This window comes from Ancylobacter sp. Lp-2, from assembly GCF_020523795.1.
Lineage (GTDB): Bacteria > Pseudomonadota > Alphaproteobacteria > Rhizobiales > Xanthobacteraceae > Ancylobacter.
Genome location: NZ_JAJALI010000011.1, coordinates 111,986 through 165,590, shown reverse-complemented (window position 1 = coordinate 165,590; position 53,605 = coordinate 111,986). Strand labels below are relative to the sequence as shown.

The following is a 53,605-nucleotide window of genomic DNA, read 5'->3' as shown; positions in this document are numbered from 1 at the left end:
ATCGTGTCGGCGCCGGCGCCGCCGTTCAGGCCGTTATTGGCGCTGTTGCCGCGCATGGTGTCGTTGCCGCTGCCGCCGACGGCGTTCTCGATCAGCGAGGCCGGGTTATCATTGTAGAGATAGGCGTTGTAGACGTTGCCGCGGGCCTGGACGCCGTCGCCGAGCGAGGCGCGCTGCGCCTGCGAGAACAGGCTGGCGCCGCCCGGCGACAGGTCGATCGACATGTCGCCGCTGTAGTTCGAGAAGTCGTAGGTATCGACGCCGCCGCCATCCCAGATGGTCAGGAAGATCTTGGTCGCCTCGGGATGAACACCATTTACGTGGGGCTCAAGATATTCGCCGGGGATCACCGTCTTGACCCCGTTCACGTACATGGCGCCGGTGGCGTCCCATCGATAGGTCGTATCTTTGGCATTGAAGCCGTAATCGGCGCTGTACAGCGCCTGCAGTGCCTGGATGTCCAGCGACATGAAGGTCTGCGGGTAATCCCATGCGCCAAGCGTGTAGTCGCCCGGCGGCCCGCCGGGATAGGAGCGCTGGCTCATTACCGTATATTCCAGCGCATCCTTGTCGGCGGGCACCGCCACATCGGCGACCCCGCCGGCCGCGCTGGCCGATTTCAGGCCCAAGGCCTCGCCCATCGCCTGCAGGTAGGTAAAAAAGGCGAAATTGCCGAGGCTGGGGTCGAGCAAGTCGTGATCGGTACCGTTCAGCGCCTTGTTGAACCGAATGTCGCCCCCATCGCCGGTGCCGGGAGGATTGGCGGTGTAAGCTCCGTCAAAGGTGCCGCTGTTGAAGATCCGGATGTCGCCATTGTTCTTGTAGATGGTCACATCTGTAGTGGGGGTTCCCGGCTGCCGTTTTGTCGAGAATTGGGTAAGCTCCTTCACGCTCCCGTAGAGCTTCAGCGACTCATAAACTCCTGAGCTCCACTCGACACGCAACTCATAGGAACCGGTGAACAGGGCACTCAGGGTGGCTATCTGAGGTTCGGAAGCTCCATCGAAGCTGAACGTCACCCACCCCGGCGCCCATTTGACACCATCGATCAGGCCGTCGACGTAATCATCGCCCGTGGCCTCGATCGTCACCGAACCAGCAGCCATCGCCCCCCCGCGATCAACCGAGGCTCAGCCCGGGCATGTTGCTTCCGCTACTGTAGATTGAAAGGATCCGTCGTCAAACGAATGACCAGGTCGGCTGTACGGAAGCCAACAGCGGTCGCCGCGCAAAACACGCCGGACGCCCTGCTCTTCGCCAGCGCCATGATGGCGCGATATCGGAGGCGATCGGCACTCCCGCCACAGCGGAGCGGTTCGAGGCGGCGAAAGCCAGCGTCGTGAAGGTGATGTCGCCGGGCTGGCTCGCCATACCCAGCGCCGCCACCCCGACCCGCTCGGCGAGGCGTCCGTAGGCGCGTTGAGATTGGCGAGAGCCGCGACCGGCTCAGGCACCACCTGACCGGCCTCGAAGCCCTGCCGACATCGCCCCCCTCCCGCATCCGGAAAACCACCGTCGCCCGAACCGGTGGACTTAAAAACATGCACAGGATATGTATGTTTATATCGATGGAGCAGGCAAAGCATGGCATTACGTCCGGACGGCACCCGCTGGACGCTTCGCGTTCGACGGTCATGCCATGTGTCGGCGCGTTCGCCCCTGGCTCTCGCCGCGCCACGATCCATCCCGCCCTGCCGGGCTGTGGACGTTTCCTGATAACGCGATGCATTTGGAGTGGGCCTTGTCAGCCTTTGCACGCTTGAGACTGTTTCGGCCGATCCTCGCGGGAGCAACGCTCCGTGATCGCGCCTTCGCCTGCTTTGGCGCCCTCATGGGGATCGGCCTGTCGGCCGTGATCGGTGGCCTTGCCGCAGCGGACCTCAACCATCTCGTGTGGATCGTGCCACCCATGGGCGCCTCCGCGGTGCTGCTGTTCGCCGTGCCGGCGAGCCCGATGGCGCAGCCCTGGCCCGCCATCGGCGGCAACGTGATCTCCGCCGCCATCGGCATTGCCGTCGGCCACTTCATGCCGCCCACCGCCCTCTCGGCCGGGATCGCCGTCGCGCTGGCCATCGGCGTGATGTCGCTGCTGCGCTGCCTGCACCCGCCCGGCGGAGCGGCGGCGCTGGTCGGGCTGTTCGTCGGCGGGTCGTCGAGCTTCCTTTTTCCCTTCGTGCCGGTGGGACTGAACGCCGTCGTGCTAGTCGCGAGCGCCTGGGTCTATCATCGCTGGTCCGGCCACACCTTTCCCCATGTCCCCGCGCCGGCGCAGCCGGCTCCGCGCCGCGATCTGCCCTGGACGGTCAGCAAGGCCGACATCGCCGCGACGCTGGACGAGGTCGGCGAGGCCTTCGACATCGGGGCGGAGGACCTCGAAGGACTTGTCCGGCACATCGAGCGACGCGCCGTCGCCCGCTCCTATCACGAGCTGAGCTGCGCCGATCTGATGGCGACCAACGTCATCAGCGTCGCGGAGGATGCATCCGCCGAGCAGGCGCGGGCGCTGCTGGTGAAGCGCGACATTCGCCGATTGGCCGTGGTGGACGCCACGGGACGCCTCGTCGGAGCCATCTCGCTGCGCGAACTCGTACGGCCGGCGCAGAATGTCGGCAGCGCCATGACTCCGGCGGCGACGGCCTTCCCCACGACCCCCGCGATCGATCTGCTGGATCGCTATGCCCAAGACCGGGTGCACTCCGTGTTCGTCGTCGATGCCGGCCGGCATCCGATCGGCGTCGTCACGGAGGCGGACTGGCTTCACGTGCTGACACGCGGCCTCAACTGAACGGAACCGGCAGGAATTCGCCGGTGCAACAACGATCCGAGGTGGAACCGAGATGCGCCTGACACGCTACACCGACTACGCGATGCGCGTGTTGCTGTATCTGGCCTCACGGCCGGAGGAGTTGTGTTCGATCGCCGAGATCTCCCGTGCCTATGCCATCTCGCAGAACCATCTGATGAAGGTGGTCAATGACCTGGTGAATGCCGGCTATCTGCACAGCGTGCGCGGTCGCTCCGGCGGCATAAGGCTGGCGCGCCCCGCCGCGGACATCAATGTCGGCGCCCTGGTCCGGCATACGGAAGAGGATTTCGACCTCGTCGGCTGCAGCTCCTGCATCATAGCGCCGGCCTGCGGCCTGACCTGCGTGCTCGACGAAGCGTTGCAGGCCTTTCTCGGCACGCTCGATCGCTATTCGCTGGCGGACGTACTCAGCAAACGCGGTGACTTCCGACACCTGCTGAAAGTCTCCTGATCGCCGGCTCGTTGCGCAGACCGTCGCGGCGTGGCGTTCGGCGAGCCGTGCGACGCCATCAGGCCGATGCACAGCCACGATGTTGAGCTGGACGGCCGATGGTGCGTTCATCGACGGCGCCCTTCATCATGGCGGCATGATCCCGCACCGGGAGGAGTAGGCCGGCGATCAGCAGCCGAAGGCGTGGCTCCGCGAACGCCCCGGCACGCATCGCGTTGATCCACGTATTGTTTCACGCTTCCTGCCACGCCAACATGGCGGGGCGACGGGATCGTCGTGCGTGAAAGCGGCCGCGGCCCAAGGCTCCGGGGCGCGGCCTTCGACAACGTCGTGACGGATCGTCGCCCTCTGGGCCACCGCACGGCGCCCCTGACCGGCGAGTCCGCTCGCCCCGCAGTCTGGTAGGAGAACCATATAGCCGTCCGGCAAACCGAACTGGAAGCCATCGACCGCTACTGGCGCGCGGCGAATTACGTGTCGGTCGGACAAATCTACCTGCTCGACAATCCCCTGCTGCGCGAGCCGCTGGCGGCCGAGCACGTCAAGCCACGCTTGCTCGGCCATTGGGGAACCACGCCGGGCCTCAATTTCATCTACGCTCATCTCAACCGGATCATCCGCGAGCGCGATTGCGACGTGCTCTACGTCTGCGGGCCGGGCCATGGCGGGCCGGCCATGGTGGCCAACACCTGGCTGGAGGGGACCTACAGCGAGATTTACCCGGGCATCACCGCGGACGAGGCGGGCATGCGCAAGCTGTTCCACCAGTTTTCGTTCCCCGGCGGCGTGCCGAGCCATGTCGCACCCGAGACGCCCGGTTCGATCCACGAGGGGGGAGAGCTGGGATACGCGCTGGTGCACGCCTTTGGCGCCGCGCTCGACAACCCCGATCTCGTGGTCGCCTGCGTGGTCGGGGACGGCGAGGCGGAAACCGGGCCGCTGGCCGCCGCCTGGCACTCGAACAAATTTCTCAATCCCGCGCTTGACGGCGCGGTACTGCCGATCCTGCACCTCAACGGGTACAAGATCGCCAATCCGACCCTGCTCGCCCGCATGTCCGATGACGAGCTGCGCGCGCTGTTCACCGGCTATGGCTACGAACCGGTCTTCGTCGAGGGGCACGAGCCGATGCCGATGCATGCGGCGATGGCATCGACGCTCGACGCCGTGTTCGACCGCATTCGCGACATCCAGCGCTCGGCACGCGAAGCTTCCGGCGAGGTCGAGCGACCGCGCTGGCCGATGATCGTGCTGCGCAGCCCCAAGGGCTGGACCGGCCCGCGCGAGGTGGACGGCAAGAAGGTCGAGGGGTTCTGGCGCTCCCATCAGGTGCCGGTCTCCAACGCCCGGGGCGATGCCGCACACCGCAGCATCCTCGAGGAGTGGATGCGCAGCTACCGCGCGGAGGAACTTTTCGACGGAAACGGCACCCTGCGGCCGGAACTGCAGGCCTTGGCGCCGCGCGACGAAAAGCGGATGGGTGCGCTGCCACATGGCAATGGCGGCCTGCTGCGCAAGGAACTTGTCCTGCCCTCCTGGAAAGGGCTGGCGCTGGACGTCGGCCGACCGGGCGCGACAACAGGCGAAGCCACCCGGGCGATGGGACATTATCTGCGTGAAGTCTTCCGCCTGAACGAGGACACGCGAAACTTTCGCCTCATGGGACCGGACGAAACCGCCTCGAACCGCTTGGACGCGGTGTTCGAGGTGACGGACCGCGTGTGGATGGAGGCCATTGAACCTTATGATACGAACCTCGCCCGGCAGGGCCGCGTCATGGAAGTTCTCTCGGAGCACCTTTGCCAGGGCTGGCTCGAAGGCTACCTGCTGACCGGGCGCCACGGGCTGTTCTCCTGCTACGAGGCGTTCATCCATATTGTGGTTCGATGGTCAACCAGCACGCGAAATGGCTCAAGACCTCCGCGGAACTGCCCTGGCGCAAGCCGATCGCCTCGCTGAACTATCTGCTGACCTCGCATGTCTGGCGGCAGGACCATAACGGCTTCAGCCACCAGGATCCGGGCTTCGCCGATTTCGTCGCCAACAAGAAGGCCGACATCGTTCGCCTCTATTTCCCGCCGGACGCCAACACGCTGTTGTGGGTCACCGACCACTGCCTGCGCACCTGGAACCGTATCAACGTGATCACCGCCGGCAAGCAGCCGCAGCCGCAATGGCTCTCCGCCGACGCGGCCGAAGCCCATTGCCTGGCCGGGGCCAGCATATGGGAATGGGCGTCCAGCGGCGGGGACGCCGAGCCGGACGTGGTGATGGCCTGCGTGGGCGACGTGCCGACCCTCGAAACCCTGGCAGCCGTCGATCTGTTGCGGACCGCCTTCGCCGACCTCCGCGTCCGGGTGGTCAATGTCGTCGACCTGATGACGCTGCAATCTCCTTCCATGCATCCACACGGCTTCACCGACGACGTATTCGACCAACTATTCACTGCCGATCGACCGGTGATCTTCGCCTATCACGGCTATCCGTATCTCATTCACCGCCTCACCTATCGGCGCCGCAATCACACGAATTTCCATGTTCATGGTTTCCGCGAGGAAGGCACCACGACGACACCTTTCGACATGACGGTGATGAACGAGATCGATCGCTTTCATCTCGCCATCGCGGCTCTGAAGCGGATACCCCGCCTCGAGGGCCGCACGGCCGAGGCGATCGCGGCCCTGGAAGGCAGGCTCTCGCAACATCACGACTATGTCCGCGAGCATGGAGAGGACATGCCCGAGATTCAGAATTGGCACTGGCCGAGCTGATCCCGCCTCTCATCCCGTTCTCGTCGAGCCGGAGCCGGATCGGCAGGCCGTCGTCTCTCGTACTGGAGAGCCGAAGCGCGGCTCGACCATTTACACGGCCCCCCTATTCGACCGGCCGCGACACGGTCGGTCGAATAGTCTTCGTCATCGCCTTCCGGGATATGAAAGCTACCGTTCGCTCGCGGGCGGGAACACCCACTTACCGTCCTTGAACGGCAGGAAGCTGCCATCGTCCACCCCGACCTCGGTGGCGATGAGACCGTTCAGCTTGGCGTTCAGCGACAGTATGAGATCGCCCGACGCCCGCCCCTTCATGGCGAGATTGTTCACCTCGTCCGGGTCGTTCTGCAGGTCGTAGACCTCGAGGTCGTTCTTCGCCGTCAGATCTTCCCATGTATCGGGAGTGTTGAAGCCCTGCGGCGAGAAATAGCGAGAGAAGCGGTAGCGACCGTCATACACGCTGCGGATGGAGCAGCGCAGCTGGAAGTCCGGCGGCTGCTTCTCCATGGCGGCGATGCGCTGGGCGAGCGGGACCGAATTGTCGGCCTTCACGTCGAAATGCGCCGCCCACCGGGCGTCCTGATAGCTCAGCATGTTGTAGCAAAACAGCGCGCCCGGCCGCAGCGTGTCTTCCTTGGCGTCGCCGGGAGTGGTGAGCAGGGAAGAGAAATCATGCCCGGGCAACCCCTCAGCCGCCTGCTTCAGCTTCTCCGGCGCTGCACCGGTGAGCGCGAGAATGGTGGGGGTGAGATCCACCTGCGAGGTCACGGCGTTACAGGAAACACCGCCGGGATAGGCGGGATGGACGATCATCAGCGGCAAATGGTTCTGCTGGCGATAGGTGGAGTTGCCCTTGCCGCGCATCTGGTGATGCCCGCCCAGCTCGCCGTGATCGGCGGTGAAGACGATGATGGTATCCTCCGACATGCCGTTGGCCTTGACGGCCTCCAGCACGCGATGGACCTGCAGGTCGCAATCGCGGATGCAGTTGAAATAGTAGTTCTGCAGCACCCGCCAGCGGCGATCCTCGTCCGGCCACTCGCCGACGAGATAGTCCATCACCTCCTGGTAGATGTGCTGCGCCTTGGGGCGGCCGGGCGCGTTGAAGGCCTGGGTGCGGGTGGAAGGCAGCGGCACGTCCCAGTGCGCGGCGTAGAGGTCGTTTCCCGGCGGCCGGGCGATCGGCATGGAGGAACGCTTGCCCTGCACGGTCTGTCCCGGCAGGTCGGAATTGATGTACATGACGTCGTGCGGATTGACGAAGTTGACGGCAAGATACCAGGGCTTACCGGCCGCCTTCAGTTCCTGTCCCTTGGTGCGCATCCAGCGGGTGACGAAGGCCGTGGTGGTGTCGTCGTAATTGTAGCCGCCGAGCGTGGTGTCGTTGATGTCGCCGACGCCGAAGAAGTCGTCGAAGCCATAGCTTTCGATGATCTCGCGATACTGCGCGAACGGCGCGTCGATCGCCTTGTCGACCTGATCGAGATTGGCGGAGAGATGCCATTTCCCCTGATAGGCGGCGTGATAGCCGAGCTGGGCGAGACGGTGACCGACCGTCTTCACATCCGTCGACATGTCCGGCTGCCAGAGGGCGTTGGCGTTGTCGAAGATGCCGGTGTGGGGAATGTGCTGCCCGGTGTAGAGCGTCGAGCGGGCCGGCGAGCAGACGCAGGACGCCGCCTGATGATTGTTGAAAGTGATGCCGTTGGCCTTGATCCATTCACGGCCCGGCACCGGAAACGGCCAGGCGTCGAAGAAATGCTCCTGGTCCACCAGGATGAACAGGATGTTGTAGCCACCGGGCGGGGCGTCGGGCGCCTTGATGGGGGATGGTGCGCGGGAAGGCATCTCCCCCGCCTCCGCCGCCTTCGGCAGAAGGCTGGCCCCCATGAGAGCGGCGCCGGAAGTAAAAAGCTCCCGGCGGGACGCAACGATCTTGTTCTCAGGCTTATCGTTCACTTTGTTCCCCCCAGGAAACATATCGAGGACTTCTGTCTCTGACGAATGTGTCCCATGAGGAAACGAGAGGCGTGAAGCCGGCGTCTGAACACGGATACGTGATACGAATTTCTGACGACCTTCCTCTCCGTCGCGACAGCGGGCGTCGCAAAACTGTAATCATCCGTCTCAAGGAAAATGAAAGCCCGCATATCCTTCGATGGATGCCTTCTCATCGATGTTTGGCGGCCCTAGATTGCGGCAGCCAAACTCGACAAGAATTCGATTGCGGGGAAGAGACGTGAACAAGATTGCCCTCGAAGAGCATTTCATCACGCCCGGGCTTGAGCCCCATATGCGGGCAGCTATGCCCAAACTGTCCGCGGAAAGCGCCGATCACCTTAGCCAGCTCATGCTGGATTTCGGTGAGCGCAGGCTCGCGGCCATGGATTCGGCCAGCGTCGATATCGCGGTTCTGTCCATTTCCGGGCCTGGCGTGCAAGCCGAGCCTGACGCCGCAGTAGCCGTGCGGCTAGCCCGTGACGCCAATGACAGACTTGCGGCAGAAATCGAAAAGCGGCCGGCCCGGTATCGAGGCTTCGCCCACCTGCCCATGCAGGATGTACCCGCGGCGATCGCGGAGCTCGAGCGCGGCGTCCGCGAGCTCGGCTTCGTCGGCTCGATGGTCAATGGCCACACTCACGGCGTCTATCTCGACGATCCCCGATACGACCCTTTCTGGGAGCGCATGCAGGCCCTCGACGTGCCGCTCTACCTGCATCCGACGGATTCCTTCGCGCTGCCCTATGTGCTCGAGGGAGCGCCGGAACTGCTGAAACCGACCTGGGAATGGAACTTCGAGACCTCGTCCCATTTCCTGCGGTTGCTTTTCTCCGGCGTGTTCGACCGCTTTCCCAGGCTCAAGATCATTCTCGGCCATATGGGCGAGACCATGCCCTATCATCTCTGGCGTTTCGACAGCCGCGCCGCGCTCATCATGGGCAAGCGTCCGCTGAAGGAGGCTCCCTCCTTCTATCTGAAACGGAACATGTTCGTGACCACCTCCGGTCAGTTCGACAATGTTCCGCTGCTCGCCGCACTCTCCGCCCTCGGGGCCGACAAGGTCCTGTTCTCGGTCGATTATCCCTATGAGGATTCGACCGCCGCCGGCCGCTTCTTCGACGCCGCCCCGATCGACGACACGACGCGCGAGAAGGTCGCGCGCCTCAATGCCATCTCTGTCATGAACCTCAAAACGTGAAACGCTGATCGCGATTTCCGGGCGCGATGGGCGCGAATACCGGAAGCTGTGATCCCGATACGCTGCGACCGGCTGCGCGCGAGGCACGTCCACGGCTCCGAGCGCGCGCACCGGCGACGATCATTCCAGGGCGCGCGGCTGCATGCCGACCGCTGGGCCCGTCCAGAGCACCGCATGCCGATCGGCAACGGATCGGCTGGGAGGCGCGCGAGCTGCGATGGACGCAGCACCTCCAGCCGAACCGGTCCCCGGCATCACCTCCGGCTAACGAATAGCGCGGTCGATCGCGGCTCCCGATCGAACCTTCCCGGGCGACTCTCCCGGCAAGGCTCGAGAGTTGGCAAGCTTACTTCAGCCCGGCAAGCGAGCGAGCCTTGGCAACCGCCTTCATGCAGCCGGCTTCGTCTCCGGCCGCTTGCAGGTTTTGCGCTTCATTCAGCGCCCCTGCCGGTCCCGAAACGGGTGCTTCGAGACCGGCGGCCGCCAGGGAGTCCGGCGTCGGATCATGAGAATCCTGCGCCGCGACGGATTGCTGCTGCGTCTTCGGCTGAGGGCTTTTCGGCAGAACGTTCTGTAACTCCTGCTGCGTTTTCGCGATAGCCTCGACGCACTTCTCCCAGTTCTGGGCGTGCGCGGGCATGCCGCCCGCCATCGTCGCGAAGACGAGCACGGCACAGAACCGGGAAGGCCCTGAAAAGGCACGTATGATCGTATTTCCGGCTATCATGGCTAGGCATCCTCATGCGCCTCAAGCGGGCAGGATCACTCTGCGCGAACTTGGGCGACAACACGTAATCGGACAATCACCGCGCGGAATAAGCGCCGGTTCGGTATCTGGAAATTTACGCCCCTCGGTCGATCTCCGGAAGATCGAACGTCCGCCAGTCCGGAACCTCCGACACCGCGGGGAATTCCACCCCGAACGGGCGCGTGGCGTCGATGCCAACCGCCGACGAATAGCCGCCATCGGTCGAGGGATCGAGCGGCGCCGCCGCGGTGCGGTCGACCACGAACACATCCTCGCGTGGCTTGACCCGGAACGACATCGCCCATTCCACGTCCGACGAATTGCGGATGTCGATATCCGGGTCGACGACCACAACCCATTTCGGGTGAGGATTGGACGCGATGGCGGCCAGGATCGCCTGACGCGCCTCGCCCTCGTAGCGTGGCGTCATGGCGATCACGAAATACACCTGCACGCCGCCCGAGGACGTGATGGCGAGGTCGGAGATGGAGGGGAACTGCGCCTTGAGCTGGCGCAGCATCGACGCCTCGAACGGGATCTGCTTGAGAACGTGGTTCTCGGTGATCGGCTTGCCGGTGAGCAGGCCCTGGAAGATCGCGTCCTTGCGATGGGTGATCGCCGTCACCTTGGCGGTCGGCTTGGGATCGGCGGCCGTGTAATAGCCGGTATATTCGCCGAGCGGCCCCTCGATGCGCTGGTCGTCGGAATCGACGACGAACTCGATGATGAACTCCGCATGCGCCGGCACTTTCAGGTCGCTGGTGACGGCCTTCGTCAGCTCCACCGGCGCACCACGCAAGCCGCCGGCGACGAACCAGTCGTTCGAGGTGTCCGCGACCTGCACCTGGCAGGCGAACGCCGTCATCGGGTCGATACCGATGACGATGGCACCGTGCAGCGGCACCTTGCGCGCCACCGCCTTGGCAATGTTCTTGCCGAAGCGATGGCTCGGCGCCGCCCACACGCCCAGCACTTTCGAATCGTGGAGCTGGAACCGGTAATTGCCGATATCCGGGATTCCGGTGTCCGGGTCCTCGGAAACGACGATACCGGCGGTGATGAAGGGGCCGCCATCCTTCGGACTGTAAGTCGGCACCGGAAGTTTGGTAAGGTCGATCCCGTCGCCGGTGAGCACCACCTCCTGGCAGGGTGCAGGACCGGCGAAATCAACCGGACCGATGGGGTTGTCGATGGCCTTGGTCACGCGCTCATGGATGGTCTCGCCGGTCGCCTCGAAGGCGATCAGGGCGCGCTTGCGATTGCCGTACAGGCCCCCGACCAGCGGGAACGCGGTGCCATTGTCCTTGAACATCAGCGCCGGCCCGTCGCTCGCACTCGTCTTGGCGAGAGCTTTGGCGACGTCATACTGCAAGGCAATCGGCCGTGTAATATCGACAAGTTCACCGGACGTCCGCAGGGCCGAAAGAAAAGCTCGAAGGTCTTGGTAAGGCATGATCCACCACTGTCACCGCCCGCAGGTCCGTGATTAATGCGCAGCTTTCCTTTCAAGGTAAAGACACCCGACCTTCGGGCCGCGCTTCGTGTCGGCCTCTCGGTCGGCCTGCCGATCCTGGCGCTCTACGCCTCCGGCCATATTCACTTTGCCGTCTATGCGGCCTTCGGCGCGCTGACCTCCCTCTTCGGCCACAGCGAGACACGTCAGCGGCGGGTCGAGACGCAGGTCGTCGTCGGCGCCGCGCTCCTCGTCACCCTCGTCGCGGCGGTCGTCTATTCCGTGGCGGCGGGGCCGGAATGGCTGCTGTCCATCATGCTCGCGGCCGTGGTGGTGGGAGCGGGCTCGCTCGGCACGATCATGGGATGGGCGCCGCGCGGCGACATCTTCTTCGTCCTCGTGCTGCTGATCCTCGCCGGCATCCCGCTGACGACGGCCGAGATGCTGCCGGCCATCGCGGCCGGCGTGGGCGGAGCCGGTTTCTCGATCCTGCTCACCGCGCTGGAGCCGGGCGATGCCGTGGACGCACGAGCCCTCGCGCCCAATGTTCGTCGCAGGACGCTGGCCGGTTCGGCCGCCCTCGACAAAACCCGCCATGCGATCGTCATCGCCATCGCGGCGCTGTCGGTGACGGGCGCCTGGTGGCTCGCCCGGGCGCTCGACATCGGCCATCCCTTCTGGGCTCCCATCGCGGTGGCGGCGGTGATACCGGCGCTCACTCCCGCCGATGCCATGCGCCGGGCGGTCCACCTGGTGGGCGGCACGCTCGGCGGCGTGTGCATCGCCGCGGTGCTGTTCGCGCAGCAGCCTGGTCCTCTCGCTCTCATCCTCATCATCGCGGTGTGCCAGGCCATCGCCGAGCTCTTCCTGGCCCGCAATTTCGGGGGGGCCCTGCTCTTCATCACGCCGCTGGCGATCGGCATGAGCAATCTCGGCCGCGATCTTCCCTGGTCTCCGTTGCTGATGGAGCGCCTGGTGGAGGCGGGAATCGGCGCGGTGATCGCCCTCGTGGCGATTTTCCTCGGCAGCCTCATCCTCGCCGGCCGCGCCGCGCCGCGCCTCGACGGAAAGGCGTAGAGCATGCGCCCGACCGTCCCGTCCCGGAGCGAGGATCACCGACAATTCAGGGCCTTACGGCATGGCGGGGCACTTGCCTTGCCCGCATCATTCGGATCAGTATCTCGCCACTCTAAGGGAGGGCCTAAATGGCTGGGGCACATTCACTGAAGCATGAGATTTTCATTTCTGCCGACGCGGACAAGGTGCGAAAGGCACTCAGCACCGCCGATGGCCTTCGGGGGTGGAACACTCCGCATGTGGAGGGCAGCGGCGCGCTCGGGACGTCCTGGACTTTGAAGTATTCGGGCCGGCCGGAATTTTCCTGGCGGATCGACCAGGACAACCCGGAAGACATCCTGTGGACTTGCACCACGGGCCCCGGCGACGCCGTCGGCACGACCGCGACCTTCACCTTCGCCCCGGCCGAGGGCGGACGCACGAAAGTCCGGGTCACCCATGGCGGCTGGCCGCATGACGAAGCCAATTTCATCAAGTGCAACACCATCTGGGGCGCGCTGATGGATCATCTGCGCGAATATGTCGAAACCGGCGTGTCGGACCCGGCCTTTTCCTGAATCCGGCCTGGAGTTCCACCACATGCCGTCCCAGCAGTCGCTTCCCGATTTCGTGCAGGCCATGGATGCCGCCGGCTTTCTGGTCCGGATTACCGACGAGATCCGCGTCGACCAGATACCCGTGACCCTCGAGGCCAATCCGACCAAGGCGGTGCTGATCGAGAAGATCAAGGATTGCGAGTTCTCCGTCCTCGCCAATGCCTATTCCAACCAGGACATGTATGCCTGGGCGATGGAGTGCGACCGAACCCAGACCGGCCGGAAGATGGTCGAGAAGGCCAAGTCGCGCGCCAAATGGGAGATTGTCGAGACGGCGCCGTGCAAGGAGGTGATCCTCAAGGGCGACGACGTCGACCTGACCCGGCTGCCCTTGTTCCTGCATCACGACCGCGACGGCCACGCCTATACCAACGACAACCTGTTCATCTCGAAGCATCCCGACACCGGGGTGTATGACTGGGGCATCTACCGCTCGATGTTCCGTTCGAAGAACGAGAAGTCGGTGGACATGACCTGCACCTCGCACCGCCAGCGCATCCACGCGATGGCCGCAGCGGCGAAGGGGCAGAATCTCGAAGTCGCCATGGTCATTGGCGGCCCGATCCTCGACAAGATTTCGGCTCTGGTCGGCGTGCCCGGCGATACCGACGATTTCGAGGTGCTGGGCGGCTTCTACGGCGCGCCGGCCAAGATGGTGAAGTGCGAGACCATCGACGTGATGGTGCCCGCCAATGCCGAGCTCGTCCTCGAATGCGAGCTGATGGCCACCGAGGGGATGAGTTTCGACGAAGGCCCCTATGGCGAATATACCGGCATGTATGGAGGCGGGATGAAGCACAATTATCGCCTCAAGGTGAAGGCGATGACCTACCGCAAGAACCCGATCTACCAACACTGCACCATTGGCGGCATGCATCCCTGGTACACCGACAACATGCTGCAGCTGCCCGCCATCGAGGCCGACCTCTATGGCGCGCTGCGTCTCGCGGGCATCGATGTGATGGAGGTGCGCAGCCCGGCCGGCGGCCTGTCGAACATCGCCTATGCCAAGATCCGGCCGCTCGGCGCCGGCGACGCCAAGCAGGCGCTGGGGCTGATGCTCACCTGCTCCAAGCAGGGCCTGCCCAAGGTCGCGATGGTGTTCAACGACGACGTCGACATCTGGGACGACCAGGCGGTGCTCGCCGCCATGGCGTTCCGCTACATGCCGGACCGCGACACCGTCCTCATCAAGGACTGCAACACCATGACGGTCGACCCGAAGTGTGCCGAGCCTGGCGTCGCTTCGAAGATCGGCATGGACTGCACCAAGCCGATGGGCGCCGGCTGGAACCCGGACGAGTTCATCAAGAGCGCGGTGACCGATCTCGGCGAGCCGCCGGCCGATCTGAAGCCGCTGACCGAGGACGAGATCGCCCGCGAGATGGAGGCCTTCATCGGCGCCGAGCCCCGCGCCTGGCTCGACATCCTCAAGCACTTCCACGGCCAGCCCTACAAGTTCATCTACGGGGCCTTCGGCAGCCTGCGCCACAAGCTCGGCCGCATGAACGACGCGCCGTGGTACCGCTACACCCTGTCCGACCGCCCCTTCGCCTTCGAGGCGAAACCGGCGGCCCTGTCGAACTTCGACCCGCGGCATGTCGGCTCGGGGCCGGCATGAACGCGCAAGGAAACTGACAATGGGGAATGCACCCCGGCGCATGGTGGTGGGTATCACCGGCGCCACCGGCATCGTTTACGGCGTGCGGCTGCTGCAGGCTCTGCGGGAACTCAAGATCGAAAGCCATCTCGTCGTCTCCAAGGCCGGCGAGATGACCCGCGCCTACGAGACGGACATGTCTGCGGAGGAACTGCGCAGCCTCGCCGATGTCGTCTATTCGCCTAACGACATCGCGGCGCCGATTTCCAGCGGCTCCTTCCGCACCATGGGGATGATCGTGGCGCCCTGCTCGGTACGCAGCATGAGCGACATCGCCCATGGCGTAACGTCCGGCCTCATCAGCCGGGCGGCCGATGTCTGCCTGAAGGAGCGTCGGCGGCTTGTGCTGATGCTGCGCGAGACGCCGCTTCACGCCGGCCATCTGAAGAGCATGCTGGCGGTCACCGAAATGGGCGGCATCATCGCGCCGCCCGTTCCGGCCTTCTATTCGCGCCCCCAATCCCTGGACGACATGGTCACGCACACGATCGGCCGGGTGCTCGATCTGTTCGATCTGGACCTGAAGGCGTTTCCACGCTGGGGAGAGGAAGGCGCGGCGGAGACTGACGAAGAGGTCCCGCTGTCACTTTCACTGGATTAGAGGTCCGGAAAGCCTGTGTCGCGCGACCACGCCTCCTGCATATTGCGGGAGGTGTGGTCTCATGGACCAGCGCGCGGCGCGCAGATGGGTTGGGTACCCGGTCCGCCATGACAGCGACCGCGCCCTCGCCCACGATGGCCGCCCGGCACATGGACGCGTCGCACCACGAAATCCAACCGTCGGCACTGTGATCCGGCGCATCCGGCCGCATGCGTAGATCGGCGGGACCGAGGGCGCCTCCCGAGGCCGCCTTCGTTAGCACCGGCTATTGAGGCCCGCGGCCCTCCATGGTGACGAAGATGTCGCGGAGGATGCCGATCCCTTCATCCATCTGCTCTTCGCCAAAGGCGCTGAAGCCGAGCGTGATGAGGTGGTCGACCTTCGCCTCGCGCGCCAGGGCGGCGATCGGCAGGATTTCGAGACCGCGCTGCGCGGCGGCTTCCGCCACGGCCCGGCCGCTCAACCCGCGGGCGAGGCGGGCGATGATTTCCATGCCGGTGTTGGTCGGCGCCGCCATCATCCACCGGGAGAGCCGCTGCTCGATCGCCCGCAGCAGATAGTCCTGTCGCTGGGCATAGAGGCGCCGCATGCGCCGCACATGCGTGGCGAGATGGCCGTCCTCCATGAAACGAGCGACCAGCGCCTGTTCCAGCATCGGCGAATAACGCCCGACGATGGCGCGCGCCGAGACGAAGGCCTCGACCAGCGCGTCCGGCAGCACCGCGAAGCCGAGCCGCAAGCCGGGAAACAGCATCTTGCTGAAGGTGCCGAAATAGAGAACACGGCCTTCTCGATCCAAGGCGTGCAGGGCCGGCATCGGGCGGCCGGCATAGCGGAACTCGGTATCGTAATCGTCTTCCAGCACCCAGGCGCCGGCGGCGTTCGCCCATTGCAGCAGCGCATGGCGCCGCTCAAGGCTCAGCTCCATGCCGAGGGGGAACTGCTTGGAGGGGGATACATAGGCGAGGCGCGCATCAGGCGCCTGCGCGATCCCGTCCTCGACGACGATCCCCTCCTCGTCGACCGGCACCGCAACCGGAAGAGCCCCGGCAGCCGTGGCGGAGGCATAGATGCCGTCATAGCCCGGGTCCTCGCACCAGACGCGCTCGCCCGGCGTGAGCAGGATGCGACAGGCGAGATCCACCGCATGCTGCGCGCCCGCGAAAATGACGATGTTGTGCGGCGTGCAGCTGAGGCCGCGGCTGAGCGCGACATGCTCGGCGATGGCGATGCGCAAAGGCTCATAGCCTTGCGGGTCGCCCTCCCCCAGCAGTTCGCCGGCGGCGCCGGGATCGAGCTCGCGATAGAGGTTGGCCGCGAGGCTCGCCCATTGCCGGACCGGGAACATGTCCACCGCCGGGAAGTTGGCGCGGAACGGCACCGGCCGGCGCATGTGGCGCAGGGTGGACGGCGCATGGGTGATCGCCGTGTCCGGCGCCAGGGAGCGGCTGAGATGCCCGGCCGCCTCGATGGCGGGGTTGATGCGGGCCGGCGCCTTGGCGGGCAGCTGTTCGGGCAGATCCCGGGCGACATAGGTGCCGGAGCCGGTCATCGGCTGCAGATAGCCCTCGGAAATCAGATGGTCGAAGGCGAGCAGCACGGTGTTGCGCGACACGCCGAGCAACCCGGCGAAGTCGCGCGTCGACGGCAGCTTCTCGCCCGGCCGCAGCGAGCCGGCCGTTATCTCCTCGACGAGCCGTCGATAGAGCTGCCGGTGCAACGGGGCATCGGCAACCCTGTCGATATCGAGCGCGAGCGAATCCAGCAGTCTCACAATGCCTCCGCGATCTGACCGATCGGGAGAACGCAAGTTCCGCACCACCCGGCTCGCGCCCGCGCTACACGGCGCTGCGTTCGCGCTCCGGCCGATGGCCGAAGGTGACCAGGCCGGTCCTCATCAGCACGAACATGACGGCGAGTAGCACGAAGACGATCAGGTTCACGCAGGTCGCCAGCGCGTAGAGCTCCGGCTTCACCCCGTAGCGCAGCGCGCCCCAGGCGGCCGAGGGCAAGGTCGGCGTCGCGCCGAGCAGGTAGAAGGAGATCTCCAGATTGTTGAACGCCATGATGAAGGTGACGATGAAGGCGCCGAGCAGGCCCGGCCAGATCAAGGGCAGCGTCACCTCGAAGAAGGTGCGCGCCGGCGATGCCCCGAACACCATCGCCGCGTCGTCGAGCCGCCAGTCATAGCGGTAGAGCTGGGTGGCGATGATGAGCAGCGCATAGCTGAAGCAATGCACCGTATTGGCCAGGATCGCCGAGACCATGTTGCCCTGCAGCCCGAGAAACAGGCCGTTGAAGATCAGCGAGGAGATGCCGAGCAGCACCTCCGCGACGAAGAGTGGGGCGATGAACAAGGCGAGATAAAGCGGCGCGCGGCGTCCGGCATGGCGCATCAGCCCGATGGTGGCGAGCCCGGCCAGCGCGGTCGACAGCAGCGCGGCGAAGATGCCGATGATCAGGCTGTTGCCGAGCGCGGTCTGGTACAGCGAGTTGGAGAACAGCCGCGCCATGATGTCGAGCGACCATTTCGGCGGGTACGGAAAATTGGAGTTCCGCGCAAAGCTGGCGAGACCGATATGGACGACCGGCAGGTAGAGAAACAGGTAGGACAGAGCGACCGTCGCGAGCAGGGCGAATTTTCCCGGCTTGATCTTGATGCGCATGGTTCATCCCCTCCCGAAGCCGGTGAAGCCGGTGCGGCGCAGGTCGATCAGCCGGGCCACCCCGACAACCAGCAGCACCGACACCGCGAACAGAACCACGCCCATGGCGGCGCCGAGCGCCCAGGTGCCGCTCTCGCCGAATTGCTGCGCCATCGCCATGCCGTAGAGCGTGCCGTTCGGGCCGCCGAGGAAGCGCGGCGCCAGCGTCGCCGACAGGCAGGGAATGAAGCACAGCGCGAAGCCGATCAGCGTGCCGAACAGGTTGAGCGGCCAGGTGACCTCGAAGAAGGCGCGCGCCGGGCTCGCCCCGAAGATGGTGGCGGCGTCGATCAGCCGCTGGTCGAAATTGAGCAGCGACAGGTAGATGACCGTCACCACGATCGGCAAATAGAGATAGACGAGGCCGATGGCGCTGGCGACATTGGTGTACATGATCACCCGGAGCGGCGCGGCGCCGAGCGACAGCAGCACCCCGTTCAGCAGCCCCAGCGGGCCGAGCAGGCCCTGCAGCGCGATGATGCGCAGCACCTCGCCGGTGAGGAACGGCACGGCAAAGGCCAGCGAGAACAACAGCTTGTAGCGTCCGCCATAGAGCGTGATGCCGTAGGCGATCGGCCAGGCAAGCAGCGTGCAGATCAGCGACACCGCGCTCGCCATCACCAGCGAGCGCAGCAGGAAGGTCATGTAGGCGCCTTCGGTCGCCAACACCTCGTAATTGTGGAAGCTGAAGTCGCGGATGATATGGTAGTTCTCGGTCCGCCAGACGCTCAGCACCAGCATGGAGAGCAGCGGCAGCACGAACAGCCCCACCAGGAACACGGTGGGGATGCCGAGGAAGATGGCCGGGGCGACGCGCGGTTTCATCGGCTGTCCTCCGGTACCGGGAACAGGTCGACATCGGCCGCGTCCCAGAAGGCCACGACCTCCGCGCCCTCGGTGAACTCCGCCTCGCTGCGCGGCCGGCTGGCGACCAGCTCGCCGCCGCTCCAGCCAAGCACATATTCCGCATAGGCGCCGCGCAGGATGACGTAGCGCACCGTCGCCGCCAGCGTGTTGGCCGCGCCCGCCCCGCCCGCCGACGCGGGCCGCAGCCGGACCTTCTCGTTCTTCACATAGGCGGCGACGCGCTCGCCATCGGCGATCCCCGGCCTGGTCGCCGTCTCGATCCGCACTCCCTCGCCGCTGAGCGATATCGTGTCACCAGCCGTCGCGGCGGTGCCGATGAAGCGGTTGGAGCGCCCGACGAACTGGGCGATGAAGGCTGTCTTCGGCCGGTCGTAGATGTCGGTGCGCGAGGCGAAATCCTCGATGCGCCCGCCGCGCACCACGGCGATGCGGTCGCTCATCGAGAGCGCCTCTTCTTGGTTGTGGGTCACATAGATGAAGGGGATGCCGAGATCGGTCTGGTGCTTGCGGATCTCGACTTCCATCTCCTGGCGCAGCTCGCGGTCGAGATTGGCGAGCGGCTCGTCGAGCAGCAGCACCTTCGGCCGGCCGACCAGGCCGCGCCCGAGCGCCACGCGCTGCTGCTGGCCGCCGGACAGCTGGTTGGGATAGCGCTTCTCCAGCCCGCGCAGAGCGAGGATGCCGACCACCCATTCGACGCGCGCCTCGATCTCGCTTTTGGGCAGCTTCAGCATGCGCAGCGGGAAGGCGAGGTTCTCGTACACCGTGCGGTGCGGGAACAGCAGGAACTCCTGGAACACCATGGCGACGCCGCGCTTGTGCGGCGGCAGCTCGGTGACGTCCTCGCCGTCGATCAGCACGCGCCCCGTCGTCGGGCGCTCCAGCCCGGCGATGATGCGCAGCAGCGTCGTCTTGCCCGAGCCCGAGGGCCCGAGCAGGGAGACGAACTCATGTTTCTCGATCGCCATGTTGACGCGATCGACCGCCCAGACGCTTCCATACTGCTTGGAAACGCCGTCGAGATGTATGTAGGCCACGCCGCACTCCTTGCTGCGAACGGACAGAAGCAAGGCCCGGGCCGCCACGGCCCGGGCGATGACTTCGGGTGTCGTCAGGCAGCCTGCACGCGCGACCAGACGCGCTCCCACTTCTCGGTCGAGGACGGCTGGTCGAACATGTACATCGACGACAGCTCCTCGGTGCGGTCCATCAGGAACAGCTTCTGCTCCTCGGGCGTGGAGATCGAACGCAGGTCGACGGTCGCGGAGGAGCCGGCGATCAGCGAGATCTTCTTGATGTTCTCCGGCGCGAGGAAGGTGTTCATGAAGTCGTGGCAGATGTCGAGCGTCGCCGGATCGGTGACGCCGGTGGTGACCAGCCAGGTATCGACCCAGCCGAGCCCGCCCTCCTTCGGCACCAGTTGGTGCGAGAAGTCGGCCGAGATCTCGCCCTTGTCCTTCTTCTGCACCAGCACCCGGTAGACCTGCGCGAATTCCGGCGCCGCGACGATCGCCCCGCTCTCCAGCAGCTGCTGCAGCGTGGTGTTGTCCTGGTAGCGGGTGAGCAGCAGCGGCTTCTGCTGGATCAGCAGCTTCTCGACCTCGGCCAGCTCCTCGTCGGTGAGCACATAGGGATTGAACGACTTGCCGTCGGGACGCGGCTTGTCCTTGGTGCCGAGGCGCGTGGCGGCGAGGATGCCGGTCAGCGCGATGTTCTCCTCGAAACGGGCGCTGGTGGCGAGCCGGCCGCTGAAGGCCGGGTCGAACAGCACCTCGATGCTCTCTACCTTCTCCTTCGGCACCTCTCCGGCATTGTAGGTCGTGCCGTAGCTGCCCCAGCACCAGGTGACGCCGAAATGCTTGCCGCTCGCCTCGTCGGTCAGCAGCTTGAAGCGGTCCGGCTTGAACACCGGATAGACATTGGCGGTGTTGGGGATCTTGGCGTAGTCGATGTCGCGGATCAGCTTCTCGCGGAAGTAGAGGCCCGGCCAGAAGCCGTCGGCCTGCACGAGGTCGAAGTCTCGGCTGCCGCCGACACGCAGCTTGTTGTAGGCCTCGGAATTGCCGTCGAAGAAGGTCGGCGAGAACTTGATCTTGTGCTTCTCCTCGAAGGCCCCGACGATGTCGGGAACCGCATAGACTTCCCACATCAGCGCGCGCAATTGCGTCGGCGCCGCGTAGGCGGGCCGGATATAGGGCGCGGCAAGCGCCCCGGCGGTTCCCGCCGCCAGCGTCTTCAGCACGGTACGGCGACTGACCGGCGAGGCGGATGGGCTCGCAGCGTCGGAAGAACTGAACGTCGATTTGGTCATGGCCACGCCCTCTGGTTTTTGAAAGTGGTGCGATTGGTCCTTGCGGGGCCCTTGCCTTGTGCGTTTCCCCTCAGGGCGATCTGGCGCCGCCCTTGAGCCGTCCTGTCGAATGCAGTGTCAGGCCGCGACCTTGAAGGGATTGTCGGCGTCGGCGTAGTTGACCGGCGTCATGTGCCAGCCTTCCTTGTGCTTGCGCCAGTAGGTGTCCTTCAGCTTGGCGCTGATCGGGCCGGGCCGGTCATTGCCGTAGATGCGGTCGTTCACCCGCGCACAGGGCATGACGCCGCCGGCGGTGGTGGTGGTGAACACCTCGTCGGCGTCCATCAGGTCCTCGAAGGTGATCGGGCCGACGACCGGCTCGAGGCCGAGCTCGGGGCAGAGGTCGAGCACGGCGAGGCGGGTGATGCCGCGCAGCGCGCCGCGATCCGGGGTGATGACCTTGTTGTCCTTGACGATGAAGACGTTGAAGCCGGCGCCTTCGGTCAGGTAGCCCTCGCTGTCGAGCAGGATGGCGGTGTCGAAGCCCTTGTCCTTCGCCTCGAACATGCCGCGGGTGAAGTCGCGCCACATGTAGTTCTTCAGCGTCGGGTCGAGCGAGTTCTGCGAGATGCGGGGCACCTGCGCGACCAGCAGGTGGGCGCCGCGCTCCTGCACGTCCGGCTTGATCACATCGACCCACGGCACCGCATAGGCGATGAAGGTGTTGTCGCAATCGGCCGGGTCGCGCGAGCCATAGACGCGCGGCACGCCGCGGGTGGAGATCATCGCAACGAAGGCGTCCTTCAGGCCGGACAGCGCCACTACCTTGCCGAGGATGGTGCGCATCTCGTCGCGGGTGACGCCGGGATCGAGGCGGTAGCCTTCCAGCGAGCGGTGGAAGCGGTTGAGATGGTCTTCCAGGCGGAAGAAGCCGCCATCGGTCACGTGAACCACGTCATAGGTGACGTCCGAATGGGTGAAGCCCCAGTCGCCGACCGGAATCTTGGCCTCGGAGATCGGCACGTACGTGCCGTTCATGTAAGCGGCGCCTTTCGAGTAGTCGGGGCTCGACTGGCTCATGATGTCCTCCTTCGAAATCCCGCACCGAGCGGGTCGAGGACAGCTTTTCCCTGAATGGCTCCATCAAAAAGGACCGCTTGCGGGGAAAATGACGGTACCACTTCGCAAAATGCGGGTGTCAGCGCGCACGGCCTGATCTTCCCGGCGCTCCTGCCTCCACGCGAGCGGCCCCCAGCCACGATTGCGGGCGACGGGACCGGTTGCGATGGGGATGGCGCCCCTCGCTTCAGCTTGTCGAGGAGGCTGCCGTCGATCAGGAGGCTCAGCCAACCGCCACATGCCGATCGGGCGAAGGTCCAGCGGAAGGCATCGCGTCGACGCGAGGCCCTCCACCGATCCCGTCGCGTATGGGTCAATCCCAGGCCAGCGCGCCGCCGTTCTGGTACTCGATGACGCGGGTCTCGAAGAAGTTCTTCTCCTTCTTCAGATCCATCGCCTCGCTCATCCACGGAAACGGGTTGTCCGCTTCCGCGAACACCGGCGCGAGTCCGAGCTGGGCGCAGCGGCGGTTGGCGATGAAGTGCATGTATTCCTCGCACAAAGCCGCGTTCAGCCCGAGGAAACCGCGCGGCATGGTGTCCAGCCCATAGGCGGCCTCCAGCTCGGCGGCATCCTTCAGCATGGCGCGCACCTCGTCCTGGAAGGCGGGCGTCCATAGCTGCGGGTTCTCGATCTTGATCTGGTTGATCACGTCGATGCCGAAGTTCAGGTGGATGCTCTCGTCGCGCAGGATGTATTGATACTGCTCGGCGATGCCGACCATCTTGTTGCGCCGTCCGAGCGAGAGGATCTGCGCGAAGCCGGTGTAGAACCACATCCCCTCGAACACGACGTAGAACGCCACGAGGTCGCGCAGGAACGACTGGTCGGCCGCCAGCGTGCCGGTCTTGAAGTCGGGATCGTCGAGGTTCTGCGTGTGCTTGAGCGCCCACGCCGCCTTGTCGGTGATCGAGGGCACCTCGCGATACATGTTGAACAGCTCGCCCTCGTCGAGGCCGAGGCTCTCCACGATGTACTGGAAGGTGTGCGTGTGCACCGCCTCCTCGAAAGCCTGACGCAACAAATACTGCCGGCATTCCGGGTTGGTGAGGTGGCGGTAGATGGCGAGCACGATGTTGTTGGCCACCAGCGATTCCGAGGCGGCAAAGAAGCCGAGGTTGCGCTTCAGCATGCGCCGCTCGTCCTCGGTGAGGCCGTCTTTCGACTTCCACAGCGCGATGTCGGCCTGCATCGATACCTCGGTCGGCATCCAGTGATTATTGCAGCCGGAGAGGTACTTCTCCCACGCCCATTTGTATTTGAGCGGCAGCAGCTGGTTCACGTCGGCGCGGGCGTTGATCATCCGCTTCTCGTCGACGGTGACACGGGCGGCACCGCGTTCGATGGTGCCGAGGCCCGTCGCGTCGCCGGTCGGCGCGGCGAAGGCGGGGTGGATCGGAGCGGGTACGGTCTTGCTATCGGACCAGTCGAGCATGCTCGTATTTCCTTCTTCGCCGCTCACTGGCAGGCTTCGCAGTCGGGATCGTCGATGGCGCAGGCCTTGCCGAACACGGTTTCCGGTACGCGGATCGGCGCGGCCGCCATCACCGCCGAAACGGCGTTCAGCTTGCCGTCCGTGCCTTTCAGCGTCGATTTCTCGACATGGGTGGCCGAGCGCGAGCGCAGATAATAGGTGGTCTTCAGCCCGCGCTTCCACGCCAGCCGATAGGTCTCGTCGAGCTTCCGGCCGGACGGGTTGGCGACATAGAGGTTCAGCGACTGCGACTGGTCGATCCATTTCTGCCGGCGCGCCGCCGCCTCGATCAGCCAGGCGGCGTCGATCTCGAAGGCGGTGGCGTAGAGCGCCTTGAGGTCGTCGGAGATGCGGTCGATCCGGCCGACGCTGCCATCGTAATATTTGAGGTCGGAGACCATCACCTCGTCCCACAGGCCGCGCGCCTTGAGGTCCCGGACGAGGAACTCGTTCACCACCGTGAAGTCGCCGGACATGTTCGATTTGACGAAGAGGTTCTGGTAGGCCGGCTCGATCGACTGCGACACGCCGCAGATGTTGGAAATCGTCGCGGTGGGGGCGATGGCCATGGTGTTGGAATGGCGCATGCCGACCGCCTTCACCCGGGCCCGCAGGCTGTCCCAGTCGAGCGTCGAGGAGCGGTCGAGGTCCAGCCCGCCGCGTGTTTCCGCCAGCAGCTCGATGCTATCGATCGGCAGGATGCCCTGCGACCACAGCGAGCCGTCATAGCTGGAATAACGCCCGCGCTCGGCGGCGAGGTCGGTGGAGGCCGAAATGGCGTGGAAGCTCACCGCCTCCATGCTCTCATCAGCGAAGCGCACCGCCTCGTCGGAGCCATAGGGGATGCGCAGCGCATGCAGCGCGTCCTGAAAGCCCATGATGCCCAAGCCGATCGGCCGATGGCGCAGGTTCGAGCGGCGGGATTCCGGGATGGTGTAGAAATTGATGTCGACGACATTGTCGAGCATCCGCATGGCGGTCGCCACCGTGCGGGCGAGATGCGCCGGGTCGAGCCCGTCCGGCGTGATGTGCGCCAGCAGGTTGATCGAGCCGAGATTGCACACCGCCACCTCGTCATTCGAGGTATTCAGCGTGATCTCGGTGCACAGGTTCGAGGAATGCACCACACCGGCATGGCGCTGCGGCGAGCGGATGTTGCAGGGGTCCTTGAAGGTGATCCACGGGTGGCCGGTCTCGAACAGCATGGTCAGCATGCGCCGCCACAGATCGACGGCGCGCAGCTGCTTCGACACCTTCATCTCGCCGCGTGCGGCCTTCGCTTCGTAGCTTAGATAGGCGGTCTTGAAAGCCGCCCCATAAAGATCGTGCAGCTCGGGAGCCTCATTCGGCGAGAACAGCGTCCACGGCCCATCCGCCTCGACGCGCTCCATGAACAGGTCCGGCACCCAGTTGCAGGTGTTCATGTCGTGGGTGCGCCGGCGGTCGTCGCCGGTGTTCTTGCGCAGGTCGAGGAACTCCTCGATGTCGACGTGCCAGGTCTCGAGATAGGCACAGACCGCCCCCTTGCGCTTGCCGCCCTGGTTGACGGCGATGGCGGTGTCGTTCGCCACCTTCAGGAACGGCACCACGCCCTGGCTCTCGCCATTGGTGCCCTTGATGTGGGCACCGAGGCCGCGCACGCGCGTCCAGTCATTGCCGAGGCCGCCGGCATATTTCGACAAGAGCGCATTGTCCTTGATCGACTTGAAGATGCCGTCGAGATCATCGGGCACGGTGGTGAGGAAGCAGGAAGCGAGCTGCGCACGCGGCGTGCCGGAATTGAACAGCGTCGGCGTCGAAGCCATGAAGTCGAAGGAGGACAAGAGCCGGTAGAACTCGATGGCCCGCGCCTCGCGGTCGACCTCGCGCAAGGCGAGCCCCATGGCGACGCGCATGAAGAAGGCCTGCGGCAGCTCGAAGCGGGTGCCGCGCGCATGCAGGAAATAGCGGTCATACAGCGTCTGCAGGCCGAGATAGTCGAACTGAAGATCGCGCTCAGGCAAGAGCGCCGCCGCCAGCCGGTCGAGATCGAAGCGGCCCAGCTCGGGATCGATCAGCTCTTCCTCGATGCCACGCTTGATGTAGCTTGTGAAATAGTCGGCGTAACGCACGGACATTTCTTGCTGTGTCGCCTCTTCAGCAACGCCGGCGAGAAAGCTCAGCGCCTCGCGGCGCAGCTTGTCGAGCAGCAGCCGGGCGGAGACGCGGGTGTAGTTCGGCTCGGTCTCGATCAGCGTCCGGGCGGCGAGAATGGGCGCCAGCGCCAGTTCGCCCGCGCTGATGCCGTCATAGAGATTGCGCCGGGTCTCGGTGAGGACGACCTCGGCGGAGACGTCGGCAAGGCCGGCGGTCGCCTCTTCGACTAGCGCCGCGAGCCGCGCCTCGTCGAGCGGCACCAGCTCCCCATCGGCGGCCTTCATGCGCAGGGCGGAGACGGCGGCCGGCGCCGCTCTGCTCGCGGCACGTTCCCGCGCCCGCTCCTCGCGATAGAGCACATAGGCCCGGGCAACCTTGTGGTGCTCGCCGCGCATCAAGGCGAGCTCGACCTGATCCTGCACGTCCTCGATGTGGAAGGTGCGGCCGGTATCGGCACGCCGCGTCAGTCCGGCAACGATCTGCTCGGTCAGCCCGGCGACGATGTCGTGCACACGGCGCGAGGCAGCGGCACTCGAGCCTTCGACCGCGAGAAACGCCTTGGTCAGTGCCACCGCGATCTTCGAGCCATCGAACGGCGTCACCGCACCGTTGCGGCGGATCACCTGATAGAAGGGCGTCGCGGCGGGCGAGGACGCGACGGCGCGCGGCGGTGGCGTGCTTACGCTGGCGCGTTCGGCTTCAACATTGAGAGACATCGGCTGCAAACCCCGTTGCGATGGGGAGGCGCCGAGCGGGACGTGGACGCGCCAAACAGACATGAGAGCCCGGCGACGCGACACAGCGTTCCACCGGGGCACCCCGCCCGAGGACGATCCATGATGTCGCGGCAGGTCTCCTGGCTCGCGGGTCGCCGCCTTTGCCCGGCCTTCCCGAGGCTCATCGCCCCAGTGACGCGGAATGGACAAAAGCTCGCCGCCTACAGTTGCGGGGGCAGCGCCGGCATTGCCCCGAAAGGCGCACCGGCTTCCCTCTTAGCCCCCGAATCTCGCGACGCGGGGGACCGTGACATCTAGATGTTGGGGTCAGGCGCCGGACAATGTCAATCCATAGGCAGGCAACCATCTCCTTGATATGCAAATCATTCGCAGTTGCACAAAGAAGCTGACTTTGCGTAATATGATTTTGCAAGTCATTCGCAAAAGGAGGCAGGGATGCTCGATGGGTCGAGGCGCATGGTTCTGGCCGGTTTCATGGCGGCAGGTCTCGCGACGGCGGCTTTCGCGGTCGGCCTCATGGGCGGCGCGGGCGTAGCCGTCGTCTCGGCACAGGACGGCGCGACGCCGAAATTCAAGGCGGTGACCACCTTCACCGTCATCGCCGACATGGCCCGCAACGTCGCGGGCGATGCCGCGATCGTGGAATCGATCACCAAGCCGGGCGCCGAGATCCACAATTACGCGCCGACCCCCGGTGACATCCAGCGCGCGCAGGGCGCGCGGCTCATCCTGTGGAACGGGCTGAACCTCGAATTGTGGTTCGAGAAATTCTTCCAGAACCTCAAGGACGTGCCGAGCGCGGTGGTGTCGCAGGGCGTCGAGCCGATGGGCATCGCGGAGGGCCCCTATAGCGGCAAGCCGAACCCGCATGCGTGGATGTCGCCGCAGAATGCGCTGATCTATGTCGACAACATCCGCGACGCCTTCGCGGCGCACGACCCGGCCAATGCCGCCACCTACCGCGCCAATGCCGAGGCCTACAAGGCGAAGATCCAGGCCGCCATCGCGCCGATCCGCACCAAGCTCGACACCATTCCCGCCGACAAGCGCTGGCTGGTGTCGAGCGAAGGCGCCTTCTCCTATCTCGCCCGCGATTTCGGCCTGAAGGAGCTCTATCTCTGGCCGATCAACGCCGACCAGCAGGGCACGCCGCAGCAGGTGCGCAAGGTCATCGACGCGGTGCGCAAGAACGCCATTCCCGCCGTGTTCAGCGAGAGCACCGTCTCCGACAAGCCGGCCCGGCAGGTGGCGCGCGAGACCGGCGCGCATTATGGCGGCGTGCTCTATGTCGACTCGCTCAGCGAGGCCGACGGCCCGGTGCCGACCTATATCGACCTGCTCGCCGTGACCACCGGCACATTGGAGCAGGGACTGGCCAAGGGGCTGTCGCAATGAACGCCCTCCCCTCGCTACCGACAGCCGGCGCTGGGCTGGAGGTCGACGACGTGACCGTCACCTATCGCAACGGGCACACCGCGCTGCGCGCGGCCGGCTTCTCGATCCCGACCGGCACCATCACGGCGCTGGTCGGGGTGAACGGCTCGGGCAAATCGACGTTGTTCAAAGCCATCATGGGCTTCGTACGCCTGGCGGCCGGCAACATTTCGATACTGGGCCTCGGCGTCGGCGAGGCGCTCAGGCGCAATCTCGTCGCCTATGTGCCGCAGGCGGAGGAGGTCGACTGGAACTTCCCGGTCCTGGTCGAAGACGTGGTGATGATGGGTCGCTACGGGCATATGGGCCTGATGCGCATCCCCCGCGCCGCCGATCGGCAGGCAGTGAGCGACGCGCTGGCCCGCGTGGGGATGGGCGATTTCCGCCACCGGCAGATCGGCGAACTCTCCGGCGGGCAAAAGAAGCGTGTCTTCCTCGCCCGCGCGTTGGCGCAGGACGCCCGCGTCATTCTGCTCGACGAGCCGTTCACCGGCGTCGACGTGAAGACCGAGGAGGCGATCATCGGCCTCTTGAAGGCGCTGCGCGACGAAGGGCGGGTGATGCTGGTCTCGACCCACAATCTCGGCAGCGTGCCGGAGTTCTGCGACCGTACCGTGCTGATCAAGGGCACGGTGCTCGCCCATGGCCCCACCGCGGAGATCTTCACCGAGGCCAATCTGGAGAAGACCTTCGGCGGCGTGCTCAGGCACTTCGTGCTGGGCGGCGCCGGGCTGCACGCCGACGACGACCGCCGCCAGATCGCCTTGCTCTCCGACGACGAGCGCCCGCTGGTGCTCTATGGCGAGAAGGGCGCGATGCAGCCTCAGACCGCCGACGAGACGGAGTCGGCCAGGGAAATGCAGGAAGGCGAAGGGCCGGAAAGCGAGCGATCGGAGAACGGGCGCCGGGAACGGGAGGGCGCACCGTGATCGCGCTCCTCGCCGAGCCGTTCGGCTACGAATATATGCGCAACGCGATCTGGATCTCGGCACTGGTGGGCGCCGTCTGCGCCTTCCTGTCCTGCTACCTCATGCTGAAGGGCTGGTCGCTGATCGGCGACGCCCTCTCGCACGCCATCGTTCCCGGCGTCGCCGGCGCCTATATGCTCGGCCTGCCCTTCGCCATCGGCGCGTTCTTCTCCGGCGGCCTCGCTGCCGCGGCCATGCTGTTCCTCAACCAGCGCACGCGGCTGAAGGAGGATGCCATCATCGGGCTGATCTTTTCCTCCTTCTTCGGGCTTGGCCTGTTCATGGTGTCGCTGTCGCCGACCTCGGTGAACATCCAGACCATCGTGCTCGGCAACATCCTCGCCATCACCCCGGAGGACACGCTGCAGCTCGTCCTCATCGGCGTCGTGTCGCTGGTGATCCTGCTGGTGAAATGGAAGGATCTCATGGCCGTGTTCTTCGATGAGGCGCATGCGCGTTCGATCGGCCTCAATCCTACCGCGCTCAAGGTGCTGTTCTTCACCCTGCTGTCGGCCTGCACGGTCGCGGCGTTGCAGACGGTCGGCGCCTTCCTCGTCATCTGCCTCGTGGTGACGCCCGGCGCGACCGCCTATCTGCTCGCCGACCGCTTCCCGCGCCTGCTCGTCATCGCCGTCGCCATCGGCGCGCTGACCAGCGCGCTCGGCGCCTATGCCAGCTACTTCCTCGACGGCGCCACCGGCGGCATCATCGTGGTGCTGCAGACGCTCATCTTCCTCGCCGCCTTCGTCTTCGCCCCCAAGCACGGCATGCTGGCGGCGCGGCGCCGGGCGGCACAGGCGTTGAAAGCGGGGCTTTGATCATGCTCGACACGCTGCTCGCGCCGTTTCAGTTCGCGTTCATGGTCAATGCGCTGGTCATCTCCGGGCTGGTGGCCGTGCCGATGGCGCTGCTTTCCTGCTTCCTGGTGCTCAAGGGCTGGTCGCTGATGGGCGACGCCATCTCCCACGCGGTGTTTCCCGGCGTGGTGCTGGCCTACATCGTCGGGCTGCCCTATGCACTCGGCGCCTTCGCCGCCGGCATGGTCTGTGCGGTGGCGACAGGCTTCCTGAAGGACAATAGCCGCATCAAGCAGGACACGGTGATGGGCATCGTGTTCTCCGGCATGTTCGGCGCGGGACTGGTGCTCTACGTCAAGATCCAGTCCGAGGTGCATCTCGACCATATCCTGTTCGGCGACATGCTCGGCGTCGCCTGGCGCGACATAGGCGAAACCGCGCTGATCGCCGCCGTCGTCGCCGGCATCATCGCGGTGAAGTGGAAGGATTTCCTGCTGCACGCCTTCGATCCGGCCCAGGCGCAGGCGGTCGGCTTGCGCGTCGGGTGGTTGCATTACGGCCTGCTCTGCCTGATCTCGCTGGCCATCGTCGGCGCGCTGAAGGCGGTGGGGCTGATCCTCGCCATCGCCATGCTGATCGCGCCGGGCGCCATCGCCCTGCTCCTCACCCGCACCTTTGGCGCCATGCTTCTTCTGTCGCTGGCGATCGCGATCGGGACGTCGCTGCTCGGCGTCTACCTGTCCTTCTTCCTCGACAGCGCGCCGGCCCCCACCATCGTGCTGTTGCTGAGCGTCACCTTCGTGGCCGCCTTCATCCGGTCGTCATTGGGGATCGGACGGCTCCCGACAAACGACGCCGCGTGAAAGGTCGCGGGCTTGCGCCGCCCCCTCGCCCATGCAATTGATACATTATATCAATATGCAAATGGAGCGCGCGCCATGTCGGACTTACGACTTCCGGTAACGGTGCTTTCCGGCTTCCTCGGCGCCGGCAAGACCACCCTGCTCAACCATGTACTGGTCAATCGCGAGGGTTTGCGCGTTGCCGTGATCGTCAACGACATGTCGGAGGTGAACATCGACGCCGAGCTGGTGCGCTCGGGCGCCGCCAAGCTCTCCCACACGGAGGAGAAGCTGGTGGAGATGACCAATGGCTGCATCTGCTGCACCCTGCGCGACGACCTGCTGGCCGAGGTCCGCCGTCTCGCCGGCGAAGGACGCTTCGACTATCTGCTGATCGAATCCACCGGCATAGCCGAGCCGCTGCCGGTCGCCGCCACTTTCGAATTCCGCGACGAGGACGGCTTCTCGCTCTCCGACATCGCCCGGCTCGACACCATGGTGACGGTGGTCGACGCCGCGAACCTCCTGAAGGATTTCGGCAGCCGCGACTTCCTGCGTGACCGTGGCGAGACCGCCGGCGACGCGGATGAGCGCACGCTGGTCGACCTGCTCACCGACCAGATCGAATTCGCCGACGTCATCGTGCTCAACAAGATCTCGGACGTCGCGCCCGCCCGGCGGGCCGAGGTGCGCGCGGTGCTGAAGGCGCTGAACCCCGATGCGCGGATCGTCGAGACCGACCACGCGAAGGTGCCGCTGGACGATATACTCGGCACCGGACTCTTCGACTTCGAGGCGGCGCATGAGCACCCGACCTGGTTCAAGGAACTCAACGGCTTTCGCGACCATGTGCCGGAGAGCGAGGAATATGGCGTGACCAGCTTCGTCTACCGGGCGCGGCGGCCGTTCCATCCGGAGAAGTTCAATGCCTTCCTCGCCCGCACCTGGCCGGGACTGGTGCGGGCGAAAGGCCTCTTCTGGCTGGCGACGCGGCCGCGCCGCGTCGGCGAGATGTCGCTCGCCGGCGCCATCTGCCGTACCGGCTCGATCGGCCACTGGTGGGCGGCAATTCCCCATGAGCAGTGGCCGGCCCAGGACGATTGGCGTTCCTGGCTGCGCTCCCACTGGACGCCGGGTTATGGCGACCGCCGGCAGGAACTGGTCTTCATCGGCGTGAACATGGACGAAGCGGCGATCCGCGCCGCGCTCGACGATTGCCTCGTCGGCCCGCTCCGGCCGACGATCTTCGATCCGACCGAGCTCCGGCATCTGCCGGACCCGTTCCCGGCATGGGAGCATTCCCCGGCGCCGTCGTGACGCCGCTCCTCGATCGACGCTCCCGCGCCACACCCCGGGAAGACGCTCGCCTCCGAGGCTGACATCCCCGTCGGCACGAGCGACATGTCGACCAATCGCGTTCCAACGCGGCCGCCGCCCGCTATGTGCGGGTGGCGGCATCGTCAATATTACTCACCGGGACGGCGCGGCATCGGCCATTCGCCCCGCGGATGCGGACCGGCGACGTGGCAGGGAGGCGTCCGGCGGAAACGGCTCGGCCGCCTTGACCGCCGGCAGCACCGTACAGACCCCGTCCCGCTCGACCAGCGTACCGCAGCTGGTGGCGAAGGCCGGCCGGGGCAGCACCCTCCCCTGGCCGAGTTCCATATGCACGTCGACCAGGCAATCGACGAACCGGCGCGCCAGCTTGAAGTCCGCCACCCCCGGACCCATCATCGCCGTTACCGGATTGACGATACGCACCAGGTCGGGGCGCAGAGCACGTAGCGAGCCGGCGGCGATGAGCGGCTCGGCGGTGTGATCGAGCACATAGCCGATGTTCCGGCCCGACAGGATGAGCGCCAGCTGCGACTGGATTCCCAGCCCGATATCGCCGCAGGTGACGCCGTGGCGGGTGCGCTCGGGGTGGTAGTATTCGAGATGCCCTCGGTTGCAATAGGCCGCCGATTCGATGTCGTCGAGGGTCAGTTCGTCGTCGGGCACCGCGAAGAGCGGGTGCTTGTCGCTGCACATCATGTAGCCCTGCTCGTCGAACAGGTGCTCATAGGTCAGCTGGGGAAACTGATCGTTCACCAGCCCGATGCCGACATGCACCATGCCGTCGGCGACGCGGCCGGTCAGCTGGAAGCCGAGCATCACCTCCATGCGGAAACGTACATTCGGATAATATTCCGAGAAGCGCCGGATCGCGTCGTGGATACGCGCGGAGGGGTTCTCGACGATGCCGTCCTGTATGCCGACGACCAGTTCGTAGCCCGTGCCCTGGTTGATGTTCGAGGCCTTCTGCTTGAAGGTCTCGATCGAGGCGAACAGCTCCTTGGCGGCCTGATAGACCGCCTCGCCTTCGCGAAACAGCTTGAACCCCTTGGGCCCGCGCCGGCACAGCCGCGCGCCGAGCCGGATCTCCAGCGATTTGAGATTTTCGCTCAGGGTCGACTGCGAGAGATTGAGCGCCGCCTGCGCCGCTGTGAAGCTCTTCTGTTCGACGATGGTACAAAAGCAGCGAAGCAGCTTCAGGTCCACATCGTAGATCTGGCTGATGTTCGACATGCTGCACCTCCCTCTGTGTCGACCGCGCCCCTCGCCCCCAACGAACGGGGCCTTTGCAAATTGTGCGCCGCACAGCGGGACGCATGCGTCTTCGCGATCTCCGTCAAAATCGATCGTGCGCATGTTTTCATCGCCAAGCGCGATTGATCAATTATTCACCAAAAGAAGGGGCCCTGCCCAATGTTGCGCCGTCCTCGGCCGGCAACATCGCTTGGGCTTTTGCCGATGGTAGCCCGCCGACACGGCGCTCTACGCTGCCGCGCAGATTAAGGACAGGCGCATCGGGGTAGCTTCATGAGTGCACGGCCATTCCATCTCGGATGGTTCACCAACTTCGCCGTCGACGAATGGACGAAGACATTCACCGGCGGCGGCGACCCCTGGGACGGCAAGTTCTACATCGACATGGCGCAGGCCATGGAGCGGGCGTGCTTCGACTACATCATGCTCGAGGACACGTTGATGATCTCGGAGGCCTATGGCGGCACCAACGAGATCTACCTCAAGCACAACATCATGGGACCGAAGGCCGATCCCTCGCCGATGGCGGCGCTGATCGGCGCCAACACCAGGCATATGGGCGTGGTCGCCACCTTCTCGACCATGGCCTACCCGCCCTTCATGCTGGCCCGGCTGTGCTCGACGCTCGACAACATCTGCAAGGGTCGCTTCGGCTGGAACATCGTCACCACCGGCGAGGATCTGGCGGCTGAGAATTTCGGCATGGACAAGCTGCCGCCCCGGCAGGCTCGCTACGACATGGCCGACGAATATGTCGAGCTGTGCAAGCAGCTCTGGGGTAGCTGGGAGCCGGACGCCGTGGTGCGCGACCGCGCCACCGGCACCTATGCCGACTTCACCAAGGTGAAGCCGATCCATTTCGAGGGCACCTACTACAAGAGCCGCGGCCCGCTGAACTGCGTGCCCTCGCCGCAGGGACGGCCGGCCTTCGTGCAGGCCGGCGGCTCGCCGCGCGGCCGCCAATTCGCCGCCATGACCGCCGACAGCATCATCGCCCCGTCGATGGGCGTCGCCGGGCTGAAGGCCTATCGCGACGACGTGCGCGCCCGGGCGGCGGCCGGCGGACGCGACCCGGACGAGATCAAGGTGCTGTTCGTCGTCGCCCCCATCCTCGGCGAGACCGAGGAGGAGGCCAAGGCCAAGGCGGCGCGCATCGTCGAGGCGCCCGATTATTGCGAGAAGGCGCTGGCGCTGATCGCCGCCATCACCGACATCGACTTCTCCAAATTCGATCTCGACGCGCCGCTGCCGCACCTCACCACCAATGGCGAGCAGGGCTCGCTCGACGCCTTCCAGCAATGGGGCACCGGCAAGACCTTGCGCCAGCTCTGCGCCGACCAGCTCGGGCGCGGCCTCGATGGCCTCATCGGCACGCCGGACCAGGTTGCGGAGCGGATGGGCGAGGTGATGGCGGAGGTCGGCGGCGACGGCTTCCTGATCACCCGGCCGTTCACCTCCAACATCAGCCGGCAGTACATCAACGACATCTGCGAAGGCCTGGTGCCGGCGCTGCAGCGCCGTGGTCTGGCCCGCACGAGCTACACCGAGGGGGCCACGCTGCGCGAGATGCTGCGCGAGTTCTGATCCCCGCTTCTTCCTTGCCGATCGGAGAACCCATGAGCGCGACCGCGTCGCATGCCGCCATCCCGGCCCCGGCCGATGCGCCGGAGGCGGTGAACCGGGACATCTATCGCAGCGGCATGGCCAAGCTGCCGGCGGCGGTGAACATCATCACCAGCCTTGGCGAGGAAGGCCGCTACGGCTTCACCGCCTCGGCGGTCTGCTCGGTGACGGACAGCCCGCCGACGCTGCTGGTGTGCGTGAACCGCTCCAACCAGTCGCATCAGGCGATCACGTCGAGCCGGGTGCTGTGCGTGAACACCCTCGCCGGCCCGCATCACGAAGCGCTCTCCATGAGCTTCGCCGGCGGCGCCAAGACCATGGACGAACGTTTCGCAACCGCCGGCTGGACGACGCTCGTCACCGGCGCGCCGGTGCTGTCGGAGGCCACCGTCGCCTTCGACTGCCGGGTGACGCAGGTGGCCAGCGTCGGTACCCATGACGTGATGTTCTGCGAGGTGCTCGGCCTGCACGAGGGCGGCGCCAGCGAGGGACTGGTCTATTTCGGCCGCCGCTTCCACCATCTGACCTGACGACAGAACGCCGTCGTCAGCGGGCCTTGTCAGCGCAGGATCTGGGCAAGGAAATCGCGCAGGCGCCCGCTCTCGGGCGCCTGGAAGAACGTCGACGCCTCGGCGCTTTCCACGATCTCGCCATGGTCCATGAAGACGCAGCGATCCGCCACCCGGCGGGCGAACCCCATTTCGTGGGTGACGCAGATCATGGTGACGCCGCCGGCGGCCAATTCTTCCATCACCCCCAGCACCTCCTTGACCATTTCCGGGTCGAGCGCCGAGGTCGGCTCGTCGAACAACAGGATGCGCGGCTCCATGCAGAGCGCCCGCGCGATCGCCACCCGCTGCTGCTGGCCGCCGGACAGGCGGGCGGGATATTTGCGGGCGTGATCGGCGAGATGCACCCGCTCCAGATAATGCATGGCGAGCTTCTCGGCCCGCGCCTTGGCCAGCCCGCGATTGAGCCGCGGCGCCAGCATGCAGTTCTCCAGCGCCGTGAGGTGGGGGAACAGGTTGAAGTGCTGGAACACCATGCCGACTTCCTGGCGGATGTCCTGCACCGTGCCTTCGTCGGCGGTCAGCCTGATGCCGTTCACCACGATGGAGCCGCCATCGTGGCGCTCCAGCGCGTTGATGCAGCGGATCAGGGTCGACTTGCCCGAGCCGGAAGGGCCACAGATGACGATCTTCTCGCCGCGCCGGATGTCGAGATCGAGGCCGTTGAGCGCGCGGTGGCTGCCATAATGCTTCACCAGCCCGGCGATCGCGATGGCGGGTCCGCCCGTCTCGGCGGTAGCGGCGGGTTGCGCGATCATGGCGTCACCTGTTTAAGGTCCGAAGCGGAACGCAGCGAGCGCCCCCTCCCCGGCACCACGGCCGCGGCGGCGGCATCCTCGGCATTGTGGCGGTTCAGCCAGCGCCCCCACAGGTCGAAGACGATGCGCACGACGTTCACGAACGCCCAGTAGAACGCCGCCGCGCAGAGGATCGGCGTGAAGGGATCGTAGGTCTGCTCGAAGATGGAATTCGCCACCGCCGTCAGGTCGGTGATCGTCACCACCGAGACGATGGCGGTGCCCTTGATGAAGCTCACCACCTCGTTCTGATAGGCCTTCAGCCCGTAGCGGATCGCCAGCGGCATCTTCACCCAGATGAACACGTTGCGGCGGCTGATGCCGAGCGCCTCGCTCGCCTCGACGATGCCATGCGGCACGGCGAGCAGGCTGCCGCGCAGCACCTCGACCATGTAGGCGGCGTGGTTGAGGCTGAGCGCGACGATGGCGCAGCCGAAGGGCGAGCCGAACAGGACCCAGAACGGTCCCTCGCGCAGCGCCTCGATCTGGCCGAGCCCGTAATAGACCAGATAGAGCAGGATCAGCAGCGGCGCGCCACGGAAGAAGGTGACGAACGCCTCCGCCAGAAAGGCCAGCCAGCGACGGTCGGACATGCGGGCGAAGCAGATCGGAAAGGCGAGCGCGAGGCCCAGCAGCAAGGGCAGCGCGGTGAGGATCGCCGTTACCTTCAGCCCGTCGAACAATGCCGGCAGGCTCTCCCAGGCGAGGTCGACGTCGATGGGCAGCCCGTTCATGCCGTGGCCCCGGAGGGGGCGCGGTCCGTCGCCTGGCGGCGCTGGCCGCGGTCGAGCCGTGTTTCCAGCCGGCTTGCCAATCTGAACGACACGGCGCTGAACGCGATAAAGACCAGGGCGGTGGCGACGAAGAAGATGAACGGCTCCTTGGTGGCTCCCGCCGCGATCTTGGCGGCGGCGACGAGGTCCTGCAGGCCCGCCAGCGACACCAGCGGGGTCTCCTTCAGCATGAAGCTCCACACATTGACGAGGCCGGGCAATGCCAGCCGCATCACCTGCGGCAGGATCACCTTGCCCCACATGATCGCCGGCGGGATCGCCAGCGCCCGCGCGCCCTCGAACTGTCCCTTGGGCAGGTTCTCGATGGCACCGCGCACCAGCTCGGCGATATAGGCGGCATAGACGACGGTGAAGGCGGTGACGCCGGCGCCGAAGGGCGAGATGTCGATCCGCGCGCCGAATTCGCCCAGCAGCGCGCCCAGCATGGCGCTGCCGCCGTAGAAGGTCAGGAAGATGACCAGCAGCGAGGGCACCCCCATGAAGATCGAGGCATAGACCCGCCAGAGCGCCTGCACGACGCGGCTGCGCGACAGCGTGACGATGCCGATCAGCACGCCGAAGACGAAGGCCAGCGCGAAGCTCGCGAGGAACAGTTCCAGCGTGATGAGCGCCCCCTCGCCGAGCTGGCGCATATAGCCCGCCAGGTCGGCGAGGGAGAGGTTGGTCATCGGCCGGCCTCCGTGCGGGTCTGGCTCAGTTCACTTTCTCGCAGGCCGCTTCCGAGGCGAGCGTGGCGACCGGGACGTATTTCTTGCGGATCTTGGTGTAGGTGCAGTCCTTGATCATCTCGGTCAGCGCGGTGTTGACGCGCTTGACCAGTTCCTCGCTCTTCTTCGGGAAAATCCAGCTATAGCCACGCTCGGCCTCGGGGATGGCGGGGTCGCCGAGCCAGTGGTCGCCGCCGGCGAGCTTGTAGTCCTTGCCCTCGGGCTTGGAGATCAGCTCCAGCGTCCAGTTGATCTTGGAATCGAAGACGAGGTCGAGGCGTCCGGCGAGCAGATCGAGCTTCATCTGGTCGGGGTTGTCGTAATAAACCTCGGTGAAGGTGTCCTTGCCGAAGTGCTTGTGGATGTAGGGCACCATGGAGGCGCCGCGCTGCAGTGCGATGCGCAGGCCCTTGCCGGTCACGCCTTCCTTGGTCAGCGTGTAGTCGCTGTCCTTGCGGACGATGAAGGTCGCCGGGTTGTAGACGATCGGCATGGCGAACAGCGCCTTCTCGACCCGTTCCGGCGTCGGCGAGATCTGGGTGACGATGCCGTCGAACTTGCCCTGCAGCATCGAGGGGATCAGCGCCTTGAAGTCCATCACGACGATCTCGCAGTCGGCGCCGATGCGCTTGCACATCTCCCGCGCCAGCTCGGGCTCCATGCCCGTGAGGTTGCCGGAGGAATCCACCATGGAGAACGGCGGATAGACGCCCTCATTGCCGAGGCGGAGCTTCTCGGCGGAGGCGGCCGACAGGCCGGCCGCCAGCAGGAGGGCACCGAGCGCGACGGCGCCGGTGCGGAGGGGGCGGCGCAGGGAATGCGGGTGAAGCGGCTGCATCGGCGTCGTCCTGTCTTCGAGGGTGAGGTCGCGGGGAGCGGCGGCGGTCAGAAGTCGAGCAGGTTGTCGCGCAGCTGCTCGTGGGCGTAGGCACGGCGGGTCAGGCCACGGCGCTGCAACACCGGCACGAGGCCGTCCATGATGGTGGCGACCGAGCGGCGGCTGACGTCGCCGAGCGCGAGGAGGAAGCCGTCGCCGCCGACCTCCGCCATGATCTCCTCCATCTGGCTGGCGACGCTGTCCGGCGTGCCGACCACGTCGACGCAGTAGCCGCAGCTCACATGGTCGATCATCGCCTCGCGCAGCGGCTTGTCGCCGGCGCGGGTGAGGAATTGCGACAGGCTCGACTGGTGGCCGTTGGTGGTCAGGCTCAGCTGGCTCACCGGCGTGTCGAGGTCGAGGCTGGAGAGGTCGAGATTGGTGCTCCAGCCGAAGCGCGCCATGCGGGTGTCGAGATTGGCAGCGGCCGAGACGCGGCGCTGCTCGGCGTACCACTTCGCCTGGTCCTCGGTCTCGGCGACGATCGGCGAGAGCAGGAACAGGATCTTGCAGCTGTTGGGGTCGCGTCCCATCGCCGCCATCTGGGCACGGATGTCGTCGCGATACTGCTTCATGTTGGCGACGCCGTTGGGGGCGGCGACGATGGTGTCGGCATGGGTGGCGGCGATGGTGCGGCCGCTCTTGGAGCCTCCCGCCTGGGCGATTACCGGCTGGCCCTGCGGGCAGGGTCCGGAATTCAGCGGCCCGCGCGAGCTGTAATATTTGCCCTTGTAATCAATGGTGTGAACCTTGGCGGGGTCGATCAGGATGCCGTTCTCGCGGTCGTCGAGAATGGCGCCCGGCTCCCAGGAGCCCCACAGCCCCTTCACGATGTCGATATATTCCTGCGCCATCACATAGCGCTCGTCATGGTCGGGCAGCTTGTCCATGCCGAAGTTCTGCGCCGAGAAATCCGACGAACCGGTCACCATGTTCCAGCCGGCGCGGCCGCCGGAGATCTGGTCCAGCGAGGAGACGATGCGCGCCGTCAGATAGGGATGGTAGGCGAAGGTGGAGAGCGTCGGCACGATGCCGAGGCGCTTGGTGGCGGCGGCCATCAGCGTCGCCACCACCGAAGGCTCCTGCCGCGGCGCGCAGATGCCGCCCTTCAGGAAGATATCGCGCGAATCCTGCCAGTTCTGGCCGATATAGATGGAATCCTCGATGAGGATGTAGTCGAAGCAGGCGCGCTCCATCGACCTTACGAGGTCGAGGAACATGTCGGCGGTCATCCATTCCTGCGCGATGTTGCCGGTCCACGGCTCCCCCCAGGCCTGAATACTGGAACCTTGGAGAAACCAGGCGAGATGAAACGGATTCGCGGGCATTAACGCACCTTACTCCTGTGACCGCATCGGAGAGCGCCGACGCGGTGCAGAAGGTAAGGCGGCGTGGCGGACAGGAAGTATCGCCAACACACGAAGCTTGGTTTAGCTGCTCGCGACATGGGCTCGCCTAAAAAATAGACACCCGGTCGCGCCATGGTCGTGTGGCAGCCCGATCTCGCCCACCCCGCCCGCCAACCGGCGGCGACGGGCGGAAGGCAGGCGATATGCGGGGTTGCTATCGCACTGCCCGCCCCTCGGCGGAGGGATTACCGGGAGTGCGCAGATAGGCGGCGAAGCCGCTCTCGGCGCCCGTCAGGGACTGACCGATCCGGACCACCTCCTCCACCAGCACGTCGAGATCGTCGCTCCGGGTCCGGTGGCTGGCGACGGCGACGCGCAGGCAGTGCCGGCCCTTCACCGTCGTATCGGACAAGACCGCGATGCCGCTCTCCTGTACCCGCAGCATGATCTCGACGTTGAGCGCGTGAAGCGCCTTCTCCTTCAAGCCCGGCGGGCGATAGCGAAAGCAGACGATGGGGAGACCGGCGGACGCGACCAGTTCCAGCAACGGCTCGGCCGCGACGAGTTCGGCGAGGTGACGGGCCTGCGCGATGTTCTGGTCGATCAGCGCTCCGAATGCCGCAACGCCGTGCTCCTTGAGCGCCATCCAGATCTTCAGGGCCCGGAAGCCGCGCGAGGTCTGCGGCCCGTATTCATGCAGCCAGGGCGCCGCCGCCAGGCCCCGGGGCTTGCCCTCGAGATATTCGGGCGTCACGGCGAATGCCGCGTGATGGGCGCAGGCGTCGCGCACCAGCGCGCATCCGGCCTCGAACGGCGCATGCAGCCCCTTATGCGGATCGAGAGCGAGGGAATCCGCCCGCTCGATGCCCTCCACGCGCCAGCGGTTTTCCGGAGCGATGGCGAGCAGCGCGCCGATGCAGCCATCGACATGCAGCCAGAGGCGCTCCTCGCGCGCCAGTTCCGCCAGTGCCGGCAGGTCGTCGATCGCGCCGGTGTTGACCGTGCCGGCGGTGGCGATGATGCAGGCAGGCTCGAGCCCGGCCGTCCGATCATTGGCAATGGCCCGGCGCAGCGCGGCGAGGTCGATGCGGCACTCCTCGTCGCTGGGAATGCGGATCAGCGCGCGGTTGCCCAGCCCCAGCGCTTCCACGGCCTTGCGGTGGCAGCTGTGCATCTGGTCCGAGCCGTAGAAGCGCAGCGGCCGCGCGATGGCGGCGACGCCATGCTCGCGCACGTCGATGCCGGCATGGATGTTTCGCGCCACGGTGAGGCCGATGAGGTTGGCCATCGACCCGCCGCTCACCAGCGTGCCGCTGGCGGAGGCGGGAAAGCCGACCATTTCCTTGCACCAGTCCACCACCTGCCGGTCGAGGCAGGCGGCGGCATGGTTGCCTCCGCCCAGGTTCGAGCCCTGTATCGCGGCCAGGAAATCCGCCAGCGCGCCGGTATAGTTGCTCGCGCCCATGTACCAGGCCCAAAAGCGCGGATGGATGTTGCCCATCGGATAGGCCATCACCCGGGCGGCGACCTCGCCATAGACCTCGGCGAGCGGCATCGGCTCGCGCGGCAAGGCGGTGGCGAAGGTGGCCTCCACCTCGGGCGGCATCGGCCGCCAGCAGGGGCGTGAGCGGACGTCGCGCAGATGGTCGATCGCGTCGTCGACGATGCGATGGGACAAGGCACGCACCGACGCCCAGTCCGCCGGATCGAGCGTGCGCTCGGGAGCGGCCCGCCGGCCCGCCGGCCGGTCCACCGCCCCCTCCTGCCGCGCGGTCATGCGGCGAACTGGAAGCCGGGTGTCGAACGCGACAGGGCCAGCTCCTCCTCATCCATCTCGGCCTCGATGCTGTCGAACAGCGGCGTCGTCATGTAGCGCTCGCCGGTATCGGGAAGCATGCACAGGATCACCGAGCCCTCGGGCGCCCGCTCGGCGACCTGCCGCGCCACGCCGAAGGTCGCGCCGCCGGAAATGCCGGTGAACAGGCCCTCCTTCTGCGCGAGGTCGCGCGCCCATCGGATGCCGTCGGCCCCGGCGATGGGCAGCACCTCGTCATAGAACCGGCGGTCGATCGCCTCCTGCAGCACCAGCGGGATGAAGTCCGGCGTCCATCCCTGGATCGGGTGCGGCTCGAATGCCGGATGGCTTGCCGCCGGCGCGCCCTCGCCGGTACGCGGCTGCGTCGTCCCGCTGCCGAGCAGCTGCGCATTGGCCGGTTCGGCGAGCACGATGCGGGTCTCGGGACGCTCGCGGCGCAGCACCCTCCCGACCCCTGCCAGCGTCCCGCCGGTGCCGTAGCCGGTGACGAACAGGTCGAGCCGCGATCCGGCGAAATCGTTGATGATCTCCCGGCCGGTGGTGGCCTCGTGGATATCGGCATTGGCGCGCGTCTCGAACTGATGCGCCAGGAACCAGCCATTGGCCTCGGCGAGTTCGACCGCCTTGCGATACATGCCGAAACCCTTCTCGGCCCGCGGCGTCAGCACCACCTTGGCGCCGAGCAGGCGCATCAGCTTGCGCCGCTCGACGGAGAAGCTGTCCGCCATGGTAACGACGAGCGGGTACCCCTTCTGGGCGCACACCATGGCAAGGCCGATCCCGGTATTGCCGCTGGTGGCCTCGACCACCGTCTGGCCGAGCTGGAGCGCGCCGGTGCGCTCGCCCTCTTCGATGATGTTCAGCGCCAGCCGATCCTTGACCGAGGCCGCCGGATTGAAGAACTCCGCCTTGACGTAGATCGTCCGTCCCGGAACGCCCAGATTGTTGATGCGCACGGTGGGCGTGTCGCCGACGGTGTCGAGAATGCTGTCGAACAGCCGGCCGCGGCCGGCCGTCGTCCTGATCGTCGGTTGAGATGACATAGGCGTGCTCCCGTATGAGTGCGCCGCGGCGAGATTTTCCGGCCGGTCTCGGCTAGAATTCGCGGCGACACCACGTCCTGACTGGTGATGTCATTGGATCCTTTCACGCAGGCATGGGAGCCAGCGTGGGCATGACCGTGGAAACGCGCGAGGAAAGCGATCTGTCCCCGGCGGATGCGGCGGCATCCGGTCTGCGGCTGCGTCTGCTTGGCGCGCTGAAGGTCGAGCGCGACGGCCGGCCGGTCGAACTTCCCGCGTCGCGCAAGGTCCGCGCATTGCTCGCCTTTCTCGCGCTGTCGCCGCGCCCGGTGGCGCGCAGCCGGCTGTGCGACATGTTATGGGACGTGCCCGACGATCCGCGCAGCGAATTGCGCTGGTGCCTGAGCCGGATGCGCGCCGCGCTCGACACGCCCGGGCGCCCGCGCGTGGTCGCCTCCGGGGACATGGTGGCGCTCGACCTCGAGGATTGCGACATCGACATCGCCGACATCGAGGCGGCGATGAGCAGCGGCATCGATGGCCTGGGTGTCGAACAGCTCACCCGGTTGGCCGGGCGCTTCGTCGGCAATGTCCTGGAAGGTCTCGCGCTCGAGCGCTGCCCCACCTTCGACACGTGGCTCGCGGCGCAGCGGCGGCGGTTACACGCGTGTCACGTCGCGATACTGGAGCAACTCGCCACGCGCCTCGCGGGGGATGAGGCGAGCATGCCTCACCTCGAACGCTGGATCGAACTCTCTCCGTTCGATCCCCGCGCCCACACCGCGCTGCTGGGCGCTCTCGCCTGTCAGGGGCGCCATTCCGACGCCGAGGAGCATCTCGCGGCCGTCGCGAAGCTTTTTACGGCCGAGGCCTTGGATGTCGCGCCGGTGCGCCGGGCCTGGCGGTCACTGCGGATGCGAGGCCCGACAATGCAGCCCGTGTCGCTCCCCGCGGCGGTAGCGGCGCTCCTCCCACCCGAGCCGGAAGCCGACCTCGCCGCGTCGCGCCGCGCGTCGCTGGCGGTCATGCCCTTCGCCGGGCAGCACGTGTCGGGCGGCGTGGCCGACGGGCTCACGCACGACATCATCACCCGGCTCGCCAAGCTGCGCAGCCTGTTCATCATCGCCCGCGGATCGGTCTATGCCCTGGCCGAACGCGGCCTGTCGCCGGAGGCCGCCGCGCGGCGGCTCAACGTCGACTATGTCGCCAGCGGCACGGTGAGGCGCCTCGGCAGCCAGACCGCCATCGATGTCGAGCTGGTCGAGGCGCGGACCGCCCGCATCGTCTGGGCCGAGGCCTATGACTACCGGCCGGACGATGCCTTTGCCTGCCTCGAGGAGATCGGCGACCGCATCGTGGCGGCGATCGCCGGCGGCATCGAGAAGGTCGAGCGCGACCGGGCCATATTGAAGCCCCCCAATTCGCTCAATGCGTGGGAGGCCTATCATCGCGGCCTCTGGCACATGTACCGCTTCACCCGCGACGAAAACGCGATGGCACGGCACTTCTTCGAGCGCGCGATCGCGCTCGACCCCACCTATTCCCGTGCCTATTCCGGCCTGTCCTTCACCCATTGGCAGAGCGCCTTCCAGGAATGGGGCCATCGCAACCAGGATGCGGAACTGGCGTTCAAGGCCGCCGGCCAGAGCCTCATCGTCGACGAATATGATCCGTCGGCGCATTGGGCGATGGGGCGGGCACTCTGGCTGCGCGACCGCTCCGACGAGGCGGTTCTCTCGCTTGAGCGCGCGGTCGACCTCAGCCCGAATTTCGCGCTGGGACACTACGCGCTCGCCTTCGTGCATTCGCAGAGCGGCGACGCGAGCACCGCCATCGACGCGGCGGACCACTCGCGGCATCTCAGCCCGTTCGACCCTCTGCTGTTCGGCATGCTGGGGGCGCGGGCCATGGCCCATGTCCGGCTCGGGCAATTCGAGGAAGCCGCGGAATGGGCGCTCAAGGCGGCGGCCCGCCCGAACGCGCATGTCATCATCCTCGCCATAGCCGCGCATTGCCTGGCGCTTGCCGGACGCATCGAGGAAGCGCGCGACTACATGCACGCCGTCCGCGCGCTCCGCCCCGATTACCGCGTCGAGGACTTTCTCGGCACGTTCCGTTTCTCGCCGGACGCGCGCGCCTTGTTCCAGGCCGGCGCGCGCCGGCTCGTCGCCGGCTGAACTCCTGGCGGGAGGTCGCCGGTGCAGTGTTCACCCCGTTCAGGCCACGCGGGATCGAAGCATGGAACCTGACGGCCGGCGCCGGCCCGGCGCGTCTCCCGCCAGGGCCCCCGACCCGCTATCTCCTCAGGGCATGCGCGGCAGCAGCAGACGGCTGGGCGAGGCGGCATCGAAATGCAGCGTCGTCGTCCCCGCGAAAATCTCCGGCGGGCGGTCGAGCGGATCGTCGTGAAGGAACGGGCCGCAGCCGGTCAGTTCGTTCTTGAAGGCGGAAAGCCGGCCGCCGCTGCCGCCGCCATAGACATAGTCCCGCCCGCGCAGCGTCAGGCCGATGCGCGCGCCGGCCGGTATCACGATCGATGTCGGCCAGATCTCGATGTCCAGCATCACCGGCTCGTCCGGCGTCAGCGGCTCGGTCTCGCCATGTACATGATAGGGCCGGTAGGGTCGCGACAGCTCGGGATCGGTCTTGCGATGCGAGGCGCGCAACCATCCCTGCGCGACCGGCGTGTGCGGGTCGATGGCGCCCTGGAACACGATCTCCTTCATGTCGGCCGAGAACACGCGCAGCACGGCGAAGATGTCGCAATCGCTGGTGCTGGACGACACCGCCAGCCGGAGCGCCGAGGGGCCGGTCAGCTCGGTCTCCCCGGCGAGCGGCTCGGACAGGAACGTCACCCCCTCGCCCATCGCCTCGAAGCGCACCGTGCCGTTCCCCGCCGGCGCGTCGGGCGTCAGGCGCAGGCCGTCGGGATCGAGATGCAGGGCGCTCCATTGCGTGCGGGCGAGCGGCCACTCGCCCTCCTTGCGCGGCACGAAGCGCTCGCCGGGATGGCGCACCTGCAACAGCACCGGCGGCTCGCGGTCCCAGCCATTGTCCTCGCCCTTGAGGAAATGGTCGAAGAAGCGCAGTTGCAGTTCCCGTCCATAGTCGGTGTAGAACTCGGTCCAGTGCTCGATGCCGTGCACCTCCAGCCATTTCTGGCTGGACGCCGCGCGTACGAACCCCTCGAAATTGCCGCGGGCGTGCAGCCCCGCCCCGCCCCAATTGGCGCAGGAGAGGAACGGCGTCACCACCCGATCCCAGTCCGGCGAGCGCGCCTGGTGATAGGCGTCGTCAAGCGGATGGGCGCGGATCTCGCCGCCGAAATCGCAGCGGTTGCGCGCGAGCTCTTCCTCGCCGAGCTCCGTCGGCCCGCAGACCAGCCCGCCATGCACGCGCGAGCGGCGGCCGCGCTCGCCGATGCCGTGCTGCACCGTCTTGACCTGCATGTCGTACCAGTTGGCCCAGAAGGTCGAGAGGATGCCGCCATGATGGGTCATGTCGCGGTACCAGTCCGCCGCGCCCTCCCAGATGCACATGGCGGCGAGGTGCGGCGGCTGCAGCCCGGCGACGTGCCACTGGTTGCTGCCGAAATAGGAGACGCCGTTGAGGCCGACCTTGCCGTTCGACCAGGGCTGCGTGCCCGCCCATTCGATGCAGTCGTGATAGTCGCGGGTCTCGCGCGGCGAGAACGGATCGATATAGCCGGGCGAGCCGCCGCAGCCGCGCGAATCCACCCGCACGCAGGCATAGCCCTCGCGCACCCATTTCTCCGGGTCCACCACCTCCCAGCTCTGGTAGAGGTTGCTGGAATGGGCGGTGACGTCGGGATGCTCCCTCGACATGCGCTCCCAGGCGCTGGGATAGCCCTCCTGGAAGGCGAGCCCCTTGGCATAGGGGCCGTAGGTGATCAGCACCGGATGGCGCCCCTCCACCACCGGCCGGTAGACGTCGGCGCGCAGCACCAGCCCGTCATCCATGGCGATCGGCACATCCCAGTCGATGCGCATGCCGTCGCGGATTTCGGAGGCGCGAGCGGAGGGGTCCGGCGCGGCAGGATCCTGCGAGGCACGGCCGGTCGCGGTGCGGTTGTCCATGGCGGTGTCGAGCTCCGTTGGTCAGACAGCCTTGATGCCGTGCAGGCCGTGCGAGGTGTCCTTCACCGTGAAGAACACCACGTCGGCCTCAGCGCCGGCCTTGCCCTGATGCAGCGTGTCCGAGGGGATGTAGATCAGCGTTCCCGGCGTGGCGGTGATCGGCTTGCCGCCCACCGTGGCGTGGAAGGTCCCCTCGAGGATGAAGATCCACTGCTCGTTGGGATGCGAATGCGGCTCGGCGCCGGTGCCGGCCTTCATGCGCATCAGCGCCACCATCATGCGGTCGCCCTCGACGCAGGAGCCGGCGGCGCTGGAATAGTCCGGCCCGCCGAGCAGGTGGTTCACACTTGCCAGCTCGAAGGCATAGTCCCGGGGCCCGGCCCTCAGGGCGCCCGGCGTGCGGGCCGTCTGCGTCGTGGTCATGTCGGCGTCTCCCATTGCCTGTCTCGTGCGTTCCCGGCGGCTGTCACAGCAGCGCCTCGATGATGCGGTCGCGGCTCAGCGGCAGGTCGCGGATGCGCGCGCCGAGCGCCCGCGCCACCGCATTGCCGATGGCCGCCGCCGTGGGTCCCTGCGCCACTTCGCCGAGGCCGAGCGGCGGTTCGCTCGCCATGTCCATGAAGCGGATCTCCACCGCCGGCACCTCGGAGAAACGCAGGATCGGGTAGTCGTCCCACTGGACGCAGCCGGCCCGGCCGTCCTGGAAGCGGACGCTCTCCTTCAGCGCCCAGCTCGCGGCCTGGACGACGCCGCCCTCCACCTGGTTCGCCGCGCCGTCCGGGTTGATCACCAGCCCCGCATCCACCGCGCACCACACGCGGGTGACGCGGACCTCCTCGTCGAGCTCGACCTCGGCGATGGCGGCCATGTAGGCGGCCTTGTTCTTGTAGCGGGAGAAGCCGATGCCCTTCGCCGTCCCCTCGCCCGCCGGCGCGTCCGGCGACCAGCCGGCCATGGCGGCGACCGCCTCGATGGTCGCGCGCGCCCGCGGGTCGGCCAGCAGCGACAGCCGATAGGCCACGGGATCCCGCCCCGCCGCCTCCGCCAGCTCGTCGATGAAGCTTTCGATGGCGAAGACATTGGCGAAGGCGCCGAGCCCGCGCAGCGAGGAGGTGCGCACCGGATGGCCGGCGACGAAATGGGTGACGATGCGCTGCGCCGGCAGATCGTAGGGCGCATGGGCGTTGCGCGCCGAACCGAAGCCGTTGGCATCGGGCACGTCGCCCGGCGGCACGCGCGGCGGCGCGCCCGGCAGCGCCTCGGCGCCGATCAGGTTGACCACGCCATGCATGCCCGGCCGCTGGCCGTGCGGCGCCGACCAGATCTCGATGCCCCAGTCGGCCGGTCGCCCCTGCGGCCCCAGCGCGGCGCGCAGCCGCACCGCCATCGGCGCACCGAAGGGAGAGGCGGTGAGCTCGTCCGCCCGCGTCCACTGCACCCGCACCGTGCGGCCGGGCCGCCGCGTCGCCAGCAGAGCGGCGTCGAAGGCGGCATCGTCAGCGCCGTTATGGCCGTAGCATCCCGCCGCCTGCCGGTGCCGCACCGCCACCGCGCCCGGATCGAGCCCCAGCGCACGGGCCAGCGACTGGCGCAGCGGATAGACCCCCTGCGAATGCGTCCAGACGTCGAGGCGTGTCCCGTCCCAATGGGCCAGTGCGCAGCTGGGGCCAATGGAGGCATGGGCGATGAAGCCCCGCGAATAGGTCGCCTCGATCTTCTCTCCGGCCTCCGCCGGCTCGCCTTCGGCGATCACCCGCTCCACCGTGGGCTGCGCCATCAGCCAGCCGGCGTCCGCCACCTCGTCGGGCGGCCTCTCGCCGCCGCTCCACGTGGCCTTCTCGCGCGCGACCGCCGCGGCCGCCTCGACGCTCGCCTCGTCGTCGCCGAGCAGGGCGAGGAAGCTCCCCTCGCGCACCACCTCGATGGTCCGCCGCGCCGCGCGATGCAGCGCCCGCTCGTCGAGCGCGCCGAGCACGGCGCCGCGCCAGGCCTGCCGCAGCACGCGCGCATGCAGCAGGTCCGGCATCCGCATGTCATGGATGAAGGCGCCGCCGCCGATCTTCTCCGGCAGGTCCGTACGCGGCAGCGAGCGCCCGACCAGCCGGTAGGCGGCAACCGGCTTGGGCGAGGCGCCGCCCGTGGCCTCGCGGGACAGGTCGATATCGCCGGCGAGCCGCCAGTAGTCGAAGCCGGTGGGCCGGCCGTCGCGGCGGAACGCCCCGTCATCGACGTCGAGCTCCTCAGCGGCGCAGTCGAGCAGCACCGCCGTCCGCTCCAGGAACAGCGCCCGCACCTCGGCGCAGACGATGCGGAGCGCGCCGCCGGAATTCTCCACCGAATAGCTGCCGGCGGTGTAGCCCTCGTTCGGCCCCTCCCCGGCCTCGCCGGAGACCAGGCGCAGGCGCGTGGGAGCGACGTCGAGTTCCTCGGCAGCGATCTGGGCGATGGCGGTGAGCACCCCCTGGCCCAACTCCACCTTCCCGGTGGAAATCCGCACCTGCCCCGGCCGGTCGAAACCGATCCAGGCGTCGAGGCGCGGATTGTCGGCGAGGCTGCGCGGCAGCTGGTTGGCGATCATGGCGCGACCTCCTCGGCGAGGCGCGCCGCGGCGCGCTGCACCGCCCGGACGATGCGGTTATGCGCCCCGCACCGGCACAGATGCCGGTCGAGCGCCGCCACGATGGCGGGACGGTCCGGCGAAGGCTCGCGCGCCAGCAAGGCACGCGCGCTCAGGATGATGCCCGACAGGCAATAGCCGCACTGGCCGGCCTGCTCGTCGAGAAAGGCCCGCCGGAGCGCGGCGAGGACAAGGTCGTGCTCGGCCGCCTCGATCGTGGCTACCGATCGGTCCGCCACGCTCCAGGCCGGGCGCGAGCACGCATAGGCCGGCTCGCCGTCCACCAGCACCGTGCAGGCGCCGCACTGTTCCAGGCCGCAGCCGAAGCGCGAGCCGGTGAGCCCGAGCTCCCCCCGCAGCACCGCAAGCAGCGGCACGTCGCCGGCGGCGTCGACCTCGACGCCCTGCCCGTTGACCGTGAAGCGGACCATCTGGGGAGCCAGCGCGCTCATGCTCCCTCCGGCTCGTGAAAGGCGACCTCCCGTGTGCGACGGATCGACGGCAGCACGATCAGCGCCAGCAGGACCGCCGTCGCGAGCAGCAGCGCGAGGCAGATCGGCCTTTGCAGGAAGATCAGCGGATCGCCGCCGGAGATCAGCATGGAGCGCCGGAGGTTCTCCTCCATCAGCGGCCCGAGGACGAAGCCGAGCAGCAGCGGCGCCGGCTCGCAGCGCAGGCGGATGAAGACGTAGCCGAGCACGCCGAAGCCGGCGGCGAGCAGCACGTCGAAGCTGGAATTGTTCACCGTGTACACGCCGATGGCGCAGAACAGCAGGATGGCGAGGTAGAGCAGCCGGTAGGGGATGCGCAGCAGGCTCACCCACAGGCCGATCAGCGGCAGGTTGATGACCACCAGCATCAGGTTGCCGATCCACATGCTGGCGACCACACCCCAGAAAAGCTGGGGGTTCTCGGTCATCACCGTCGGCCCCGGCTGGATGCCGTGGATGGTCAGCGCCCCGATGATCAACGCCATGGTGGCGTTGCCGGGAATGCCGAGCGTCAGCATCGGGATGAAGGAGGTCTGCGCGCCGGCATTGTTCGCCGCTTCCGGTGCCGCCACGCCCTCGATGGCGCCGTGGCCGAAGCGTTCCGGCTGGCGCGACAGCTTCTTCTCGAACATGTAGGCGGCGAAGGAGCTCAGTGTGGCGCCGCCGCCGGGCAGCACGCCGAGGAACGAGCCGATGGCCGTGCCGCGCAGCACCGCCGGGAAGCCGCGCCGGAAGTCCTCGCGGCTCGGCCACAGATGCGCGATCCGGCCGCCCAGCACCGAGCGGTCCTGCGACCCGTGTGCCAGCGTGACGATGATCTCGCTCAGCCCGAACAGGCCGATGGAGAGCGGGACGAAATTGATGCCGTCGGCGAGGTTGGCGATGCCGAGGTCGAAGCGGGCATTGCCGCTATTGACGTCGGTGCCGACCATGCCGAGCAGCACGCCGAGGAAGATCATCGCGATCGCCTTCGGCACAGAGCCGCTCGCCAGCACCACGGTGGCGAGCAGGCCGAAGGTCATCAGCGAGAAATATTCCGGCGCGCCGAAGGAGCGTCCGACCATGGCGAGCGGCGGCGCGGCGAGCGCGATGAGCACCGTCGCCACCGTGCCGGCGAAGAAGGAGCCCAGCGCCGCCGCCGCCAGCGCCGGACCGGCGCGCCCCTGCCGCGCCATCTGGTAGCCGTCGAGACAGGTCACGACGGCCGAGGTCTCCCCCGGCAGGTTGACCAGGATCGCCGTGGTCGAGCCGCCATACTGGGCGCCGTAGAAAATGCCCGACAGCATGATCAGCCCGGATATCGGGGTGAGGTAGAAGGTCAGCGGCAGCAGCATCGCCACCGTCGCCACCGGCCCGATCCCCGGCAACACGCCGATCAGCGTGCCCACCAGGCAGCCGATGAGGGCGAAGCCGAGATTGGCCGGGGTCAGGGCGGCGTCGAAGCCGAGCGCGAGATGGGCGAGCAAATCGTGCATCTAGAACTCCGGCCAGATCGGGAGGGACAGCCCGAGGCACCAGACGAAGACCAGCACCGAGCCGGCGATCAGCGCGGCGCCGAGGGTGAGCGTCTCCAGCGGGCGCACGTCGCGTCCGGCCAGCGCGCCGAGCCCGATCAGCCCGGCCGCCGCGGCCACCAGGCCGGTGCGCTCCACCATCAGGCCGAAGGCGACGATGGCGAGCGAGACGAAGGCCAGCGGCCGCCAGGCGACCCCGTCCTCCTCTTCCCGCTCCGCCGAGAACCCGCGCAGGGCGATGACGGAGCCGAGCGCCACCAGCCCCCAGCACACCAGTCGCGGCACGTAGCCCGCCCCCATGCGCGCCGCCGTCCCCATCTCGTAGCCGCGCATCAGATAGAGGCCGGCCGCGCCGATGGCGGCGAACATGACGCCCGCCCACAGGTCGGGACGGCCCGACGGCCCCGGCGCGCGCGCCGACGGGTCGGAGGCGGAGCGCTCAACCATGATCGGCGGCCGGGATGATCGGCAGCAGCAGGTAGGATTCGTGCGAGCCGCCCGAATGGATGGTGTTGTTACCGGTATTATAATCCGCGTGATAATGCGTGTAGTGGATGCTGCCGAGGCCGTCGCGCGGCTGGATGTCCAGCCGGATGCGATGGCCCTTGCGGAACACCATGCTGGTCGACCAGACCTCGACCTGCACCTCGACCTTCTCGCCCGGCGACAGCCACAGCCGCCGCTTATGGGCGTGATAGGGACGGTAGGGCCGGCTCAGCTCCGGGTCCAGCTCGCGATGCGACACGCGTAGCCAGCCCTTGGCCACCGGCACCTGCTGGCCCTGCTGGCCGACCTCGAAGACGTCGTTGCCCTCGGCATCGATGTTGCGCAGCGTCAGGAACAGGTCCATGTCCTCGGTGGAGCTCGACACCCAGAAGCGCGCCATCACCGGCCCGGTGACCTCGACGTCTTCCTCCAGCGGCGGCGTTTCCAGCGCGATGCCCATGCCCGCCATCATCGCCCCGGCCGCGAGGAAGGTGGACGAGGCCGAGGCCTGCCCCGCCTTGCCGGCGCCGCTGGCGAAATAGGTGCGCGAAGCGTCCTCCTCCGGCGCCTGCCGCGTCAGCCGGCCTGAATTCTTCGGCTGGTCCGCCGCCGGCGGCGACAGGTCGAAATGGAACTTGGTCCACCGGGTACGCGCCAGCGGCCACTCGTTCTCGTGGCGCCAGAAGCCCTCGCTGTTGCCCTGGCGGATCCACAGCTTCACCGGCGGCTCGTCCATCACCCCGTTGGGCTCGCCCTTCAGCCAGTGGTCGAAGAAGCGCAGCTGATCGTTGCGGCCGTCCTCGGTGTAGAAGGGGTGCACATGGTTGCCGGCATGCATGCGCAGCTTCTTGTGCGGCGAGGCGGCGCGCATGAAGGCCTCGGTGTTGCCGCGCATGTGCAGCCCCATGCCGGACCAGTTGCCGACGGTGAGGAACGGCACGGTGATCCGGTCCCACTGCGCCTGCTCGCCGCGGAAGGCGCCGCTGTCGAGGCTGTTGCGCACCCACTTCCACAGCGTGTTGGTCTGGAAGGTGTCGGGGTTGTGCCGGTAGGCCCGCCCCAGCAGGTGGTGCATCATGTGGGTGACGAACCAGTTGGTCATGAACAGGTTCAAGAGCCCGCCATGGAACAGCGCGTCGCGATAGAGGTCGGCGAAGCCCTCCCAGGGGATCATCGCCGTGAGCGAGGGCGGCTGGAGATTGGCAACGAACCACTGGTTGATCGCGAAATAGGAGATGCCGCTCAGGCCGATCTTGCCGCTCGACCACGGCTGCACCGCCGCCCATTCGATGGCGTCGTAATAGTCGACCGCCTCCTGGTAGGACCAGGGCTCGCCCTGGCCGGGCGATTTTCCGGTGCCGCGGGCATCCACCCGCACCAGCGCATAGCCGCGCGGCACCCACCATTCGGGATTGACCGTCTCCCAGTTCATCAGCGGGTTGGCCTTCTCCGCCAGATCCTCCGGCGGCACCCAGATCTTGTCCTTCTGGTAGGGGCCGAGATTCATGATGACCGGAAACGGCCCC

42 protein-coding genes, 1 pseudogene and 1 riboswitch (1 of these 44 only partly in view) are annotated in these 53,605 nt (G+C 66.7%); of the genes and pseudogenes, 16 read left to right on the top strand and 27 right to left on the bottom strand.

Annotated features, from left to right (window positions below; all coding sequences use genetic code 11):
• Window positions 1-1,106, bottom strand: a 1,106-nt coding sequence (locus tag LGR54_RS22195; RefSeq protein WP_230364135.1) for a M10 family metallopeptidase C-terminal domain-containing protein, incomplete at its 3' end; no start/stop codon positions are given.
• 725 nt (window positions 1,107-1,831) lie between these two features.
• Here LGR54_RS22195 and LGR54_RS22190 point away from each other — a divergent pair.
• From LGR54_RS22190 to LGR54_RS22180, 3 genes and pseudogenes are all read left to right on the top strand, one after another.
• Window positions 1,832-2,785, top strand: coding sequence for an HPP family protein (locus LGR54_RS22190; protein WP_230364134.1), 954 nt, complete (start codon window positions 1,832-1,834; stop codon window positions 2,783-2,785).
• 52 nt (window positions 2,786-2,837) lie between these two features.
• The gene (locus LGR54_RS22185; protein WP_230364133.1) at window positions 2,838-3,257 is read left to right on the top strand and encodes an Rrf2 family transcriptional regulator; all 420 of its coding nucleotides are present in this window, start codon (window positions 2,838-2,840) and stop codon (window positions 3,255-3,257) included.
• A gap of 414 nt (window positions 3,258-3,671) precedes the next feature.
• A pseudogene (locus LGR54_RS22180) lies at window positions 3,672-6,028 on the top strand (phosphoketolase).
• 168 nt (window positions 6,029-6,196) lie between these two features.
• Here the strand turns inward: LGR54_RS22180 and LGR54_RS22175 are convergent.
• Complete coding sequence (locus LGR54_RS22175; RefSeq protein ID WP_230364132.1) at window positions 6,197-7,987, bottom strand: sulfatase-like hydrolase/transferase; 1,791 nt, start codon at window positions 7,985-7,987, stop codon at window positions 6,197-6,199.
• A 280-nt stretch (window positions 7,988-8,267) separates the two neighbouring features.
• Here LGR54_RS22175 and LGR54_RS22170 point away from each other — a divergent pair, with 280 nt between their 5' ends.
• Window positions 8,268-9,227: an amidohydrolase family protein gene (locus LGR54_RS22170; protein WP_230364131.1), complete on the top strand. Its 960-nt coding sequence runs from the start codon at window positions 8,268-8,270 to the stop codon at window positions 9,225-9,227.
• Between the two features lie 346 nt (window positions 9,228-9,573).
• On the opposite strand, the gene LGR54_RS22165 is transcribed toward LGR54_RS22170, so the two are convergent.
• On the bottom strand, window positions 9,574-9,954 hold the full coding sequence (locus LGR54_RS22165; RefSeq protein ID WP_230364130.1) for a hypothetical protein: 381 nt from the start codon (window positions 9,952-9,954) through the stop codon (window positions 9,574-9,576).
• A gap of 115 nt (window positions 9,955-10,069) precedes the next feature.
• Window positions 10,070-11,428: a UbiD family decarboxylase gene (locus LGR54_RS22160; RefSeq protein WP_230364129.1), complete on the bottom strand. Its 1,359-nt coding sequence runs from the start codon at window positions 11,426-11,428 to the stop codon at window positions 10,070-10,072.
• A gap of 36 nt (window positions 11,429-11,464) precedes the next feature.
• Between LGR54_RS22160 and LGR54_RS22155 the strand changes: the two genes are divergently transcribed.
• The 4 genes from LGR54_RS22155 (at window position 11,465) to LGR54_RS22140 (ending at window position 15,362) form a co-directional block, all read left to right on the top strand.
• Window positions 11,465-12,505 (top strand): FUSC family protein, encoded by a 1,041-nt coding sequence (locus tag LGR54_RS22155; RefSeq protein ID WP_230364128.1) that lies wholly within the window; start codon window positions 11,465-11,467, stop codon window positions 12,503-12,505.
• A gap of 128 nt (window positions 12,506-12,633) precedes the next feature.
• A complete protein-coding gene (locus tag LGR54_RS22150; protein ID WP_230364127.1) occupies window positions 12,634-13,062 on the top strand; it encodes an SRPBCC domain-containing protein in 429 nt (142 codons plus the stop codon).
• A gap of 22 nt (window positions 13,063-13,084) precedes the next feature.
• The gene (locus tag LGR54_RS22145) at window positions 13,085-14,722 is read left to right on the top strand and encodes a UbiD family decarboxylase (protein WP_230364126.1); all 1,638 of its coding nucleotides are present in this window, start codon (window positions 13,085-13,087) and stop codon (window positions 14,720-14,722) included.
• Window positions 14,723-14,741: 19 nt separating this feature from the next.
• Entirely contained in the window at window positions 14,742-15,362 is a 621-nt protein-coding gene (locus LGR54_RS22140; RefSeq protein ID WP_230364125.1) for a UbiX family flavin prenyltransferase, read from the top strand.
• 265 nt (window positions 15,363-15,627) lie between these two features.
• On the opposite strand, the gene LGR54_RS22135 is transcribed toward LGR54_RS22140, so the two are convergent.
• From LGR54_RS22135 to LGR54_RS22100, 8 genes are all read right to left on the bottom strand, one after another.
• Window positions 15,628-17,136, bottom strand: a complete 1,509-nt coding sequence (locus LGR54_RS22135; RefSeq protein WP_230364124.1) for a PLP-dependent aminotransferase family protein — start codon at window positions 17,134-17,136, stop codon at window positions 15,628-15,630.
• Between the two features lie 64 nt (window positions 17,137-17,200).
• Window positions 17,201-18,028, bottom strand: a complete 828-nt coding sequence (locus LGR54_RS22130; RefSeq protein WP_230364123.1) for an ABC transporter permease — start codon at window positions 18,026-18,028, stop codon at window positions 17,201-17,203.
• A 3-nt stretch (window positions 18,029-18,031) separates the two neighbouring features.
• Entirely contained in the window at window positions 18,032-18,892 is an 861-nt protein-coding gene (locus LGR54_RS22125; RefSeq protein WP_230364122.1) for an ABC transporter permease, read from the bottom strand.
• Window positions 18,889-19,971 carry an ABC transporter ATP-binding protein gene (locus tag LGR54_RS22120; protein ID WP_230364121.1) on the bottom strand — a complete coding sequence of 361 codons (1,083 nt, stop codon included), beginning with the start codon at window positions 19,969-19,971 and terminating at the stop codon, window positions 18,889-18,891. Before LGR54_RS22120 ends, LGR54_RS22125 begins: the two co-directional genes overlap by 4 nt.
• Window positions 19,972-20,045: 74 nt before the next feature.
• A complete protein-coding gene (locus tag LGR54_RS22115; protein WP_230364120.1) occupies window positions 20,046-21,245 on the bottom strand; it encodes a PotD/PotF family extracellular solute-binding protein in 1,200 nt (399 codons plus the stop codon).
• 117 nt (window positions 21,246-21,362) lie between these two features.
• Window positions 21,363-22,304, bottom strand: a complete 942-nt coding sequence (locus LGR54_RS22110) for an aminotransferase class IV (protein WP_230364119.1) — start codon at window positions 22,302-22,304, stop codon at window positions 21,363-21,365.
• 352 nt (window positions 22,305-22,656) lie between these two features.
• Window positions 22,657-23,778 carry a ribonucleotide-diphosphate reductase subunit beta gene (locus tag LGR54_RS22105; RefSeq protein WP_230364118.1) on the bottom strand — a complete coding sequence of 374 codons (1,122 nt, stop codon included), beginning with the start codon at window positions 23,776-23,778 and terminating at the stop codon, window positions 22,657-22,659.
• A gap of 23 nt (window positions 23,779-23,801) precedes the next feature.
• Entirely contained in the window at window positions 23,802-26,669 is a 2,868-nt protein-coding gene (locus tag LGR54_RS22100; protein WP_230364117.1) for a ribonucleoside-diphosphate reductase subunit alpha, read from the bottom strand.
• Window positions 26,670-26,781: 112 nt separating this feature from the next.
• Window positions 26,782-26,994, bottom strand: a riboswitch (cobalamin riboswitch).
• Between the two features lie 131 nt (window positions 26,995-27,125).
• Between LGR54_RS22100 and LGR54_RS22095 the strand changes: the two genes are divergently transcribed.
• The 5 genes from LGR54_RS22095 to zigA all read left to right on the top strand — a co-directional run bounded on the left by LGR54_RS22095 (window position 27,126) and on the right by zigA (window position 32,048).
• The gene (locus LGR54_RS22095; RefSeq protein ID WP_304512009.1) at window positions 27,126-28,085 is read left to right on the top strand and encodes a metal ABC transporter substrate-binding protein; all 960 of its coding nucleotides are present in this window, start codon (window positions 27,126-27,128) and stop codon (window positions 28,083-28,085) included.
• Complete coding sequence (locus LGR54_RS22090) at window positions 28,082-29,053, top strand: manganese/iron ABC transporter ATP-binding protein (RefSeq protein WP_230364116.1); 972 nt, start codon at window positions 28,082-28,084, stop codon at window positions 29,051-29,053. Before LGR54_RS22095 ends, LGR54_RS22090 begins: the two co-directional genes overlap by 4 nt.
• Window positions 29,050-29,910 (top strand): metal ABC transporter permease, encoded by an 861-nt coding sequence (locus tag LGR54_RS22085; RefSeq protein ID WP_370638259.1) that lies wholly within the window; start codon window positions 29,050-29,052, stop codon window positions 29,908-29,910. Before LGR54_RS22090 ends, LGR54_RS22085 begins: the two co-directional genes overlap by 4 nt.
• Window positions 29,907-30,752, top strand: coding sequence for a metal ABC transporter permease (locus tag LGR54_RS22080; RefSeq protein ID WP_304512008.1), 846 nt, complete (start codon window positions 29,907-29,909; stop codon window positions 30,750-30,752). Before LGR54_RS22085 ends, LGR54_RS22080 begins: the two co-directional genes overlap by 4 nt.
• Window positions 30,753-30,827: 75 nt before the next feature.
• Window positions 30,828-32,048, top strand: coding sequence for a zinc metallochaperone GTPase ZigA (gene zigA, locus LGR54_RS22075; protein WP_230364114.1), 1,221 nt, complete (start codon window positions 30,828-30,830; stop codon window positions 32,046-32,048).
• A 153-nt stretch (window positions 32,049-32,201) separates the two neighbouring features.
• Here the strand turns inward: zigA and LGR54_RS22070 are convergent, their stop codons facing one another.
• Window positions 32,202-33,299, bottom strand: coding sequence for a LysR family transcriptional regulator (locus LGR54_RS22070; RefSeq protein WP_230364113.1), 1,098 nt, complete (start codon window positions 33,297-33,299; stop codon window positions 32,202-32,204).
• 294 nt (window positions 33,300-33,593) lie between these two features.
• Between LGR54_RS22070 and LGR54_RS22065 the strand changes: the two genes are divergently transcribed.
• Together LGR54_RS22065 and LGR54_RS22060 are read left to right on the top strand one after the other, a co-directional pair.
• The gene (locus LGR54_RS22065; RefSeq protein WP_230364112.1) at window positions 33,594-34,904 is read left to right on the top strand and encodes an NtaA/DmoA family FMN-dependent monooxygenase; all 1,311 of its coding nucleotides are present in this window, start codon (window positions 33,594-33,596) and stop codon (window positions 34,902-34,904) included.
• 32 nt (window positions 34,905-34,936) lie between these two features.
• Window positions 34,937-35,473 carry a flavin reductase gene (locus tag LGR54_RS22060; RefSeq protein WP_230364111.1) on the top strand — a complete coding sequence of 179 codons (537 nt, stop codon included), beginning with the start codon at window positions 34,937-34,939 and terminating at the stop codon, window positions 35,471-35,473.
• A gap of 29 nt (window positions 35,474-35,502) precedes the next feature.
• On the opposite strand, the gene LGR54_RS22055 is transcribed toward LGR54_RS22060, so the two are convergent.
• The 7 genes from LGR54_RS22055 to LGR54_RS22025 all read right to left on the bottom strand — a co-directional run bounded on the left by LGR54_RS22055 (window position 35,503) and on the right by LGR54_RS22025 (window position 42,895).
• Window positions 35,503-36,270 (bottom strand): amino acid ABC transporter ATP-binding protein, encoded by a 768-nt coding sequence (locus LGR54_RS22055; protein WP_230364110.1) that lies wholly within the window; start codon window positions 36,268-36,270, stop codon window positions 35,503-35,505.
• Window positions 36,267-37,043 carry an ABC transporter permease subunit gene (locus tag LGR54_RS22050; protein WP_230364109.1) on the bottom strand — a complete coding sequence of 259 codons (777 nt, stop codon included), beginning with the start codon at window positions 37,041-37,043 and terminating at the stop codon, window positions 36,267-36,269. Before LGR54_RS22050 ends, LGR54_RS22055 begins: the two co-directional genes overlap by 4 nt.
• Window positions 37,040-37,771, bottom strand: a complete 732-nt coding sequence (locus tag LGR54_RS22045) for an ABC transporter permease (RefSeq protein WP_230364108.1) — start codon at window positions 37,769-37,771, stop codon at window positions 37,040-37,042. The genes LGR54_RS22050 and LGR54_RS22045 overlap by 4 nt, the downstream gene beginning before the upstream one ends.
• 25 nt (window positions 37,772-37,796) lie before the next feature.
• Window positions 37,797-38,648, bottom strand: coding sequence for a transporter substrate-binding domain-containing protein (locus tag LGR54_RS22040; RefSeq protein WP_230364107.1), 852 nt, complete (start codon window positions 38,646-38,648; stop codon window positions 37,797-37,799).
• Window positions 38,649-38,695: 47 nt separating this feature from the next.
• Entirely contained in the window at window positions 38,696-40,015 is a 1,320-nt protein-coding gene (locus LGR54_RS22035; protein WP_230364106.1) for an NtaA/DmoA family FMN-dependent monooxygenase, read from the bottom strand.
• Window positions 40,016-40,250: 235 nt separating this feature from the next.
• A complete protein-coding gene (locus tag LGR54_RS22030; RefSeq protein WP_230364105.1) occupies window positions 40,251-41,813 on the bottom strand; it encodes a pyridoxal-dependent decarboxylase in 1,563 nt (520 codons plus the stop codon).
• Window positions 41,810-42,895 (bottom strand): PLP-dependent cysteine synthase family protein, encoded by a 1,086-nt coding sequence (locus LGR54_RS22025; RefSeq protein ID WP_230364104.1) that lies wholly within the window; start codon window positions 42,893-42,895, stop codon window positions 41,810-41,812. The genes LGR54_RS22030 and LGR54_RS22025 overlap by 4 nt, the downstream gene beginning before the upstream one ends.
• 131 nt (window positions 42,896-43,026) lie before the next feature.
• Here LGR54_RS22025 and LGR54_RS22020 point away from each other — a divergent pair, with 131 nt between their 5' ends.
• Window positions 43,027-45,051 carry a BTAD domain-containing putative transcriptional regulator gene (locus LGR54_RS22020; RefSeq protein ID WP_230364103.1) on the top strand — a complete coding sequence of 675 codons (2,025 nt, stop codon included), beginning with the start codon at window positions 43,027-43,029 and terminating at the stop codon, window positions 45,049-45,051.
• A 126-nt stretch (window positions 45,052-45,177) separates the two neighbouring features.
• On the opposite strand, the gene LGR54_RS22015 is transcribed toward LGR54_RS22020, so the two are convergent.
• The 7 genes in view from LGR54_RS22015 to LGR54_RS21985 are tightly spaced (at most 43 nt apart) and all read right to left on the bottom strand, a layout consistent with a single transcriptional unit that may run on beyond the window.
• Window positions 45,178-46,971 carry a CocE/NonD family hydrolase gene (locus tag LGR54_RS22015; protein WP_230364102.1) on the bottom strand — a complete coding sequence of 598 codons (1,794 nt, stop codon included), beginning with the start codon at window positions 46,969-46,971 and terminating at the stop codon, window positions 45,178-45,180.
• 21 nt (window positions 46,972-46,992) lie between these two features.
• A complete protein-coding gene (locus LGR54_RS22010) occupies window positions 46,993-47,394 on the bottom strand; it encodes a cupin domain-containing protein (RefSeq protein ID WP_230364101.1) in 402 nt (133 codons plus the stop codon).
• 43 nt (window positions 47,395-47,437) lie between these two features.
• Window positions 47,438-49,549 (bottom strand): molybdopterin cofactor-binding domain-containing protein, encoded by a 2,112-nt coding sequence (locus tag LGR54_RS22005; protein WP_230364100.1) that lies wholly within the window; start codon window positions 49,547-49,549, stop codon window positions 47,438-47,440.
• Window positions 49,546-50,040, bottom strand: coding sequence for a (2Fe-2S)-binding protein (locus LGR54_RS22000; protein ID WP_230364099.1), 495 nt, complete (start codon window positions 50,038-50,040; stop codon window positions 49,546-49,548). The genes LGR54_RS22005 and LGR54_RS22000 overlap by 4 nt, the downstream gene beginning before the upstream one ends.
• Window positions 50,037-51,554, bottom strand: a complete 1,518-nt coding sequence (locus LGR54_RS21995) for a tripartite tricarboxylate transporter permease (protein WP_230364098.1) — start codon at window positions 51,552-51,554, stop codon at window positions 50,037-50,039. The genes LGR54_RS22000 and LGR54_RS21995 overlap by 4 nt, the downstream gene beginning before the upstream one ends.
• Window positions 51,555-52,040, bottom strand: a complete 486-nt coding sequence (locus LGR54_RS21990; RefSeq protein WP_230364097.1) for a tripartite tricarboxylate transporter TctB family protein — start codon at window positions 52,038-52,040, stop codon at window positions 51,555-51,557. It lies immediately after the preceding gene.
• Window positions 52,033-53,605 carry the 3' portion of a CocE/NonD family hydrolase gene (locus LGR54_RS21985; protein WP_230364096.1) on the bottom strand. It continues 128 nt past the right edge of the window, so 1,573 of the gene's 1,701 nt are visible here — the last part of the coding sequence; the start codon falls outside the window, past its right edge — the gene reads right to left on this strand; it ends in the stop codon at window positions 52,033-52,035. Before LGR54_RS21985 ends, LGR54_RS21990 begins: the two co-directional genes overlap by 8 nt.

Coding starts and splice junctions, on each gene's coding strand:
- LGR54_RS22055 (WP_230364110.1), bottom strand. CDS start 36,270: ATGATCGCGCAACCCGCCGCTACCGCCGAGACGGGCGGACCCGCCATC.
- LGR54_RS22015 (WP_230364102.1), bottom strand. CDS start 46,971: ATGGACAACCGCACCGCGACCGGCCGTGCCTCGCAGGATCCTGCCGCG.
- LGR54_RS22125 (WP_230364122.1), bottom strand. CDS start 18,892: ATGAAACCGCGCGTCGCCCCGGCCATCTTCCTCGGCATCCCCACCGTG.
- LGR54_RS22020 (WP_230364103.1), top strand. CDS start 43,027: ATGACCGTGGAAACGCGCGAGGAAAGCGATCTGTCCCCGGCGGATGCG.
- LGR54_RS22155 (WP_230364128.1), top strand. CDS start 11,465: ATGCGCAGCTTTCCTTTCAAGGTAAAGACACCCGACCTTCGGGCCGCG.
- LGR54_RS22190 (WP_230364134.1), top strand. CDS start 1,832: ATGGGGATCGGCCTGTCGGCCGTGATCGGTGGCCTTGCCGCAGCGGAC.
- LGR54_RS22115 (WP_230364120.1), bottom strand. CDS start 21,245: ATGACCAAATCGACGTTCAGTTCTTCCGACGCTGCGAGCCCATCCGCC.
- LGR54_RS22070 (WP_230364113.1), bottom strand. CDS start 33,299: ATGTCGAACATCAGCCAGATCTACGATGTGGACCTGAAGCTGCTTCGC.
- LGR54_RS22065 (WP_230364112.1), top strand. CDS start 33,594: ATGAGTGCACGGCCATTCCATCTCGGATGGTTCACCAACTTCGCCGTC.
- LGR54_RS22005 (WP_230364100.1), bottom strand. CDS start 49,549: ATGATCGCCAACCAGCTGCCGCGCAGCCTCGCCGACAATCCGCGCCTC.
- LGR54_RS22060 (WP_230364111.1), top strand. CDS start 34,937: ATGAGCGCGACCGCGTCGCATGCCGCCATCCCGGCCCCGGCCGATGCG.
- LGR54_RS22050 (WP_230364109.1), bottom strand. CDS start 37,043: ATGAACGGGCTGCCCATCGACGTCGACCTCGCCTGGGAGAGCCTGCCG.
- LGR54_RS22145 (WP_230364126.1), top strand. CDS start 13,085: ATGCCGTCCCAGCAGTCGCTTCCCGATTTCGTGCAGGCCATGGATGCC.
- LGR54_RS22010 (WP_230364101.1), bottom strand. CDS start 47,394: ATGACCACGACGCAGACGGCCCGCACGCCGGGCGCCCTGAGGGCCGGG.
- LGR54_RS22140 (WP_230364125.1), top strand. CDS start 14,742: ATGGGGAATGCACCCCGGCGCATGGTGGTGGGTATCACCGGCGCCACC.
- LGR54_RS22000 (WP_230364099.1), bottom strand. CDS start 50,040: ATGAGCGCGCTGGCTCCCCAGATGGTCCGCTTCACGGTCAACGGGCAG.
- LGR54_RS22105 (WP_230364118.1), bottom strand. CDS start 23,778: ATGCTCGACTGGTCCGATAGCAAGACCGTACCCGCTCCGATCCACCCC.
- LGR54_RS22100 (WP_230364117.1), bottom strand. CDS start 26,669: ATGTCTCTCAATGTTGAAGCCGAACGCGCCAGCGTAAGCACGCCACCG.
- LGR54_RS22045 (WP_230364108.1), bottom strand. CDS start 37,771: ATGACCAACCTCTCCCTCGCCGACCTGGCGGGCTATATGCGCCAGCTC.
- LGR54_RS22150 (WP_230364127.1), top strand. CDS start 12,634: ATGGCTGGGGCACATTCACTGAAGCATGAGATTTTCATTTCTGCCGAC.
- LGR54_RS22090 (WP_230364116.1), top strand. CDS start 28,082: ATGAACGCCCTCCCCTCGCTACCGACAGCCGGCGCTGGGCTGGAGGTC.
- LGR54_RS22025 (WP_230364104.1), bottom strand. CDS start 42,895: ATGTCATCTCAACCGACGATCAGGACGACGGCCGGCCGCGGCCGGCTG.
- LGR54_RS21995 (WP_230364098.1), bottom strand. CDS start 51,554: ATGCACGATTTGCTCGCCCATCTCGCGCTCGGCTTCGACGCCGCCCTG.
- LGR54_RS22095 (WP_304512009.1), top strand. CDS start 27,126: ATGCTCGATGGGTCGAGGCGCATGGTTCTGGCCGGTTTCATGGCGGCA.
- LGR54_RS22030 (WP_230364105.1), bottom strand. CDS start 41,813: ATGACCGCGCGGCAGGAGGGGGCGGTGGACCGGCCGGCGGGCCGGCGG.
- LGR54_RS22110 (WP_230364119.1), bottom strand. CDS start 22,304: ATGAGCCAGTCGAGCCCCGACTACTCGAAAGGCGCCGCTTACATGAAC.
- LGR54_RS22160 (WP_230364129.1), bottom strand. CDS start 11,428: ATGCCTTACCAAGACCTTCGAGCTTTTCTTTCGGCCCTGCGGACGTCC.
- LGR54_RS22165 (WP_230364130.1), bottom strand. CDS start 9,954: ATGATAGCCGGAAATACGATCATACGTGCCTTTTCAGGGCCTTCCCGG.
- LGR54_RS22185 (WP_230364133.1), top strand. CDS start 2,838: ATGCGCCTGACACGCTACACCGACTACGCGATGCGCGTGTTGCTGTAT.
- LGR54_RS21990 (WP_230364097.1), bottom strand. CDS start 52,040: ATGGTTGAGCGCTCCGCCTCCGACCCGTCGGCGCGCGCGCCGGGGCCG.
- LGR54_RS22040 (WP_230364107.1), bottom strand. CDS start 38,648: ATGCAGCCGCTTCACCCGCATTCCCTGCGCCGCCCCCTCCGCACCGGC.
- zigA (WP_230364114.1), top strand. CDS start 30,828: ATGTCGGACTTACGACTTCCGGTAACGGTGCTTTCCGGCTTCCTCGGC.
- LGR54_RS22130 (WP_230364123.1), bottom strand. CDS start 18,028: ATGCGCATCAAGATCAAGCCGGGAAAATTCGCCCTGCTCGCGACGGTC.
- LGR54_RS22035 (WP_230364106.1), bottom strand. CDS start 40,015: ATGCCCGCGAATCCGTTTCATCTCGCCTGGTTTCTCCAAGGTTCCAGT.